Source organism: Longimicrobium sp., from assembly GCA_036387335.1.
GTDB lineage: Bacteria > Gemmatimonadota > Gemmatimonadetes > Longimicrobiales > Longimicrobiaceae > Longimicrobium.
This window is the reverse complement of record DASVTZ010000238.1, coordinates 1-48,214: the sequence shown is the minus strand read 5'-3', so window position 1 is coordinate 48,214 and position 48,214 is coordinate 1. Positions and strand designations below refer to the sequence as shown.

The following is a 48,214-nucleotide window of genomic DNA, read 5'->3' as shown; positions in this document are numbered from 1 at the left end:
CTGGCCGAGAGCGTCGTGCTCTCGCTCGCGGGCGCGGCCGCCGGGGTGATGCTGGCGCGGGCGGGGGTGGCGGGGCTGGTGATGCTCGCCCCGCAGAGCCTTCCGCGCGTGGCGGGGGCTCGGGTGGACGGCGCGGCGCTGGGCTGGGCGCTCGCCCTGTCCGTGGCCACCGCCCTCGCCTTCGGAGCGCTCCCGGCCTTCCACGCCTCGCGCGTGATGCCGTACTCGCTGCTGCGCGGCGGCGGGCGCGGGAGCACGGCGGGGCGCGTCACCCGGCGCTCGCGCAACGTGCTGGTGGTGGCCGAGATCGCGGTGTCGCTGGTGCTGCTGGCATCGGCCGGCCTCCTGGTGCGCAGCTACCGAAGCCTGTCCCGCGTCGACCCCGGCTTCCGCGCCGACCACGTCCTCACCGGCTTCACCCTCCTCCCGGAGACGCGCTTCCCCGACTCACAGGCGCGTGCCGCCTTCTTCACGCGCGCCGTGGAGCGGCTGGAGGCGATCCCCGGCGTGACCTCCGCCGCCGCGATCAGCTCCCTGCCGCTGAGCGGGATGGGCAACAACAACTCCTTCCACGTGCAGGGCACCCCGCCCGTCGCCCCCGCCGACCGCCCGAACGCCAGCACCATCGCCGTGACGCCCGACGCGTTCCGCACGCTGGAGATCCCCCTGCTGTCGGGGCGGCGGTTCGGCGCGGGCGACGACGACGGCTCCAACCCCGTCGCCATCGTCAGCGCCACCCTCGCGCGCCTCATCGCCCCCCGCGGCTCCCCTATCGGCCTCAAGCTGCAGGACGTGGGCGACGGGCCGCTGGAGATCGTGGGCGTGGTGGGCGACGTGCACGTGGAGGGGCTCGCGTCCAAGCCGGGCCTCGCCATCTACATGCCGATGGCCCAGCAGCCGGACATCGCCGGTGCCTTCGCGGTGCGCACTTCCGGCGACCCGATGCGTCTGGAGAAGGCGCTGCGCGGCGCGGTGGCGGCGGTCGATCCCAACCAGCCCGTCATGAACCTGCGCACCCTGCAGAGCTACCTGGACGGGGCGGTGGAGGAGCGCCGCTTCCACATGTACCTGCTGGCCGCCTTCGCCGCGACGGCCGCGCTCCTGGCCGTGGTGGGGCTTTACGCGGTGCTCGGCTACGTGGTGGGGCTGCGCAGCTCCGAGTTCGGGGTGCGCGTGGCGCTCGGCGCGGACCGCGGTGACATCCTGCGGCTGGTGCTGGGCGGCGGCGCACGGCTCACCGCCGCGGGGCTCGCCGCCGGACTGGCGGGCGCCGCCTTCGCCGGAAAGCTGGTGGCGTCGCAGCTCTACGGCGTCAGCGCCACCGATCCCGTCACCCTCGCCGCCACGGCCGCCCTGCTGATGTCCGTCGCCCTTCTCGCATCCTGGCTCCCCGCCCGCCGTGCATCGCGCGTGGACCCCGTCGTCGCCCTCCGCTCGGAGTAGCCCACCCATGGAATCGCTCTACCAGGACCTGCGCTTCGCCGTCCGCACCCTGCTGCGCAGCCGCGGCTTCGCGGTGGTCGCCATCCTCTGCCTGGGGCTGGGGGTGGGGGTGAACACGGCCGTCTTCTCCATGGTCAACGCCCTGCTCCTCCGCCCCTTCCCCTTCCACGATCCGGACCGCGTGGTGTCGCTGTACGCCTCCAACCCGCGGCTGGGCTACGACGAGAGCCACCTGTCGCAGGCGGACCTGGCGGACTGGACGGCGGGGTCGCGGGGCACCATCGAGGAGATCGCCGCCTTCTCCATCCGCAGCGTCGCGGTAGCGGGGACGGGCGAAACGGAGCGGGTGCAGGGCGCCAGCGTGGCGACGAACACCTTCGGGCTGCTGGGGATCAGGCCGGTGCTGGGGCGCTCCTTCCTTCCGCAGGAGGGGGTCCGCGGGGGGCCGCGCGTGGTGCTCCTTTCCGACGCGCTCTGGCGCCGCCGCTTCGCCGCCGATCCCAACGTGGTGGGACGTAAGCTGGTGCTGAACGGCGAGCCCGCGCAGATCGTGGGCGTGATGCCGCCGCGCTTCAAGTTTCCCGAGGTCGCCGAGCTGTGGACGCCGCTCGCCCCGGACCCCGCATCGTCGCGCGGCGAGCGCTACCTTGGGACGATCGCGCGCCTGCGCCCCGGCGCCACCGTACAGCAGGCGGACGCGGAGCTCTCCGCCGTCGCGCGCCGTCTGGCAACCGAGTACCCGGAGACGAACGCGGGATGGGGAGTGCGGGTGCTGTCGTACCGCGACGACATGATCGCCGGCTCGCTGCGGCTGATGATCTCGCTGATGCTGGGCGCGGTGGGGCTCGTGCTCCTGATCGCCTGCGCCAACGTCGCCAACCTGATGCTGGCCCGCTCCGCCGGCCGCCGCCGCGAGATCGCGGTGAGATCGGCGCTGGGGGCCGGGCGGGCGCGCGTCTTCCGCCAGCTCCTTACCGAGAGCGTGGTGCTGGCGCTCGCGGGCGGCGCGCTGGGGACCGCCATCGCCGTGGGGTGGACAGAGTGGACGGTCGCGCGCATCCCCGAGGAGCTTCCGTACTGGATCCGCTTCGAGGTGGATGGACCCGTCCTCCTCTTCACCTTTCTGCTCAGCGCCGTCACGGGCGTGGTGTTCGGCGCCATCCCGGCCCTGCGCGCCACCGCCGGCGACGTGCAGCAGACGCTGCGCGACGGGGGCCGCGGCGCATCCGGCGGACGCAGCCGGCTGCGCAGCGTGCTGGTGGTGGGGCAGCTCTCCCTGGCGATGGTGCTGCTGGTGGGCGCCACGCTCATGATCCGCAGCTTCGTGGCGGCCAGCCGCGCGGACCTGGGCTTCGACACCTCGCGCGTGCTCACGGCGCGCGTCTACCTGGCGGGTGACCGCTACTCGCCGCGCGCCGCCCGCGCCGCCTTCCTCAACGCGGCCGTGGAGCGCATCGACGCCATCCCGGGCGTGCAGGCGTCCGCCGCCACCACCGCCATCCCCGGCGACGACGGGGGCGAGGCGGTGGAGCTGGAGGCCGAGGGAGCCCCGCGCGCCCGCGGCGACGAGCTGATGGGCGAGCTCTTCGGCGGAACGGCCGGCTTCTGGAGCGCGCTGGCCACCCCGCTGGCCGCCGGCCGCCCCTTCACCGCCGCCGAGACGGGCGACACGGCCGCCACCGTCGCCATCGTAAGCCAGGAGCTGGCGAAGCGCCTGTGGCCCAACGGCGACGCGGTCGGCCGCCGCCTGCGACTGTCCGACGAAAAGGGGGATTGGATGACGGTGGTGGGGATCGCGCGCAACCTGCACTACGAGGAGGTCGGCGAGGAGACGCCCCGCTCGCGCCTGCAGCTGTACATGCCGGCGGCGCGCCTCCACAACCGCACCTTCGCGCTGATGGTGCGCACCGAGGGCGACCCCGCCCCGGCCGCCGCCGCCGTGCGCCGCGAGATGCGCGCGCTGGATTCCACGCTCCCCACCTTCGACGTGCGCACCATGGACGAGGTGCGGCGCTACGTCACCTGGCCGCAGCAGCTGTGGGCGTCGCTCTTCGGGTCGTTCGGCACGCTGGCGCTGGTGCTGGCGGCGGTGGGCGTGTACGGCGTGATGGCGTACACCGTGTCGCAGCGTACCCGCGAGATCGGCATCCGCATGGCGCTCGGCGCGCGCGGCGCGGACATCGTGCGGCGCGTGGTGGGGGAGGGCGCGGTGCTGGCGGGGGCTGGCGTGGGGCTGGGTATCCTCGGAGCGCTGGGTGCCGCGCAGCTCATGCGCAGCGCGCTCTACGGCGTGGCCGCCGTGGACCCGTTCGCCTTCCTGATCATCCCCATCCTACTGGCCGCGGTCGCCCTGCTGGCGAGCTGGATCCCCGCCCGCCGCGCCTCCCGCGTCGACCCCATGGAGGCCCTGCGCGCGGAGTGAGGCGCACCGAAGGCTTACAGAAGGGGCTCACGCGGAGACGCGGAGACACGGAGGAGAGACGCTGATCTCTCTCTCTGCGTCTCCGCGCCTCCGCGTGAGCCCCACAGCCAGACAGCAGAGAGGGGTGCTGGAATGATTCCCGGCACCCCTCTCTGCGCGTTCCAACCTGCTCGACCCGTGCTCAGGGTGTCGCCGGAGCGGGTGGAGGTGCGGGGGTGAACGTCGGGGCGGGGGTGAACACCTGCGCCCGGATCTTGAGGCGGCCGCCCTCCTCCGCGAGCACCATCATGTACGTTCCGGTGGAAGGCACGGCATCGGGGGTGCGCTGGTACGCGAACGCACCCGACGCATAGCTGAGCCCCTCGCCGGCGACGAAATCGGTGATGCTGAGGCGCATCTCCGATCCGTCGGGGAGCTCCTTCTCGAGGAACCTGCGCAGCTCGACCTGCCCCCGGATCATCACCGAGTCGCCCAGGAGGACGGTCGGGTTGGCGGAGTACCTCCCCAGCAGGGCGCGCATGTCCTTCTGCCGCCACGCCTCGGCCCACTCGGCGATGAAGCGGTTGTAGTCCCTCAGCGCATCGGCGGTGTACTCGCGGCGGCTGCGGCCCGGGTCCACCCGCGTACCCCCGGGAACGTCCTGCGCGGCCGCCGGGGCTGCCGCGATCCACGTGAGAACCGCCACCACCGCGAAGATGCGCGACAGGGTGGCGGCACCGATGCTTCGAACCGTTGTTGGCATTCTTTGCGGATAGCGGGAATGAGCGAGCCGGCGCCCCAGGCTGGGCGCCGGTGAGTGGAACCGCGCGAAGTACACTGTTGTTCCGCCGATGGTCCCGCGCTCGACGCAATCGAGCACGGGCGAGCGGGAACAACGACTATGGCGGCGCCGGTGTGACGGCCCGCTCGCTACTTCTCAGTGGCGCCGCTCCGGCGGAGGGCCGCGGGGATCTGGAGATAGGGGTACTTCCCCTGGGCGTTGCCCAAAACAGAATGGCCCCCCATCCCCTGCAGCCGATTGCCAGGCCAGGGAAAGGGGGGCCTCACATCGTCCGGGGCTAACGAGTCTGCACCGGGAGGTGAACGGAGATGGTGGGCCGGCCCATCAGCTTGTTGGGGAAGCGAGCCCCTACGAAGCTCGTGTCGACGGGTTCAACCTCCGCGTGCAGCTCGCCGCCGGAGACCCTTTCGAGCGGCAAGTCGAAGTCGAAGTGCGCGATCGCGTTCTGGACGCACGTCTCGCACGTGTCCGGCTCGTTCGGCTGGAACAGGAAACGGCTGGCGAGCCGCTGCCCATCCTTGAAGAGGTGCACCTTGAAGCTCCCCGGGATCTTCAGGCGGTTGACGCCATCGACCGTCACCGTCGCGCGCTGGGGGTCGACCGAGACGCCGCGATCCATGGGCGCGGAGCGGCTGGCCTTGGGCGCGGAGCCCAGCGGGACCGGCTGAATCTCGGGCGACACGTAGTCGACGTCCAGCGAGCCCGCCGAGTCGATAACCTTTACGGAGTCGAGGTTGATGGGGAGCGACGTGAACGGCGCCAGGCTCTGCAGCACGGGTATGGTGAAGATGTTGTAGCTGTTCAGGTCAGTCGTCCTGTTGATGGTCGAGAGGAGGCCATTGAGGTCGGTGGCGCCCATCTTCTTCTGCCATTCCCACCACAAACGGTCCCAGTTCGCGTGGAAGAACCAGAACACCGGGTCGAAGGCGGCGACCGATTGATTCGCCATGGTGGGTCCGATCGAACCGTGCCCGCCGTCGTGGGCCGCGATGATGGTGTTGTAGGGGGCATTGGACCAGAACCCGTGGAAGTCCTCCCAGTCCGTCTTGGTCAGCGCTCGCTCTAGGTCGTCGGTCACGCTGTACATCAGCAGATTCTGCTGGATCTCGGAGTAGGCGTAACGCTGCGTGACGTAGCCCTGGTTGAACCCCTGGCCGATGTCCTGCGGGAGGGTGTACGAGTCGAACGGCGCCGACTTCAGGACTTCCGGAAAGGGCTTGGTGATGTCCCAGTACGGCAGGGTGACATCCTCGCAGCCGGGCACGGAGCGCAGGGCGTTCTCGAAGTTCAGCAGGTACGCCCGGTGCCACGGGTTGTAGCCCGGCACGTGATGCAGGCAGTACAGCGGTGCCGGAAGCCAGTGGTAGCCCGCCTGTACGAAGTAGCTGTTCGGATCGGACGGGTCCTTGGCCATGATCCCCGTGAAGGCCTGCTTCAGCAGGTCGAGCTCCGCGGGGCTCAGGGTGTCGATGTCCTCCCGCACCCGTGTCGCCACGTTCTTGGCCGACACGGCGGTGAGCGACCGGACTACCTGATCTGGGGTCGGGGTGCCTTTCGGGGTGCCGGTGGACATCCAGTTCAGAAACGTCTGGACCATGTCGGGCGACCAGGGCTGGTCGGGAGGCATGTTTCCAGCGGCGACCTGTCCGTAGATGGAGCTCGCACTGGCCACCACCTGGTCGTAACTAGTGAGGTCCAAACCCTGACTGGACATGTGGGCGATGTCCTCGGCGTTGAACATCTGGCGGATGTTGCCGTACCAGGTGGGATTCGTGACCGGGGCTGTTGTGGCGTCGGACATGGAGGGACTCCTTTCGTGGGCTACGGCGTTTCGAGCATCAGGCACACGCTCAGGGTGGGATGGCCGATCGATTCAGGCGAGACGAGATCTCCTGGGGTGCTCGGTTCGAGTGGCTCGACCTCTACGCTCAGTTTGCCGTCCGCCACAGCATCGAGCGGCAGGAGGAAGTCGAAGTGGACTATCCGGTTCCCAGCGATGGCGTCAGCGGGGTCTGATCCCGCGGAGGGCCGGAACATGAAGCGCGACGCGATGCGCTGCCCGTCCTTGAGAAGGTGGACCTTGAAGGAGCCCGCGATTCCAGCGACGTCGAGCCCGTCGACGGCGACGTTCACCTGACGGGTGTCGACCGCGACCGCCTCCGAGATCGGAGCTGATTTGCGGGTCTTAGGAGCGAAGCTCATCGTTGCTTCCTGAAGCTGGCCGTCGGTGTGCAGCCGTCATCGCTCTGCGACGGGGACGGCGGCGGCGTTCGGGATCACGGCCGGCGAAGGAAGCCGCGCACGGGCCGAAGCACTTCGCCCCGCCATGAGCAGCGTCCACAGCCGTGCCAGCATCAGGGGCACCATGTTCTCCGGACCGCTCCAGCGCCACCGCGGCGGCGCGGGAGCCTGGAGCCGCTCTCCCGCGATCCACACCATCACGCCGGCCATGGCGGCTAGGTGGCCCCGGGTGAGCAGCATTGGCAGCAGCATGAGGGCGGCGCACGACCCAATGCACCACCCGGCGTGCCGCAGGCCGAAGCGCAGCACCTCCAGCTTCCCCCTTGCCCCGGAGGCGGCCAGCGGCGAATGCGCGTGGCAGCGATTCAGGCACCACTGCTTCGCGGGCGAGGCCTGGAAGACGGCCACCGCCACCAGCGTGAGCCACGGCAGGGCCGGGGCCTCGGCGGCTGACATCCACTGCGCCGCCGCCAGCAGCACCGCGCCGGCGGCGATCCACGGCAGCGCGTACCCCGCCGCGAACAACGCCACCGCCCACCCGCCCCGGCCGGCCGGGCTGCAGTCGCGCACGTGGCGCACCGGAGCCATGGTCAGCGGCAACATCATAGCCGCGAACATCAGCACCGCTTCCACAACGAGCGACGCGGGTGTCCAACCCATCCCGTGCATCGAGCCGTGGCCATCGTGCGCGGGACGCAGGGCGAGCACCAGCCACGCGGCCGCGACCACGATGATCAACGGCACCGAGTCTCGCAGTCGGGAACGGAAGGCAGCCCGCATCGTCCTCTACTGTCCGTGCCGACAGATGCTCGCGCCGCCCACGATCGCCGGCGCGCCAGTCCGTCCCATGGCGATCGGCCGCGCCAGCACGTCGACACACGTCGCGCCCGTACCGCAGGATCTTCTCATTCGAGGGAGTACCGCCTCTCTGGAAAAGGTTGTCCGGACGTATTTCGTAGTACCCAGTGATAAACGGCTTCGCGCGCAACGTTAACAGCGACGTGAACCGGGTCTTCACCCTTCCCGGCACCCGACTCCAACTCGGCTTGGCGAATGGCACCACCACGCGGTCAGCCCCAGCTCCTGCCGAGCCTGTGGTGCGGCCCTACGACTCTGTATATGGCTCTGAATTGCTGGGGTGAACGGCCCCGATCCGCAGTATGTGTCAGGAATGCTACTGGTGTCAATGGAGACGCAAAAAGATCGATTAAGTAGAGACGATTCCGGAGCACTCCAGGGGCGCTCTTCGCTACCGTTCGGCCCCTGTCGCTACACGGCCGCCAGCGGCTAGTGTAGTGACGCATAAGTCCCGCGCCCGTTAGAAGGAGGAGAGAAAGCCTCACACATAGACACAGAGCACACACGGGGAGAGCACAAACAACGGCCTCCGTTGTTGTTTCAGGTGCCCCTCCGTGGCTCTGGCGCTCGTTGAAGGAGGGGCGGCGATCCACGCCTACGTTGAGGCGCACTCCTGGAGTGGAGACTCGCCCTCCGCCTTGCTGCCGGAGTCACGGCGCCGGCCGCCGGCACAGCGCGGGCGTGGCGATCTGGTAGGTGTGCCACAGGCCGTTGCCGGGCTCGCGCAGGCGGCGGAGGAGGTCGCCGTAGCGCGCGCCGTCGCCGAGGCGGGCGGCGTCCGGGGAGCGGCGGTTGCTGGTGAAGTACAGCGTCTTCCCGTCCGGCGAGAGGGTGGGGGAGTTCTCCTGGTCGGCGGAGTTGATGGGCGCGGGAAGCGGTCGCGCGGCTCCCCAGGCGCCGCCCTCACGGCAGCTCACGAAGAGGTCGAGCCCGCCGAGCGTCCCCTCGCGGTTCGATCCGAAGAGGAGCACGGTGCCCTCCGCATCCACGAACCCGCCGCTCTCGCGCCGGTCGGTGTTCAGCTCGCGGACGGGTTCCGGTGCGGCGTACCCCGCGGCCGCGCGCCACAGGTCCGAGCCGTCGGGGCTGCTGCGGGTGAAGTAGAGCGTGCCGTCGCGCGTGAGCGAAGGATACAGCTCGTGCCCCGGCGTGGCGAGGCCCTCCATCAGGCGCGGCGTCCCCCAGCGGCCGCCGGGGTCGCGCGTCACCTCCCACAGGTCGTAGTCGGTTCGCGGCGCTGTACCCTCTCGCGGGCGCTGTGATGCGAAGACGAAGCGCGTCCCGTCCGGCGACAGCACCCCCTCCGCGTCCGAGTAGCGGCCCGAGAACGGGAGCACCTCGGGTGCGTCCCAGCGCCCGCCGCGCATCCGCGTCTCCACCAGCACGTACCCGCCGCTCACCTCCATCGAATAGATCGCGGTGCGCCCGTCCGGCGAAAAGGTGGGGCGGTACGTGGTCGCCTCCGGTATCGTCACCACGCCCGGAGCGAAGAAGCGCGGCGATTCCTGCACCCTGCGGCGCAGCGTGGGGAAGACGTCTCGCGAGTAGTACGGCTCCTCGGCGAACCAGAAGACGTAGTCGACGCAGAGATAGTCGCGCGCGAACTCGATCAGCTCCACGACGGCGGGCGGCTTTCCGGTACGCGGATTGATCACGCCGTAGTTCCCCTCCTGCACCGCGATCCCGGTGGGGGCGGCGCCGTGATGGGCGCGGATGAGCGGGTAGTTGTGGTTCATGTGCCCGCGCTGGTACGGAAAGAGATCCGGCCCGCCCATCGCCACCCCGCTCACCCGCGCCGCCGCGTACACGCTGCGCAGATAACCCCTGTCGTTCCCCGGCAGCCATTCCGCCGGCATGAAGTTGCCGTACTGCATGGCGACCGATACGGGAAACGCACGCTTCAGCGCGCGCATGTTCTCGATCACGGCGTCGCGGTAGCGCTCCGGCGTGTACCCCCGCGGCCACAGCCGGCCGCTGGTGCCGAACCCCACCGACGTCTCCGGCAGGTTGATCCCGGCGATCCTGCCGTCGAGCTGGGCGCCGAGCGCGGCGAACAGCCTGTGCATCCTCGCCTGCACCGCCGGGTCCCACCGCCGCGCGACCCACCCCGCCGGGACCGCCTGCGCCTCGTCGTCCCGGGGCTGGTGGTAGTCGCGGGTGGCGCCGCCGTTGAACTCCGGCTCCGTCATCAGGTAGCGCGGCACGTTCACGATGGACGAGTCGAACGACACGTCCTGCAACTGCACGAACAGCCGCTTCCCGCGCGCGGCGAGGAACGCCTGGTCTTCGCGGATGGCGCTGAAGTCGTAGCGATCCTTTTCCGGCTCCAGCTCCGCCCACGTGTACTTCACCTGCGCCCCCTCGATTCCCGGGTTCGCCAGGAACGCGGAATCGCGGATGCGGCCTCGGGCGCGGTTGAAGAAGATGTAGTGGCGCGGCTCCCCGGCAGGCTGCGGGCTCACGCAGGATGCGGTGGGCGCGTCGGGTGCCTGACCGTGCACACCAGGAATCGCGAGCGCGCCCAGGCCGACGAAGACGCTCGTAACCTGGATGATGTGGCGGATAGCGGGCATAGGTCCCTTTCGATGACGATGCTGGAGAGGCGGAGGCGCACAACGAGCCCGTGCCCCGTTCGATAATACGAAATGTTTCGTACAGGGCGAAGGTGGAGAGACAAGCCTCACACAGAGACACAGAGAGAAAGGCAAGATCACAGAGAAACTGGTCTTCGTTGTTCTTTCAGTACCCCTCTGTGGCTCTGTGTGAGGCGATTTTTTTCTTCTGCGTCTCTGGCGCGCGTCGATAGGCGGGCGCCCCCGGACGCGCGCCCAGCACCTCGCGGGCGTACGGCGCATCCCAGCGGGTGGGGCCGCGCGGGCCGCGCAGGTAGATCCCGAGCGCGGCCGGCAGGTCGGACGGGTGCTCGCGGATGGCGGCGCGAAGGTAGCGGAAGGCGAGGCGCAGGTTGGTGCCGCGGTCGCGCAGCTCGGCGCGGGTCACACCCGGCTGCAGCGAGCGCGCGGTGGAGGGGAGGATGCGCGCCAGGCCCACCCCCTGCTCGCCCGCGGGCGTCGGTTCGCGGAAGCCGCTCTCCGCGCGCACCACGCGGAAGGCGAGCTCGGGATCGATCCCCTCCGCCAGCGCCGCCTGCCGGATGTCCGTTGCGACCGCCAGCGTCACACCGTAGCGGCGAGCGAAGTCGGCCGGCGCGGCGGTGTCGCCCGCGATCCACGCATCGGCGGGATGCGCGCTCGTGGTGCCCACGGATCCCAGCGCCAGCAGGAGCGCGGCGCCCGTGATGCACCCCGCACCAGACGCCCAGCGCGCGACGCCGCCGCGCGGGCGGCGCGGGTCGAGCACGGCCTCGATGCGGCGGCGGAGCTGCGTCGGGCGCGCCATCGCCGCGGCGGCGCGGGTATCGGCGCGGTGGAGCGATGCGGCCACCTGCAGCAGGTGCCGCGCGTAGTCGGCGGCGGGGGTGCGGGCGAGGGCTGCATCGTCGGCGGCGTGCTCGGCCTCAAGCCGCATGCGCGCGGCGGCGTGCCAGGCGAGCGGGTTGAACCAGTGCAGCGCGCAGACGGCAGCGGCCGCCCACTGCGCCGCGCAGTCGCCCCGGCGCGCGTGCGCCATCTCGTGCAAAAGGACGGCGCGGAGCCGCTCCTCCGGCCACTGTGCCGCATCGCCGGGAAGGAGCACGGTGGGCCTCCATGTTCCCCAGGTGACCGGAACGGAGCCCGCCACGCCCATCTTCACGCGCACCTCCCGCCCGATCCCCACCTCCGCGGCCGAGCGGCGGGCGAGCTCGGCCATGCGCGCGTCCAGCAGCCTCGGCGCACGCGCGCCGATCCACCAGAGCCGGCCCACACCCACCCCCAGCCTCGTGAGCACCGCCAGCGCCCCCGCCGCCCACAGCGCCGCCAGCAGCACCGCCGCGGACGGAAGCGCGTCGTCGTGCGGGACGGACCCAGCGGGTAAGCCGGGCGCGAAACCACCGGAGTCCACCCGCGCCGGAAGCACCGCGCTACTCGCCGCGATGGTGGGGATCGGAATCCGCCAGAGCGGTGGCAGCAGGGAAAGCGGCACGAGTAGGAGCACGCCGCAGACGGCCCCGGTCCACAGCCGGTGGCGCGTGGCCGCGGATTCGCCGCGCAACGCCCGGTCCACGCCCGCCGCGACGGCCAGCAGGAGCGCCGCCCGCCACGCCATCCCCGCCAGCACCGCGACGACCGCATCCGCGCCGGGCATCATCCCTTTCCTCCGCGCGCGTTCCTGAGCAGCTCCTCCAGCTCCGCCAGCTCCTCGGCGGACAACTCCGCGGATTCCAGCAGCGCCGCCGCCGCGCGTACCGGCGACCCGCCAAAGAAGGTGCTCACCAGCCGTCCGAGCGCCCCCTGCTGCGCCTCGTCGCGCGGCACGGTGGGGAGGAACACGTAGCGCGGGCCGTCGTACTCGCTGCGCAGGTGGCCCTTTCGGGTGAGCTTGGCGAGCATGGCGCGCACGGCGGAGTATCCCGGCGGATCGGGAAGCTCCGCCTGGATCTCCGCGGCGGTCGCCCGCTTGCGCCGGTACACCACGTCCATGATCTGACGCTCGCGCGCGGTTAGGAGCAGTTCCGAGGGCAGGGTCATGCGGCGCTCCGGCCAGGGGGTGCTACGATTGCAGCATCATGCTACGATCGTAGCACCAGCATTGCGGCGCGTCAAGGATCTTCTCTCTCCTGCACGATGGAGCTCGCGAGCTCCCGGCGGTGCGTGGCCGTTCCGCCGGGCGGCAGGCGCGTGTAGCCGAGGGCTTCGTAGAACCGCGCCGCCTCCTGGGTGTCCGTCCGCAGCGTCAGGGTGCGGAAGTGCGGGCGCGCGGCATCCTCGAGCGCGCGCACCAGCGACGCGCCCGTGCCCTGCCGCCGCGCCTCGGGCGCAACGTACAGGTGCCGCAGTCGTCCCACCGCGGGATCGTCATCGTATGGATCGACCGTCACCCCGCCAATCGCGACGAGCGCGGGTCCCTGGTATGCGCCCAGGAGCACCTCGCCCGGCCCGTCGAACCGCTTCTTGTCCTCCAGCCACTCGCGTCGCAGCCGCTCCAGGAAGAGGAATCCCTCCCCGGCGCTCGCCGCCACCAGCGGGCCAAGTGCATCAGTGGGCAGCGCGTGGAGCCTGTGGATCTCTCTCATTGTCATCCCTGACAAACGAAAAGCATCACACGGAGGGCACAGAGGGAACTGCAAGCCACAGAGAAACCTTTTGTTGTTCTCTCTGTGCCTCTGTGTCTCTGTGTGAGCCATGCAGTTGCAGTTCTCTCTGCGTCTCCGCGCCTCCGCGTGAGATATCCGTACCGAATCGACGCGGGGCGATTGGGGTGAGCAGGAGTCAAACGACGCGCTGGGCCCGGCGATCCCAGCGCCAGGGGACCTCGTTGCCGTGCAGGTGCACCCCGCCCCACCAGCGGTCGATCCCCGCGAGCCGGATGCGGTCGGCCCTTCCATCGAGCACGTCGCGGCCCGCATCGGTGAGCGAGAGCGCACCAAAGGGGGCGAGGCCGTCACCGGAGCGCGGCGCGAGGGCGAGGAGCGGATGCGGACCGGCAGCCATCGTCCGGATGCTGTGCCACAAAGAGGTGTCGCCGATGAAGAAGACGTCGTCCGCATCGTGGACGGCGTGGAAGAGGCGCACCGGGTCCGTCGTCCCGTCGCGCACCCCCTCCAGCACGGCGCGCTCGATCCGCCCCAGCCCGCTCTCCAGGTCGGGAAGCTCTTCCAGGAAGCGGCGCAGCGAGGGGCGCAGGAAGGGGAGCGATGTGAGATCCTCCTCCGCCACGAGCGCCTCCACGGCGGCGGGGTCCTCGGCCACCAGCGCATCCCAGGTTCGGCGGCCCAGCTCGAGCTGGCGCTGGGTGATGCGCTGGCGCGAGCCCAGCAGCGACGCGAGCTGGTGAGGCGAGAGCTCGCCGAGCCCCTTGAACGCCGGCATCCCGGGGTACTCCCCGATGCAGATGAGGCTGAGCACCGTGCCCGCGGGCGGCTGTTGGGCGAACCAGGCCAGGTGCCGCGCCAGGAGGAGCTGGTCGAAGAGGTCGTGCTCGAACCAGAGCACCACCTCGTCGTACTCCGCCCAGCGCTCCAGCTCCCGGTCCCAGCGCGCGAGGGTTTCCAGGATGTCGCGCTCGCTCGCCCACCCCGCCTCCGCGCCGAACGCCGCGCGCGCTGCCCGACGCTGCTCCGCGGGTGTGTCGATGGGGAAGAGCGGGCCATCGTGGAGCGCGTCCGCATACACGGCGTGGTCGCCCGGCACGCCGGAGCCCGCCAGCTTGTCGCGCACGACGTCGCCGTTGTGCACGTGGAGGATGCGGGGCGCTGGAGTCTGTGCGGACATGGTTTCTCGGATGAAGGCTTCCTGACCCGCGAAGAAGATCGTTGCCCGCGCATCCCCGCCGCGCGCATGTTGCGGCTGGCGATTGATCGGCACACCTACCATCCCCAACATGCCCACGGAAAGCGACGCCGTAAAGCGCGAGATGCTCCGCCACTTCCTCGCCGCCCTCGCGTACCGCACGCAGAAGGCCCTTCGCGGCGCGCCCGAGGGTTTCGGGGACTTCTCCGCCGGCGCCGGCACGCGCACGCCGCGCGATCTCGTGCGCCACATGCGCGGGGTGATCGGCTACTCGCGCACGTACTTCATCGGCGGCCTGTACGGGCCGGATGAGGTGGAGAGCCTCGCCGTCGAGGTGGAGAAGTTCCACGCGATGGTGGCCGACGTGGCCGCGCACCTCGCCGCCGGCACGCCGCTGCGCGACATCTCGATGGAGCAGCTTCTCCAGGGCCCCTTCAGCGACGCGATGACGCACGCCGGCCAGATCGCGATTCTGCGCCGCCTGGCCGGCTCCCCCGTGGAATCCGAGAACTTCATCTTCGCCCAGATCTCGCCCGACCACCTCGGTTCCGACCAGCCTCTCCCCGCCGCCCCGGACCGCCGCTGGCTGGGCGCCGCCCTGCACGCCACCTGGCGATTCTCCGCCTGGCTCACCCGCGTCACCCGCAGGTAAACCGGGTCGCCGATAATACAACCCTTGACTTCGTCGCCTATCTCTACCTATGTAGAGATACGATTTTGTCATCCTGAGGGAGCCGCCCCACCAACAACGGCCGCACTCCACCCTCCTGGCGGCGACCGAAGGATCTAGCCGGCGAAGCACGAGGACGGCAGGTAAACACGAGCCCCCCGTCACGCGCAGTAGATCCTTCGCCCCGCGCCAAAGTATGGCGCACGGGAAAGGGCGGAGCAGCGCGTCGCTCAGGATGACAAAAGGCTCGCTCCCGGATGCGGGCTACGGCGATCCGGCGGGCACGGGCAGCCACATGGGGCGGCCCCTACAGGATCTGTGCGGCGGGGCGTAGGTCGGTGTCGCGGCGAGGGCGGGCAGACACGCAGGTCTGCCCCTACGGATGCGTTGCGGATGGCGGGGTGGCGCGGTCACGCGCGGGCCGTCCGGTGCCAAACATAGGCCGCCGCGAACGGGGCGGATGGCAGTCGGTGGTGCGGCGTCGCGTGCGGCGCATCCGGCGAAACGCAGGTCTGCCCCACGGATCGCAGGCGGTGGAGCAGGGTCGGGCACGGGCGCGATTCATCGTCGATGAATCGCGCCCCTACGGGATCTGCGCGGCGAGCGGGGAGTTCTCCCCCTCACCCGCCCTGCGCCCCCGCAGGCGGGGGAGGGGGCCGGGGGGAGGGGGCCACACGCACTCACACACTCACGCACTTCCATGCCATTACGCCTCACCCGCCCCACCGCCACCGTCCTGCTGGCCCTCTCGCGAGGGTTCCGGCACGGCTTCGACATCCTGGACGCCACGGGGCTGGAGAGCGGGACCGTGTACCCGATCCTGCGCCGGCTGGAGGACGCCGGGTGCGTGAGGTCGGAGTGGGAGGACGTGGAGCGCGCGCGCGAAGAAGGGCGCCCGCCGCGGCGCTACTACGAGCTCACGGGGACGGGCGCGGGCACGCTGCGCGAGGCGCTGGCGAAGTATCCGGAGGCGCGCGGCACCGCGGTGCCCGGCGGTCTGCGGCCGAGGCCGGCCTGATGCCCCGGCCTCCGGGGTTCGCGCTGGTGCGCGCCGTCCGCTCGCTGGTGCCGCGCCACCTGCGCGACGCATGGCTGGCGGAGTGGGAGGGCGAGCTGGCGTATGCGTGGCGGCGCGCCGAACGAAGCAGCCAGAACCTTTCCGCGGCACGCGCGCGGCTTCACTGGCGCGCGCTGGGGGCGTCGTCCGACGCGCTCTGGCTGTGGCGCAGACACGGAGCGACCGGCATGATCGGCTTCGACCTGCGGTACGCCGCGCGCTCGCTGCGCCGCCGCCCCGGCTTCGTTGCGGTGGTGGTGCTGACTCTTGCCCTGGGCGCCGGCGCCGCGGCGGCGGTCTTCTCGCTCGTAAACGGCGTGCTGCTGAGGCCGCTCCCCTTCTCGCAGCCCGAGCGGCTGGTCGCCATCCAGGGCCGCGCCACGGGGGGCGACCCGGAGGCGGTCTCGCAGTCGTCGTCGTACGCGGACTACCGCGACATGCGCGCCCAGCTCCGCGGCTTCGAGCAGCTGGCGGCCGTGCGCGGCGAGGACGTCACCCTCACCGCGCCCGGCGCGCGGCCGGCGCGGATCGGCGCGCAGCTCGTGACGGCGAGCGCCTTCCCCGCGCTGGGGATGCGCCCCGTGCTCGGCCGCCCCTTCCTGGCGGGCGACGAGCGCCCTGGCGCGGAACCCGTGGTGATGATCACGCACGCCCTCTGGCAGCGCCGCTACGGCGGATCGCCGTCCGTGCTCGGCAGCCGCATAACGCTGGACGGCGCGCCCGCCACCGTCGTCGGCGTGCTGCCGGACGAGGCGCGGCTCACGCCGGAGACGGAGATCTGGCTGCCGCTCGTTCCCGGCCCGGCGGAGGAGTCGCGCGCCACGCACCGCTTCACCCTGGTCGGACGGCTGCGGCCGGGCGTCTCCATCGAGCGCGCGGCGCGGGAAGCATCGGCCGTGGCGAAGCGGCTGGAGGAGCAGTACCCATCCGAGAACGCCAAGCGCGGCGCCGCGGTCATCCCCCTGCGCGAGGCGATCGTCGCCGATGCGCGGCCGGCGCTGCTGACGCTGTTCGGCGCGGTGCTGCTGGTGCTGCTGATCGGCTGCGCGAACCTGGCGAGCCTCTTCATGGCCCGCGCCCAGTCGCGCGAGCGGGAGATGGCGGTGCGGGCCGCGCTCGGCGCCGGGCGCGCGCGGCTCACCCGCCAGTGGGTCGCGGAGAGCTTCCTCCTCGCGCTGGGCGGCGGCGCGGCGGCGCTGGCGGTGGCGTGGGCGGGGATGCGCACCCTCGTCGCCTTCGTCCCCACCGCCATCCCGCGCGCCGGCGAGATCGCGCTCGACCAGCCCGTCGCCGCCTTTCTGATCGGCGTGATGGCGGTGGCCGCGATCGGCTTCGGCGCGCTGCCGGCGCTCCAGTACCGCGATGCAAGTGTTTCGCTGGGCGCGCTGCGCGAGGGCGGGCGCGGCGCCACCGCCGGCCGCCGCCGGCGCCGCATGCGGCAGGGGCTGGTGGTGGCGGAGGTGGCGCTCGCGACGGTGCTGGCCATCGGCGCGGCGCTCCTGGTGAAGAACCTGTGGCAGCTCGAGCGCGCCCGCCTCCCGCTACGGCCCGATGGCGTGACATTCGTGCAGCTCCAGCTTCCGCAGGGGCGCTACTCCGATCCGGCCAAGGTGCTCGACTTCTTCGACCGGCTGCGGCGCGAGGTCGCGGCGGCCCCGGGGGTGCGCTCGGTGTCGTTCACCTTCGAGCACCCGGTGAGCGAGGGGTGGACCTCCAGCTTCTCGCTCGTGGGGCGCCCGGAGCCGCCGGTGGGGATGTGGCCGGAGTCGCGCATCCGCCCCGTGTCACCCGGCTACTTCCGCACCGTGGGGCTCCCCCTGGTGCGCGGCACCGACGTCTCCGATGCGGACCGCTTCGGCACGCCCGGCTCCGTGGTGGTGAACGAGGCGTTCGTGCGCGAGCACTTCCCCGATGGCGACGCGGTAGGCCAGACCATCAACCGCGGCCAGATGTGGTGGCCGGGGCAGCCGACGCACTTCCGCATCGTGGGCGTGGTGGCCGACGAGCCGTTCCGCGGCGTGGGCCGGCCCGCCGATCCGGCGACGTACTATCCGCAGGCGCAGTTCCCCATGAACGACATGTGGATGGCCGTGCGCGCGGACGGCGACCCGGCCGCAATCGCCCGCATCCTGCGCGAGCGCGTGTGGCGCGTGGACCGCGACCTCCCCGTGGAGCGCGTGCAGACGCTGGACGAGCTGCTCGGCGACGCCGTGGCCGAGCCGCGCTTCAACGCGGCGCTCCTGGCCCTCTTCGCCTGCGCGGCGCTCTGCCTGGCGGCGGTGGGGATCTACGGCGTGCTGTCGTACGGCGTGGAGCAGCGCACCGGCGAGATCGGCGTGCGGATGGCGCTCGGCGCGAGCCGCGGCCGCGTCGTCCGCCAGATCGCCGCCGAGGGCGCGGCGGTGGCGACGGCGGGCGCGGTGCTGGGGCTGGTGGCGGCGTTCGCGCTGGCGGGGGTGCTGCGGTCGCTGCTGGTGGGCACCGAGGCGCAGGACCCCGTCGTCTTCGCGCTCGTCCCCACCCTTCTCGTGGCCGTCGCCATCACCTCCGCCTGGCTCCCCGCGCGCCGCGCCAGCCGCATCGATCCCGCGGGGGCGCTGCGCTGCGAGCGGTAATCGCCTACGGCCGCAGGCGGGCCATCATGTGGGCATCGACGTACTCGCCGCCGCGGAAGCCGTAGCCGACGGCGGTGCCCTCCACCTCGAAGCCGAACTTTCGGTAGAGGCGGATCGCCGGCTCGTTGTCGACGTAGACGCTGAGCTCGATGCGGCGCACGTTCAGCCAGTTGTCCGCGAGGTCCACGGCGGCGGCCATGAGAGCGGTCCCGACCCCACGCCCCGCCCACGCGTCGTGCACCGTCATCCCGATCGAAGCCGCGTGGCGCCGGCGCGGCTTCGACGGGTTGCCGTGCAGCCCCAGCATCCCGACCACCTTTCCATCCACGACCGCCACGAGGTTGTACGCCCCCTCCGGCGGCCGCTCCAGCCGTCCCTTCCACTCCTCCAGGCTGGGAAACGGGATCTGCATCGTCCCCCACACCGCGCGCGGGTTCGTAAAGATCTCGTGGATCTCCGCCGCGTCCCCCGGCTCAGCCCGCCTGATCCTGATCTCCGTCTCGCTCATCGGTCGCCCGTCGCAAGTGGTACGCTGGTCCTCCCCCAGTTTTGCGGCGGATTCGCGGTACAGCAAGCCTCACGCGTAGACCTTGCCTGAGGCCCGAGCGCCTGGGCACGCGCAGTAGATCCTTCGCTTCGCGCCAGAGTGCGGTGTCGTGGCGAGATCTGGGGGGCGCTTCGCTCAGGATGACAGGAATGTTTGGCCGAGTGTCGATCAGACTTTCTGTCATCCTGAGGGAGCCGCCACCCCGACCTCTACGCGCACTCCGCACTCCTGCGGCGACCGAAGGATCTAGCCGGCGAGGCAGGATGACGGTGGGTGATGGCGAGCCCCCTCGGCACTCCCAGCGCTGGAGAGCCGAGTCGTGGCAGGCGCCAGGTTCCGCCACGCTGGAACTTGGACGATGACGCGCCTACCTTACGCACGCCGGTCCAGATGGGCACCACGGTTTCCCCGCTCCGATTAGCCCACATGAAAACCCTACTACTCGCCTGCCTCCTCAGCCTCACCGTCTCTGTCGCGCAGGCACAGGACTCCGCGAGGCTGGTACAGCGAACCGCGCTCGGGGGCAAAGTCTCGCTCCTCGTGCCTGCCGACTTCGCTCCGCTGAAGCCGGAGATCATGGACATCAAGTACCGCCAGGCCGGGCGGCCGACCGAGGTGCTGAGCAACGAGCCCGCGACGATCAACATCGCGTTCGGACATACGCAGGACGCCATCACCCCGGCGCAGATCCGGCTGGCTTACCCGGCGATGGAGGGGCAGCTCAAGGCCACCTACCCCACCGCTCGCTGGAACCGGAGCGAGCTCTTCGAGCGGGAGGGGCGAAGCTACTTCCTGCTTGACTTCTGGGCCCCGGCGCTGGACACGGAGACACGCAACATCATGGTGGGCACCTCCGTTCAGGGCCGATTCCTTCTGGTGAGCTTCAACGTGACTCGGGAGCTCGAGAAGGAGTGGGGTGCGATCGGCGAGCGGATCATGAATTCGGTCCGGGTGATCGAGTAGCCCCACGGACGCTACTCGCCGGGGATCGCGCGCTTCGCGACCTCGGCGGCGAGGCGCGTGGGGGCTTCACCGCCGGGGCCGCCCTGGCGAAGGTAGGTGAGCACGGTGTAGCGCGCCCGGCCCGCGGGGTCGAAGACGAGCCCCGCGAACCACCCGTCGCCCTGCACGCCGCGAGGGGAGGCGGTCGTGCCGGTCTTGCCGCCGAGGCGCCAGGCACCGGGCTGCGTGCCCGCCGCCGCCCGCGCCGTCCCCGCCTCGACCGTGCGCAGCATGGCGCGCTGCAGCCTGGCGGCGGTCGAGGGCTGCATCACCCGCACCGAAGCGCCGCTCCCGGCGAGCGCGGCCTCGATGGTCGGCGCGCGCATGACGCCGCCGTTGCCCATCGCCTGCAAGAAGCGCGAGAAGTGGAGCGGGGTGACACGCGCGGCTTCCTTGCCCAGCGCCAGATCCGCCATCGTCGCCGCGCCGCCGACGTGGACGGTCGCCGCCAGCGGGGCCATCGCGCGGCGGAAGCTGGGGGACGTGCTCGCCCAGAACGACGGGTCCGCCGCCTCCCGCGCGTCCGGGCCCGCCACGGGGAAGCCCATGCGCCCGAGCTGCGCCGCGAGCCGATCCGTCCCCCCGTCGCGGCTCAGCCGCAGCGCCATCTCCACCGCCGCCGTGTTGCACGAGTAGACGAGCATCTCCTCCGGCACGCGAATGCGCACGCCGGGAGCCCGTCCCGGGTTGGAGATGCGGCGCCCCGCCACTGTCGCCGCAGCCGGACACTCCATATCCTCGCTCGGCCAGCCGCGATCCCACCACGCGGCGGCGATGGCCAGCTTCCACAACGATGCCGGGAGCGCGGCCTGCGTGACGTCCACCGAATCGGACTGCGTCGAAACGAGGACCGCGCCGGTCGCCACGTCCTGCACGATGACGGCGCCCGCGTGCCCGGTGCCGCGCAGCAGCCCCGCCGCCTCGCGGCCCAGCCCCGCGCACAGCGTCAGCCCGGCCGGCGCCGCATCCGCGCCGCATAGACCCGGGAGCGGTGACGGCGCATGGCCAGGGGCGGGCGAAGGGCGCGCCGCCGCCAGCGCGAGCAGAGCCGCCGCCGCCGCGAGCGCGACGGGCGTCCGTCCGGCGGTATCGGTGCGGCGCGCGGGGTTGGTCAGGCGCCTCACGCGCGCCACGAGCGATGCACCTCCGGCGCCCAGCGCCAGCGCGGGCACGGGGCGGCGCGCCTCCTCCATGGCGAGCAGCGCCAGGACGTAGTCGCGCACGCTGGCCCGCGCCACCACCGCGTCGTCGCAGCAGTGCTCGCGCTCCTCGCGGATGCGCGCGGAGATCCACCACACGCCGGGATGGTAGAAGAGGAGCGTCTCCGCGAGCCGCTGCGCGAGGTTCACGGCGTAATCCCAGCGCTGCACGTGCGCCAGCTCGTGCAGCAGGATGAGCTCCACCTGGCGCGGAGTGAGCCCGCTCGATGCGCTGAGCGGAAGCAGGATCACAGGGCGCAGCCAGCCGATCAGCGCCGGCCCGCCCACGTGCGGCGAGATCCAGAGGCCGACGGGACGCCGGATCCTGAGCTGCGCGCGCAGCCGGGCCAGCACCGCGCTCCACTCCGCGGGCACCGGCAGGAGACCGCGCCGCGCCAGCCGCCGCACCCACAGCCATCCGCCCAGCAGGCGCAGCGAGAGGAGGAGCACGCCGACCGCCCATCCCACCGCCAGTCCCGGCACCAGCGGCTCGATGGCGATGGAGGTGCGCCGCGCCAGGCGGGCAGGCGCGAGCGTCGCCGCCTCCTCCGCCGCATCCGCGGGACGCGCTTCCGCCTCCGCGAGCGGCATCGTGCGCCACCCTTCGCCCGACAGCTTCGCCGCCTCCGCAGGTATAGCCCGGGCGGCGCCGGCGATCCAGGCACCGGTCGCGAGCGGCGCGGCCATCATCAGCGCCAGCGCGGCGCATGCGGCCCAGTAGCGAATCGACGGCGCGGAGCGGCGCGCGGCACGGTTCACCCCCGCGAAGGCGAGCGCGATCAGCGCGCCCTGCCAGACGAAGTGGACGAGCGCCCACCCCACGACGTGCGCCGCCGCGCTCACTCGCCCTCCGGGGCCGGGAGCCGCGCCACCATCCGCCGGATTTCCTCCAGCTCCGCGGGCGACGCGACCTCGGGCGAGAGCGCGTGCATCACCAGCCCCAGCGCGGAGCCGCCGAACGCCTTCTCGGTGAAGTCGGCCAGGAGCTGCCGCTGCGTCGTCTCAGGCGGGACGGCGGCGGCGTACACGTGCGTGCGCTCCCGCTCGTCGCGGATCACCAGCCCTTTCGTGTACATGATCTGCAGGAGCTTGAGCACCGTCGTGTAGCCCGTGTCGTCGCCGGGGAGCGCGTCGAGCACCTGGCGCACGGTGCTCGCGCCGCGATCCCACAGCACGCGCAGGATGCGGAGCTCGCCTTCGGTGGGCAGCGGAAGGTCCCGGCGTGGCATGTCGATCGGGGAGCGGGTGCATCGGCCCGTATCGGAGCCGCTGCCGGTACTCTAATACGATGAGGTTCGTGGAGTCAACTGCTTCGGTTTGATCCTGTAGCTGCCATCAACGACAGACCTTCACCCTTGCATCTACGAATCGAATCGTATACTGTCGAAGGGCAGCAACTACGAACGCATTCGTACGCCTTCCCACCCTGGAGCAATTCGTATGAGCTTCCATCGCCCCGCGCTGTTCATCGCCGCTCTGCTCGGCTGCGCGGCACCCGCCCTGGCACAAAACCGCGCCTCACCCGCGATGGCGCAGCTTCGAGCCCAGCTGGAGACGCACGCCCGCGCGACGGGCGGAGTCGTGGGCCTGCGCGCCGTGCACCTGGAGACGGGCGAAACGGTCGCCCTGCGCGCGACGGAGCGCTTCTTCATGTCGAGCGTCACCAAGCTGCCCCTCGCCGTCGCCGTGCTGCGCAGGGTGGACCGCGGCGAGATCCGGCTGGGCGACACCGTGAGCATCCCCGTGTCCGGGATGTCGCGGGGCCCCAGCCCCATCCGCGACCGAAACCCCAACGGCGCCCGCATGACCGTGGAGGCCCTCGTGCGCAGCGCCGTCTCGGTGAGCGACAACACCGCCAACGACGCGCTGCAGCGCCTGATGGGCGGGCCGTCCGCGGTCACGGCGGAGCTGGCGCGCGGCGGCATCCGCGGCGTGCGCGTGGACCGTCCCTACACGCGCCTCACCCGCGAGCTCTCGCCGAACCGCCTGCGCGGGGACGATCCGCGCGACACCATGACGCCCGACGGCGCGGTGGCGCTCCTCCGCGCCATCTGGGCGGGCCCGCTCCTCTCCCCCGCCAGCCGTGAGCGCCTCGTCGGGTACATGACGCGCAGCGAGAACCCGGCGAACCGCATCGTAGCAGGCGTCCCCGCGGGCACGCCCGTCGCGCACAAGACCGGCACCTGGGGCGGCGATGCGGGGATCGGCGCGATCAACGACATCGGGATCATCACCCTGCCCGATGGCAAGGGCCACGTCCTCCTGACGATCTTCGTCCGCAACCCGTCCGGACAGACGGCGCAGGTGGCGCCCCACATGGCGGCGATGGCGCGCACCGTATACGAGCACTGGGCGCGGCGCTGATCCTCATCGATGGCTTCTGGACGGCCCGACCGGACGCGGTTATGCTGTGGACGGGTGCATCGCGCGCCCCCCCGGCATCATCCCGCCCTGCCCCCGCCCTGCCATGACTCGCACACGCACTCCGCTCCTCTTCACCCTCGCCCTGCTGGCGCTTCCCGCGGCGCTGCACGGCCAGGCGCGCCTCGACGTGACGGTGCTGGACTCGGCGGGAGCGCCGGTCGCGAACGCGCGGGTGGAGATCGCCGGCGTCAACTACGCCGCGACCACCAACGACCGGGGGATCGGCCGCATGGACCGGGTGCCGGCCGGAAACCGGATCGTGTCCGCGTCGCGCATCGGGTACACGGCGGGGCGGGTGGCGGTGGAGTTCCGCGCGGGCGAAACGGTGGCGCGCACCATCATCCTCAAGAGCGAGCCGGTGGCGCTCGCCGGCGTCTCGGGGACGGCCGCGCGAAACGACCAGACGCTGGCGCGGCAGGGCTTCTACAGCAGGCAGCGCGCGGGATTCGGCGCCTTCATGACCGGCGATGCCATCGACCGGCTCCACCCGGCGCGGACGGTCGACCTCTTCCGGCGGATGCGCGGGTTCTCCGTGATCATGAGCCGGCGGGGATACTACGAGATCGCGACCAACCGCGGCCCGTCGAACATGAGCGGCTCCTGCAGTGGGCCGCTGATCTTCCTGGACGGCATCCTCGTCCCCTCGCGCACCAGCACGCGCGAGGACATGCTCTCCTTCATCAACCCGGAGAGCCTGGCGGGCATCGAGGCGTACCCCAGCCCCGCCACCGTTCCCGCCCAGTACAACATTACCGGCGCCGCCTGCGGCGTCGTCCTCCTGTGGACGAAGACCGGCCCCTGATGCCATTTAGCCGAATCCGGCGGGCATTCTAACCGCTTGTCTCACGCGGAGGCGCGGAGACGCAGAGAGGACAACAGAGAAAAAGCATCCCACACAGAGGCCACAGAAGGGAACTGAAAGCCACAGAGGAAGCCTCTTTTGGTTCTCTCTGCGTCTCCGCGTCTCCGCGTGAGCCATGCAGTTGCAGTTGTACGCCCCTCCCCAGGCAGTTATTGGGGGAGCGGCCCCAGCGGCAGCGTAAGCGTGAACGTGCTCCCCTCGCCGACGACGCTCTCGGCGACGAGCTCGCCGTCCATGGCGCGGGCCAGGTCGCGGCTGATGGCGAGGCCCAGGCCGGTGCCCTCCGCCGTGCGGGTGAGGTCGGAGCGCACCTGCACGAAGGGCTCGAAGATGGCCGCCAGCTTGTCCGCCGGGACGCCGATGCCGGTGTCGGTGACGCGGAAGACCACGGTGCTCCCCACCTCGCCGCACCAGAGGGTGACGCTGCCGCCGGGCGGCGTGAACTTGACGGCGTTGGAGAGGAGGTTCGCCAGGATCTGGAGGAGCTTCTCGGCGTCCGCGCGCACGGTGAGCGCCTCGCTGCACGGCGACACCTCCAGCCGCAGCCCCTTGGCCCCCGCCTGCGGCGCCACCAGCGCCTCCGCCGACGCGAGCACCCCCCGCACCCCCACGTCGCTCACCTCGTAGTGGACGGCGCCCGTCTCCAGCTTGGCGTAGTTGAGCACTTCGTTGATCAGCCCCAGCAGGTGCCGCTGGCTGGCCTGGATGCGCCGCAGGTCCTCGCGCTGCTGGTCGTTGATGGGGCCGCGCACCCCCATCTCCAGCAGCTCCGCGTAGCCGCCGATGGCGTTGAGCGGCGTGCGCAGCTCGTGGCTCATGGTGGCCAGGAACTCGCTCTTTACGCGGTTCGCCTCCTCGGCGGCGCCCGTGCGCTCCGCGAGCTGCTCGGCGCTCCACCGCAGCTCGCGCGTCTGCGTCTCCAGCTGCGCCGCCTGCCGCTCCATCTCCGTCGCGCGCTCGGCCAGGCGGGCGGCCAGGGCGCGGGCCTCCTCGCCCTGGCGGCGCAGCTCCAGCGACAGCGACCGGGCGCGGAGGAGGATCGCCACGCGGGCGCGCAGCTCCGGCTTCTCGATGGGGGTGATGATCAGCTCGTCCACACCCCGCCACACCTGGCGCGTCACCATCTTCACGCCCGGGCGCGAGGTGATGAGGAGCACGGGGAGGAGGGCGGGCTGCTCGCGTGCCTTCCTCCGCTGCACGCGCTCCCACAGGCGGTCCAGGGCGCGCCCGTCCACGATGCACAGGTCGAAGTCCCGTTCCAGCGCATCGTCATCCTCCGCCAGGACGACGGTGTAGTCGCGGGACAGCTCGTCGCACAGCAGCGAGCCGTTCTCCCGCTGGTCCAGCAGCAGGAGGATGCGGTTGGCGCGCACCTCCGCGGGCGGCTCCATCTCCGCCGTGGCGGCGTGGTCCGGGGCGATGCTCACGGCGAGCCGCCCTCGTCGTCGTCGTCGTGCCACCGGTCCGGGGTGCCCGTCAGCACGCCGCGCAGGTTGGTGAGGGGAGGGCCCACCCGCACCCCGTCGCAGGTGATCTCGTACTCGCGCAGCGTCTTGGTGAAGTCGCCCAGGCGCTTCTTGAGCACGCCGATCGCCTTGCGCAGCTCGCCCTTGACCTCCAGGTAGCGCATGAAGATCAGGTTGTCGCACAGGTAGCTGATCTCCGTCTCGGTCGCGCGGAACTCGCCGGTGATGGACCTCAGCTCGTTGATGAAGATCACCGTCACGCCCATGTTCTTGAGGTAGCGTCCGAGGGCGTGGAGCTGCACCACCAGGTCGTCGCCGGCCAGCGTGAGCTGGTACCCCGCGATGCCGTCGATCATCACGATCCGCGCGCCGTTCTCCTCCACCTCGCGCCGCACCATGAGCGCGAACTCGCCCGGCGAGAAGCGCAGCGGCTCCACCTCGACCACCGCGAGCGACCCCCCTTCCACCATCCCGCGCACCGGCACGCCGATCTCGTCGCAGCGGTGAAGCAGGGTGGTGAGCTGCTCCTCGAAGGCGTACACCACCGAGCGCTCGCCGCGCGCGGCGGCCTCCTTCATGAACTGGATGCCGAGCGTCGTCTTCCCCACCCCGCTGGGCCCGCTCACGATGGTGATGGTGCCGCGCTCGATCCCGCCGCACAGCATCTCGTCGATCTCCGCGATCCCGGACGGAATCAGCTCGTGCACGAACTCGCGCTCGTGTGAGCCCGGCACCAGCCGCGGGTAGATCTCCATGCCGTGCCCAGTGAGGCGCATGGCGTGGGGGCCGCCCTCGAAGTCCGACCCGCGCATCTTGGTGACGCACAGCGTCCGCCGCAGCACGCCGTGCGCGGGCGAGATCACCAGGTCGATGATCCCGTCGCTCATGAAGCGCAGGTCGTCGTCCGGCACGGTGTCGGTGGGCTCGGAGCTCAGCACCACAGTGGCGCCCTGCTCCACCAGGTAGCGCACGAAGGAGAGCGCCTGCTTGCGGAACTGGAAGGCGTCGCTCGCCATGTAGCGCAGCGTGGTGACCGCGTCCACGAAGACGCGCTGCGGCTTCAGCTCCTCCAGCGTCTGGATGATGCGCCGGGTGGTGGGGTCACGCTCCACGTCGGCCAGCGAAAAGATGTCGTAGCTCTGGTTCTGGGCGAAGAACTCGCGCGTGGGGCTCAGGTCCAGGATGGCGACTTCGGACAGGTCCAGCCCCTGCGACGCGGCGTCCTGGCGGAGCTGCGACTCGGCGGACTCCAGGGTGATGAGCAGCGCCTTCTCCCCCTGCGCCACGCCGGCGAGCAGGAAGTGGATGCCCAGCGTCGTCTTGCCGGTGCCGGGCCCGCCCCGTACCAGGTAGGCCCGCTCGGGAATGAGACCGCCGTGCAGTACCTCGTCGAGTCCGGGCAGCCCCGTGGGGCGCCGCGCGGTGCCGGTGTCCAAGACGGCCTCTCCATGCGTGGGGGTTCGCTGCGTTCGCCGGGCCTTCTGCAAGGCACTCGCCAAAAAGAACGGCAGGGCTCACGCGGAGACGCGGAGACGCAGAGAGAACTGCAACTGCTTGGCTCACACAGAGACACAGAGACACAGAGAGAACAACAACAAAGGTTTCTCTGTGGCTTGCGGTTCCCTCTGTGTTCTCTGTGTGAGGCTGTTCGCTGTTTTTCCTCTGCGTCTCCGCGTCTCCGCGTGAGCCCGCTGTTTGGATGCCCGCGAAACCAAACACCTGGTTGCTACGTCCGGTCAGGAGCAACGCCCTACCTGATCCCTCGCTTCACATCTCCATGGAACTCCAGATCCGCGACCTGTCCAAGACGTACGGCAACGGGGTGCATGCCCTGAACGGCGTCTCGCTAACCATTCCGCTGGGGATGTACGGGCTGCTCGGGCCCAACGGCGCCGGCAAGTCCACGCTCATGAGGACGCTCGCGACGCTGCAGGCGCCGGACTCGGGGTCGGTGCGGCTGGGCGAGCTGGACGTGCTGCGCAACAAGGACGAGATGCGCAGGACGCTCGGCTACCTGCCGCAGGAGTTCGGCGTGTACCCCAACGTGCGGGCGGAGCGGCTGCTGGAGCACTTCGCGGTGCTCAAGGGGATCCCGAGGGCCGCGCGGAAAGAGGTGGTGGAGGCGCTCCTCCGGCAGACCAACCTGTGGGACGTGCGGCGCGAGAAGCTCGGCGGGTTCTCCGGCGGCATGCGCCAGCGCTTCGGCGTGGCGGTGGCGCTGATCGGGAATCCGAAGCTGATCATCGTCGACGAGCCCACCGCGGGGCTCGACCCGGCCGAGCGCGTGCGCTTCCTCAACCTGCTCAGCGAGCTGGGCGAGAACAGCATCGTCATCCTCTCCACCCACATCGTGGAGGATGTGGTGGAGCTGTGCAGCCGCATGGCCATCATCGACCGCGGCGAGATCCTGCTGGAGGCCGAGCCGCTGCGCAGCGTGGAGGAGCTGCGCGGCCGCATCTGGCGCCGCATCGTCTCGCGCGACGAGCTGCCGGATGTGGAGCGGCGGCACGCGGTGATCTCCACGCGGCTGCTGGCGGGGCGCACCGTGGTGCACGTGTACGGCGATGCGTCGCCCGGCGCGGGGTTCGAGCCCGTGGAGCCGGGGCTGGAGGACGTCTACTTCAGCGTCATGGGGCGCCACCACGGCCGCCGCGCGGAGGTGGCCCAGTGAGGATGGGCGAGGTCTTCCGCTTCGAGATCGAGTACCGGCTGCGCAGCCTCTCCACGTGGATCTACGCGGCGCTCCTGCTGGTGATCCCATTCCTCCTGCTGCACATCATCAACGGCAGCAGCAGCTGGATGAACTCGCCGGAGAGGGTCGTCATCACCTCCGGCATCGTCGGCATGCTGGGGATGCTGGTGACGGCCGCGCTCTTTGGCGATGCCGCCACGCGCGACTTTGCGTCGGGGATGCACCCGCTCGTCTTCACCACGCCCATGCGCAGGGCGGAGTACCTGGGCGGGCGCTTCCTGGGCGCGCTGGCGGTCAACGCGGTGCTCCTGCTAGGCGTTCCCCTCGGGCAGATCATCGGCTCCCAGATGCCGTACATGGACCCGCAGATGTTCGGGCCTTTTCGGCTGGCCGCGTACGCGCAGGCGTACCTCCTCTTCCTCCTTCCCAACCTGGTCCTCACCGCGGCGGTGCTCTTCGCCATCGCGGCGCTCGGCCGGCAGATCCTTCCCGCCTTCCTCAGCGGCGTCGCGCTCTTCATCGCCTACACCTTCGCGGGGGAGATGGCGGGGGATCTGGGCGCGTGGACGACAGCGGCGCTGGCCGATCCGTTCGGCGTGCGGGTGGTGGAGGGGATCACGCGCTACTGGACGCCGGTGCAGCGCAACTCGCAGGCGATCGGCTTCCCCGCGATCCTGCTCTGGAACCGGCTCCTCTGGCTCGGCGTCGCGATGGCGGTCCTGGCCCTCCTCCACCACCGCTTCCGCTTCGGGCACCCCGGCGGCGCCCCCGGCCGCAAGACGCGGCGCAGGGTGGCGGACGCCGACGTGCTCCGGACCGGACCGATCGTCGTTCCGGCCGTCGCAAGGTCGTTCGGGCCGCGCATGCGCATGGAGCAGACGCTGGAGGTCGCGCGGCGCGCGCTGGGGGAGATCGCGCGGAGCCGCGCCTTCCTCGCCATCGCGGCGGGGGCGGTCGTCTTCGTCTTCGTGGTGGGATGGGACGTGGGCGACCTCGTGTTCGGCACCTCCACCTGGCCCGTGACGCACCTGATCGCGGGTGAGGTGCTGACGGGCGCGGCGGCCACCATCGTCGCGGTGCTGATCGCGCTATTCGCGGGCGAGCTGGTGTGGCGCGAGCGCGACGTGCGCGTGAGCGAGATCGCCGATGCCGCGCCGGTGCCGGGGTGGGTGGCGCTGCTGGGACGCTTCCTGGCGCTCGTGGCGATGATCGTGATCCTGCAGGGGGTGCTGATGGCGGCCGGCGTGGGTCTCCAGGCGCTCCGCGGCTACCGTCGCCACGAGCTCGGGCTGTACCTGCGCATCCTCTTCGGGATGAAGCTGATCGACTACGTCCTCATCGCTGCGCTGGCGATGGCGGTGCATGCGATCGTCAATCAGAAGTACCTCGGGCACCTCGTCGTGGTGCTGTTCTACGTCTTCAGCGTGTTTGCCGGCAGCTTCGGCGTGCGGCACAACCTGCTGGTCTACGGCCGCGATCCCGGGTGGGTGTACTCGGACATGAACGGATTCGGCCCGTTCATCGCGCCGTTCGTCTGGTTCAAGCTGTACTGGGCGGCGTGGGCGCTCCTCTTCGCCCTCGCCGCGAACCTCGCGTGGGTGCGCGGACGCGAGTGGAGCGTACGCACGCGCGTCGCCGACGCACGCTCGCGTCTTACGGGCACCGTGGTGCGCGCGGGCGCCCTGGCGGCTATGCTGGTGCTGGGGCTGGGCGGCTTCATCTTCTACAACACCAACATCCTTAACGACTACCGCACGCCCTTCGAGCAGGACGAGGTGAAGGCGGAGTACGAGCGCCGCTACCGGCGCTTCGATGCCCTTCCGCAGCCCCGCCTCGTCGCGGCCAAGCTTCGCGTCGAAATCTATCCGGACCAGGGCGCCGCCGACCTGCGCGGCACCTATCGCCTCGTCAACCTGACGGCGCGGGCGATCGACTCGGTGCACGTCGCCATCGCGCCGGAGATCCGCGTCCGCTCCATCGGCTTCGACCGTCCCGCCCGGGGCGTGCTGCGCGACGAGCGAACGCAGTACCACATCTACGCCCTCGCCCGCCCGCTGCAGCCCGGCGACACGCTGCACCTGGCGTTCGACGTGGGATTCCGGCCGCGCGGCTTCCCCAACAGCGGCATCCCCACCGCCGTGGCACGGAACGGCGCCTACTTCGACGCCCGCTGGCTGCCCCTGATCGGCTACCAGCCGGCCGACGAGCTGAGCGACGAGACGGCGCGCCGCGAGCACGGCCTCCCCCGCAGCCGTCCCACGCCGGAGGCCGGCGACCCGGGCGCCCTGCAATCCCGCTCCGGAATCCGCAACGTCGACCTGGTGCACGTCGACGCCGTCATCGGCACCGACCGCCGCCAGATCGCCATCACCCCCGGCACCCTGCGGCGCGAGTGGACGGAGAACGGCCGGCGCTACTTCCACTACCGCATGGAGGGGCCGCTCCCCTTCGGCGCACCCGTCCTCTCCGCCGAGTACGCGGTGGCGGAGGACCGCTGGCGGAACGTCCCGCTGCGCGTCTACCATCACCCCACGCACACCTTCAACGTGCCGCAGATGCTCCGCGGCATGAAGGCGTCGCTGGAGTACAACAGCACCCAGTTCGGCCCCTACCAGTTCAGGGAGCTGCGCGTGGTGGAGTTTCCGCGCTACGCCAGCTTCGCCCGCGCGCACCCGCACACCATCGCGTTCTCGGAGGGGAGCGCCTTCCTCACGCGCGTGTACGAGGGCGACGTGGACCGCCCCTTCTTCGTGACCGCGCACGAGACGGCGCACCAGTGGTGGGGCGGGCAGGTGATCGGCGCGCGTGTGCGCGGCGCCTCCTTCCTCAGCGAGACGCTGGCGCAGTACAGCGCCATGATGGTGATGGAGAAGGAGCTCGGCCCGGAGCAGGTGCGCCGCTTCTACACGTACGAGATGGAGCGATACCTCCAGAGCCGGCGCGTGTACACCAACCGCGAGGTCCCCCTGCTGGACGTGGAGGAGCAGAGCTACCTGTACTACCACAAGGGCGCCGTCGCCATGTACACGCTGCGCGAGCACATCGGCGAGGCGCGCGTGAACGCCGCCCTGCGCAGCTTCCTGAACAAGAACCGCGCGGGCGTGCCGCCCTACCCCACCTCGCGCGACCTGCACGCCGAGCTGCGCGCCGTCACCCCGGACTCGCTGCGCCCCCTGCTGCACGACCTCTTCGCGGACGTCGTGCTGACCTCCGTGCGCGCGGGCGATGCGCGCGTGGAGCCCACGGGCACGGGCCAGTACCGCGTCACCCTCCACGTCACCGCCGCCAAGGTCCGCGCCGACAGCATCGGCCGCGAAACGGCGATCCCCATGAACGACCTGGTGGAGATCGGCGTCTTCGCGGGCCCGCAGACCGACGGCTCCCCCGGCGAGCCGCTCTACCTCCGCCGCCACCGCATCCGCACCGGCGCGCAGACGGTCACGGTCACCGTCCCCCGCCCCCCCACCCGCGCCGGCATCGACCCGTACCGCAAGCTCATCGGCCTCGACGCGGGCGCGAACATGGTGGAGGTGAAGTCGGGTGCCGGGGGTGCGGGGCGCACGGGCGGGTGAGTGCGAGAAGCGGCTGCTGGACGACGATGGTTTCCCCCAGAAGCACCCGTCAGCGGTGGGGTTGCGTGTCCGAAACGAACCGAGTAGAGTGCTTCATCACGATTCCTCGGGTAGTCCTATACCGTCGCCGAACGGCGGCACGACCCTGAGGTGACGGAATCCCGGCACCGCTGTTTTGTGGGCCGGGATTCTGCGTTCGTGGACCTGGTTCGACGCCCGTTCGTGACCGGGCAGCACACGCTGGATCACGTACCTGCCGGCGGGCAGTCTCAGGGCGGTGGAGAACACTGCCGACAGGTAGCTACAGTACAGATCGTTCTCGCGGCCCTCGCATTCGAATCGTCGCTGCCGATGCTATCCGCAAGGCGCAAGTGGGCTCTCCTGGTGCTGGCGCTCCTCTGCCCCTGGCCGACGCAAGTCGCGCCGGAGTGGGAGCTGCAGGCGCTCGGCCCCGATGGCGAGCCCATCCCCTTTCTCCTGGCGCGGCAGAGCTGGCGGGATGCCAGCGCGATGGGGGACCTGCTGGAACGAACAAAGATCACCGGCCCCGACGGAAAGGTGCGCTTCAAGAGCCGCTGGGCGTGGGCCAGCACCGCCGAGCGGGCGTGGCGCCTCGCGCGGCTGGGCGAGTACTGCGACCTGACCTTCGCAAAGGTGGCCCTGTGGGACGTGGGATACAGGACCGGTGTCGCCCGTTACTCCATCGGTGAGCCGTTGCCCCGGCGGGTGCGCCTCCGCCTGGACAGCTCAGCGGTGCGGTCGGCCGTAATCGGCAGGCAGGCGCGGCTCGCGCTCAATCCCACGTACGGCGGCGCAGGCCGTCATACCTGCCACTTCGATTACTGATGGACCCACCGAAACGCGAACCGCGTTTCGAATCGACCTCCCGGGCGTTCACGCCGGCCCCATCGCTCCCGCCGGGTCCTGACCGTAGTAGCCTGAAAGCTCCTGGTAGAGCTCGGGGTGTCGCGTGCGAAGCTGCACCGGGCGCTCGAAGAAGCACTCGCTGGCCACGGCAAAGAACTCGGCCTCGTTGGTCGCGCCGTAGCGATCCAGCAGCGTCTTGCGACCGGTGCGCGCCGCCTTGCGCAGCGCCAGGTAATGCTCGCTCAGCACCCTGGCCCACGGTGCGTAGAACGCCAGGCGGTCCAGCTCAGGTGTGCCATCGGCGGCGCCGTCTTCCTGGTCGAGCTGGTGCGCGAATTCGTGAAGGATGACGTTCTTGCCGTCGCGCGGGTCGGCGGCGCCACGGCGGGCGCTGTTCCACGACAGCACCACTGCCCCGTGGCCCCACGACTCCCCAAGGTGCACCGCGTGGTCCTCCCGTACGATCCCGCCGTCCCTTTCCCCCCGCGGCACCGTGAACGCAGAGGGATACACGACGATGGACCTGAGCCGGGGATAGTAATCGTCATCGTCCAGGCCCAGCAGGAGGATGCACGCCTGGGCGGCGATGGTGACGCGAACCACGTCCGTCATCTCGAGCCCGCCCGCGCCCTCGAAGTTCTTTTCGGCGATGAACACCAGCACCCGTCGGTGCAGCTCGTCCCGATCCGCCTCCGGCAGGCGGGTGTACATGGGAACGTTGCGCTGGATGATCGCCAGCCACTCCGACGGAAAGGGCTGGGCGCGGATGCGCTCGCGGCGGCGCCGCTTCAGGATGCCAAACACGATGAACCAGGCTTCGGGTGGAGATGGCGCTCGGGTCGTGCGGTAGTATACTGCCCAGGAATCGGATGTGGGCAATAGAGGACCGCGTACCCCTTTGGCCGCTGCTCGGCAGGTTTCTTCGCGGCCGATCCCTGGATCGTTGGGCCCACAAGGAGAAAACCGCTTGCAGACAGGGAAACGCCCGCTCGTCGTCGGAGGATCGCTCACGGCCCTCGCGGCCCTGCTGCACGTCGCGATCATCGTCGGCGGCCCCGACTGGTACCGCTTCTTTGGAGCGGGCGAGCGGATGGCGCGGCTCGCCGCCCGCGGCTCCATCTACCCCGCCTTCGTCACCGCGTGCATCGCCGCGATCCTTGGCGTGTGGGCTCTCTACGCCTTCTCGGGCGCGGGTTTGATCCGCCGCCTCCCGCTACTGCGCCTCGCCCTCACGCTGTTCGCCGCGGTGTACCTGGCGCGCGGCATCCTCGGCATTCCCGTCGTTCTGTTCGTGGACGACGTGTACCCGAATCAACTGCGGGCGAAGATGACCTTCATGATGGTAAGCTCCGCCATCTGCATCGGGCTGGGCCTCTGCTACGCCATCGGTGCGGCCCGGCTCTGGCGGACGCCTTCCGGGCCCCCGGCCAGAGTCGGCTGAGCGATGGGCAAAGAACAGAGCCGGGCGCTGATCGCCGGGGTCGACTCGGTGCTCCGGGAGGTGTGGGACCCGATCGGCATCAACGGTGCCCCGGAAACCCGCGACGAGTACACGAGCTACGCTCCGCACATCGCACGGCTGCTTCGCTCCGGCGCTTCCGACGCCGAGATCGAGCGCCATCTCGCGACGCTCATCCTCGGCATGGGAATATCGTGGGTGAGCCCGGACCGCGCCCGCAGCACCCTCGCCGCGCTGCGATTCCCATCGCGTCGTAGCGAACAGCAGAGCTCGTGTCGGAGCAGTACGAGGAAGAGTCCTCAGTTTCGTAGAGTGGGTGAGGTAGTCGTCTACTAGGAATATACACCTGCAGTAGGTAGTTTCGACGCATCGCCTCCCCGAATGTCATTTCACGTCCGCACAATCTCGCAGATTCTGCTTCCATGCTCGATTCTCGTCAGCCCGTCATCGGGACCCTTCCACGTGATTCAAACCTCCTTCCCTCAGTTATCACTCTTGGGAAGCGCTATTCGCGATATCTCGGTCAATTCCCAGGAGGAGCATACCGCGATGCACTCGAAAAGGGCAGAATAATCGCGGCCGTGACAGCCGAGGGTGACGTATGCGCCTATCTCCTATATAGAGTTTCACGTGAGCACACGACGATCGTGCATCTCTGCGTTGACGCTACTTACCAGGGGAGAGGACTCGCGCGGACTCTCTTCGACGCGATGCGCGCCCAGACGAACGAGTGTCACGGTGCCCGCCTGAGCTGTCGGCGGGACTTTCCCGCTTCGTCATTATGGCCGCGGCTGGGCTTCATTCATGCCAGGGAAAGGCCGGGGCGAAGCAAAGCTGGCTCTTTGCTCACGGATTGGTATTACTCCTATGGCGCACCGGACCTCTTCACGATCGCCGCGGGCGAAGATCCAAATCTACGTCCTTCCGCAGTGCTTGACGCGAACGTCGTCTTCGATCTTCAAGATCAACCAGACCGTCGTCAGGTAGGATCACTCTCGGCTGATTGGCTCAGCTCGGAGATCGAACTGTGTATTGCCGATGAGATGCTCAATGAAATCGGCCGCGCGTCGGACGCCCACGAGCGGTCGCGTCGTCGAGCCTTCTTGAACACGTTCAAGCAACTCACACCGGGCGCCGAAGAAGCAGAGCGAGTTCTCAGCGAGATCCGACATTTTTTTCCTGCGAAGATGTCTGTGAGCGATGAATCTGATCATCGTCATTTGGCAAAAGCCATCGCTTCTGAAGCCGCATTCTTTGTCACATTTGATGAAAAGCAACTGGGGAGAGCAAAGGATATCGAGGCGCGCTACGGCCTGCTCATACTCAAACCCCTCGATCTGGTCGTTCGATTAGACGCACATCTTAGACAAGCTGAGTACGTGCCCGCGCGGGTCGCGGGATGTTTGTCTTCGGTCGCTCGGATCGGTGGCTCAGAAATCCAGGCGCTGAGTCGCCGGTTCCAGAACTTCTCGCGTCGTGAACCCAAAGGTGCTTTTGAGGCGGCCGTGGCCTCCGCGTTGTCCGATCCCCGTTCAAAACAGACCTGTGTGATCTCACAGCCGGACGGACGTCAGGATGCGCTGTTTGTGTGGGACAGGTCCCAGGAAGATCGCATTTGCGTTCCCCTCTTCAGGATTGCGAATGGAGCCGTCGCCGATGGGCTGGCACATTACGTCCTCTGGCAAACAGTTGCGCAGGCTGCGCGAGAGCGGCGGCGAATTGTGGAGATAACGGAACCGGTTCTGCACTCGTCCGCGGACTCGGCTCTCCGACAAATCGGGTTCGTAGACGTTGATGGGCTCTGGCGAAAGCACGTGTTAACTGTATGCGGAACGCGCGAACAGGTGCTAGAAGCCATCCGTAGCCGGGAGTCAGACCGCGTGCTCGATAGCGCCGCATCGATTCTCGCTCCTGGAAGTGGTCGCATTGATGCCCATACCGTTGCGCGGCTTGAAAAATTGCTGTGGCCTGCACGCGTCGCGGAGTCGTCGTTGGAAACCTGGATAGTTCCGATCAAGCCTCATTGGGCTGCCCATCTGTTTGATGAGCGCCTCGCCGATCAGGATCTCTTCGGGGCAGACCCGCGCCTCGCACTCAGCCTTAGAAACGTCTACTATCGTTCAGCGGGGCCGCCACACATCCAAGCTCCGGCGCGGATACTCTGGTACGTGAGCAGTGGCAAAGGGTTGATGGGTACGGGGGCTCTCCGGGCCGTCTCATTGTTGGATGAGGCGGTTCGCGGACCTGCGAAGGAGCTGTTTTCCCGTTTTCGTCGCCTGGGTGCGTACGAGTGGAAGCACATACTCGCCGCGGCTGGGGGAGATCCGCACGGGCTGATCGCAGGTCTCTCATTCACGCATACGGAACTCTTGTCAACTCCGCTCTCATTCCAAGAAGTGCAGAGTATCCTCTTTGCACATGGTATGAAACGCAATACGTTTCCTGGGCCGGTGCGCGTCGCCGCCGGCTGCTTCGCCGATCTCTACCGCGCTGCCAACGCAACTCACACCTCCGATTGATGCCGGACGACGCACTTTTTCTCTCGATCAAGCCGAGGTTCGCGACGGAGATCCTAGAAGGGCGGAAAACCGTGGAGTTGCGACGGACCCGCCCCCGTGGAGCTCGCGACGGTTCTGTAGTAGTGGTTTACGCCTCGTCACCGTTGCGTGCGGTGATCGGAACGTTCGAGGTGGACAAGGTCGTGAGTGCGTGCCCCGACTCCCTGTGGGACCAAGTGGCCGATCGAGCCGGTCTGTCACGCGAAGAGTACGATGCATATTTCGACGGAGCGCATGAAGCAGTCGCGATCTTTGTCCGCTCAAGTGACAGGGCCTGTACACCGTACTCGCTCGATGCAATCCGGCTGGAGTGTCCAAGTTTTCACCCTCCACAAGCGTTCCGATACATCGGAAACATGGGAGCATGGGCGAGCACAATGTTGGGTTCTCTGCTAGGGCAGCGAGATGCCGCTGAGCCTGAGGCGGTCTAGCTACGGAGTTTCAGCAGAGCGCCAGGAGCCATGCCCCTGTTGATCTATCAACGGGCCAGCTATCCGGATCACTGATGCCGAGGCGACGGGCACACACTGGCCCGCTATCTGAAATGGTGGCGGGCCGTTGATTGCGAACTTCCGGGAACTAGCGGATGCAACAGCGCAGACCGCGTGACCTGCTTACGCCACGTCCGCATGTCCCTCGCGCACCTTACCCACCGCGCTCGATAACGTAAGGGTGAGTGCCAACGCTCCTCATCGTAGAACGCCCAGTCCAATCTCATCCTGACCGCGACTCGTGCCACTTCATGACGGGTGGCGCCGCTCTCCCCTTCAACGCGCGGTACAGGATTACGGGCGCGGCCCGTCCCGAGGTTGTCACGTCGCGACGTTCCGCCAGGCGCGCGCGCACCAGCCACCCCAAGTCTTCCGGGAACCACCATGCGGCCGGCGTGGGCTCGGCGCGTCGGCGTAGCTCGGCCGCGGGAATCCACCCGAGTTCGCCCGGTATCCACCTGCACGGAACGCGCTCTTGCATGATGCGGCGCAAGGCGTCCAAGGCGAGCCGCGGCCCGTCTGGAACGTACACCGAAATGTCCGGAGCGTCTGACGGCGTAGCAACCTGCGCCTGGTGACCGCCTTCCGCTTCGGATACGAGATCGGCCCCGGCCTGGGTGATCCGGTAAACCCAAAGCGGGCGCACATGGCCGGGCGGCCGCACGTCTTCACGCTGCAGCAGCCCGCGGGTGTACGCCGCAAGAACACGCACGGCCAGTGAATGGCCCGTGGCGGTCTGTGCGTCCTCGAGCCGTGCCCACCCCCGCACGCCGCGGCGCTCGTACCCGGCGCCGGCGGCCTCCAGATTCCAGAAGTACTCCAGAACGATTGCGTCGATCGGGTGAAGGTTCCGCGGCGTAGGCATCTTGGCAGAGTACGGCGCGGTAGACCAGGGGTGCTAGACCTACGGTGTGGCGCCTTCCGTATGGTCTGCGATCCTGGCGGCTGGTGTATGGTCGTGTTTATCCTTCGGCGGCGCCCACCTGGCGCACATCTAATCCCTGCCAAGGAAAACGACCATGAAGAACCTTCGCGCCGCCATCGCCGCCTCCCTCTTTGCGGCCTCGCTCGCCGCCTGCACCGAGGGCTCCACCGTGCCCGACCCCCGCGCGCCGGCGTTCCCCTCGCGCGACGGAGGGATGGGCTATGGCTCGGGCAACGTCGTTCCGACCGACACATCCACAAATACGTCGGCCGCCGACCCGGCTGGGACGACGGCCACTGAAGCGGCTGATTCGGCTACGCTGGAGCGCGGCGGGATGGGGTACGGCTCCGGAAACTAGGCCACGGACTCATCCGGAATGGCGCGGCGTCGCGCGGTCCGGGCGTCTGGAGTCCACCGCGCGAGGCGGGCAACCAACTCGCGGATCAGATCCCGGAGCTGCCGGCCGGTTGCTCCCGCGGGCACCGGCGCCTCACCGGGCGCCGGAGTCCTCGATGCAATCGCCTCCAGCAGCTCGCGCGCACGCCGCTCCGGCTCCCCATCCTTGCGCCCCTTGGCCCGCTCGACTGCCAGTCGGGCGCAGCGTTCACCTAAGTCCCAGTCGCTCAGCGCGTACGCGCCGGCAGCCAGGTTCACGAGAGCTGCCGGCGCGTGCTCCTCGTACGCCTCTACCAGATCGAGGACTCGCGGGGCCAACCCCTGAAAGCCCTTCACGTCGCCGACGCCTGCAGCCGCATGCGCCCGGTTGCTCAATGCCAGCACCTGCTCGGCGGGCTCCTCGATCTTGGCTACGAACGCGTCGAGGAGCGGCAGCGCGGAAGAGTAGTACCGCTGGAACACCAGCGTCACCGCCAGATCGGCCGCCAGGTAGGGAAGGCGGCGGGCGTGGAGCGGGTACGCGGTGGCCGCCCTTCGTGCATAGTCCTGGGCTTCCGCGTACGCCCCGAGCTCCGCCGAGACCAGGAGAAGGTCGTGCCATGCGTGCGCTGCCTGTTCGTGAAGCCCGGCCAGGCGCGACCGCCATGCCGCGGCGGAAAGGTGGGGACGGGCCTGGTTCAGCAGGCCCTGGTTGTACAACGAGGCCCCGTAGCCCACTTGCCCTCGAATGAACTCACGCGCATCGCGCTGGCGACGCGCGAGCCCAATTGCACGCTGGTACCACGCCGCCGACCGATCCCACTCGGCAGCGCGACGGCAGATCCGCGCGGCCACATTGGCCCTGGCAGGCGCCTCGGGCTCGGCGTTCGCCGCCGCCTCCGCGAGCGCGACCGCCAGTGGAAGCACCCCGCGCGACTCCGCCCACTCCGCCGCCTCTGCGCACGCCACGGCAAGCTGCGCGGCGCCCAGCCCCAGCGGATCCGCCGCGGCACAACGCAGCACGTGCAGTGCGGTGGCGAGCTCGGGTGCCATCTCCAGCGCCTCCGCTCGCCTGATGCGCCCGGCCGGCTTCGTTGCATCAGGAACCAACCCTGCGCGACTCGACGCCGGCGTGTCCAGCCAATCGTGAACGTGACGCGCGCTCAACCACAGCTCCAGGCCGGGCGCGTCTTCAACCCCACGCAACGCCTCCAGCCCTGCCAGGCGCGGGAGCGGCGGCGGGGGAATCACCTTGCGCCGATCTCCGCGCGCGCGGTCACCCATAATCGATCCACAAGGTTGAAGAAGTGCGCCCTGCCAGAATACACTAGCGGACAATCGTGATGCTCGCCACGTTTCGCAAGTCCCGACACGATCGGCCCGCTGGAACACAATGGCATACGATCCGCTGATGTGATCACAGGTACGCGGAGTGGTCACCTGCCGCGCCAGCGTCCACGACATACCGGAGCCGTGAACGTGCCGAAATGGATACGGGACCGAAGCCTCAGCCTCGCGGCGATCACGCTGTTCGCGTTTGCGTTCGTGGGGCAGGTGCTGACGGGGCGGGCGGAGTACAACAGCGCCCAGGAAGCGCACGGCGAGCAGCCCGTGACGCTGGTGGAGTACTTTGGCACCGGCCACTTCGGCGAGGCGACGCTGGAGAACTGGGAATCGGAGTTCCTGCAGATGGCGGTGTTCGTCTTCCTCACCGCCTTCCTGGTGCAGCGCGGCTCGGCCGAGAGCAAGAAGCCGAGCGACGAGGAGGGCGCCGGCGAGGAGCCCAGCGACGAGGACCCGCGGCTGCACCGGAACGATCCAACCGCGCCGTGGCCCGTGCGCCGCGGCGGAATCGCGCTGGCGCTGTACAGGAACTCGCTCTCGATCGTGCTGTTCCTCCTCTTCGTGGCGTCGTTCTGGGGCCACGCAGCCACGGGCGCGGCGGAGTACAGCTCGGAGCAGGCCGCTCACGGCGAGCCGGGAGCCAGCACGCTCGGCTATCTCGCCACCTCGCGCTTCTGGTTCGAGAGCTTCCAGAACTGGCAGAGCGAGTTCCTCTCCGTCTTCGCCATCGCGGTCCTCTCCATCTGGCTCCGGCAGCAGCACTCGCCCGAGAGCAAGCCCGTCCACGCGCGGCACGAGCAGACCGGCGAGGAATAACAGCGAGCCGGCACGCACACGCCCGCGCTAGAATCCCTTCCGTGATTCTGTAGAGCCCTTGACGACAATCGGTGAGCAAATACATCTTATTGCCGCCGCGAAACCTGATCCTGTGCACCCAGGACGCGCGCATGCGTCCGTGGCACCTGGGAATTCAACAGGCCCTGTCCGACCGTTGAATGGACAACCGCTGCTCCGGCCGATGATTGAACTTGCCGGCACCTTCCCGCCCGCTCCCCATCCATTCTGACACACGCATCGGCTGACGCTAGCCGACCACTGCGTAGATGGACACCACTGCGCAACCTTGATCGACATTCGCATTCAGGCGCACCGCCGCGCCTGCCCCGGGGCACCCTGCCCCAACATCTTTCGGAGGACATCATGAAGCGTCTCACCTTGCTGCTCCCCACCTTTGCGCTCACTGCCTGCGGCGCACTCTTCAACGGCGGCCCCGCGAACGTCGCGATGAACAGCAACCCGGCCGGTGCAGAGATCTGGATCGACGGCACCAACCGGGGGATCACGCCCGCCACGCTCCAGCTCGCCAAGGGGAAGAACTACACCATCACGTTCCGGAAGGCCGGGTTCGCGGACACGAACTACGAGATCACGCGACAGGTGTCACCTACCTACGTGATCCTCGACGTGCTCGGCGGCCTCCTGCCGATCGTGGTGGACGCCGCGACGGGCAGCTGGTACGTCCTCTCCACCAAGGAAGTGAACGTGCAGCTCGCGCAGCAGCCGGTGGCGCAGGGGCAGCTCACCCCGCAACAGCTCGCCGCGCTCCGGCTCGGCACACCGGTCTCGGAGCTGATCGATACCCAGCGCATCCTCCGCGACGCCGTCCTGCGGTAGGCTCCGCGGTGGGGAAGAACGAAAGGGCGGGCGCCGACACCGGCGCCCGCCCCTCATTCTTGCGGCCCTGAGGACGCGCGTCTGGCCTGTTCGGGGCGCCGTAAGCCCGCACCGCGCCACGTGATGAACCGGTTTTCCACCACCGCTTGACCCCCGCTCCAACCCGCGCGTACTTCCATCCCCCACGGGCGAGGCCCGGCTCCGCGATCCGATTCCACGAGAACGCACCCGTTCTCTCGAGGACGGGCGCACCTCTAGGAATTCCGCTGAAATATGGGTATACTAACCAAGCGGGTAGTAGCACGCTGCTACCACAGGTCAAGCGATGGGTTCTAGTCGTGCGAGATCCACTCACGACCTCGCGACGATTCAGTATCTGGTGGCGCGGATGCGTTACCGGGTTTATGAGGACCCATCCGAGTATACCGTACTCGGCCTGGATCAGCACGATATCCGCGAGGTGGTTGCGCTCCTGACCCCCGCGCACGCCCAGAAGACGATGCCAAGCAGCAAGTCGCCTGGCGCGATGCAGGACGTGTACAGGGTTCGGTACGAGGGCATTCCGTTGTACATCAAGTTCGACCTGAGCCGCGACCCTCGCACAGGCGAGCCTCGGCTCGCGATCATCCTCTCCTTCAAGCGAGATACGTCGCCATGACCGAACGATGCCACGTTTGCGACAGTGAGGCGCAGATGGTCCGCGAGCCGCGCGAAGTCCTGCTCGGCCAGCGCGCGGTCACGGTGGAAGGCGAGTTCATGAGGTGCTCGGGGTGCGGGGAGACGTTCTTTCTCCCTGAGCAGGCGGACGCGCTGCAGCGGCTCGCGGCGGACCAGGTCAGGCGCGAAGACGGCCTCCTCGCTACCGGCGAGGTGAAAGCCTTTCGTGAACGCCTCCGGATCTCGCAGGCCGAATTCGAGCAGTTGCTCGGCACCGGGCCTAAGACGGTAGTACGGTGGGAGCGCGGCACCGTGACGCAGAGCTCGACTGCGGACACCCTGATGCGCGTCCTCATGAAGCATCCCGACGCTCTCCACGACCTCGCACTGGAGCGGGGGGTGAGGATCGGAACCGGGTACTTCGGGGAGAGCGTCGTGGGATCTGGGCCGGTCACGCCTTGAAGCTCCGAAGGAAGAAGGAGCGAGGGGCGAGCGCCAGCATCGACGCCCGCCCTGGTCCGCAGTTCCTCCCCTCGCGGCGGCGGCCAACTTAGGCGCTATAAGCCCGAACGGTACAAAGGGATTAAGCTTACCCCTCCGCGTGATCTGCTCCAGACTTGCACCGTCTTCAATCAGCCGATCTGCTCATTGCGATATTGCCAAGGGCGGGCCCCAGTTTGCGAGCATCTAACGGATGAATAGCACCAAGACTTACGTGCGCTCGGCGCCTCACCTATCGCTATCGTCTATAGCGGATCATTCGCGGCGTGAGGAGCCGCTCGTTTTCATGATTGCTGATGGTGAGCACTGTGCTGGGTTCCAGAGCCGGTGTCATCCGCCGCGTCGTCAAGATTATCTGCCAGGGAAGATCAGCCGGGTCAGCGCCCCGGCGAACGACGTCGTCAACCGCTTCTTTTTGGAACGATGCCAAGTAATTGAGCAAGTCGTCGTGATTGCGATCGTTGAGGTCGCCCACCGCTGGCGAGTCGATAACCAGCAGCCGGGGGAAAAATGTCTCCTCCTCTAAGGACAGGCGGAGCATTGCGAGGTGGTAACAGGTCACAGCCAATCCCGTGAATGCCACGCCGGAATGCCGATACAAGTTCCCATTGATCTTAGGCATTAACGTCACAGGATCGATGGTAACCGACTTCAGATCCGGAAACCGCACTGCGTAGAGGATTTCTCGGTAGAGTTCGCGTAAGCGTGATCTACGTGCGCGCGCACGGCCCCGGGCACTTTCAACTTTGTCTTCCAGTTCCTGCACTTCGTTCAGAGCCGCCTCCCATTGTTCGCGAATGCGCTCTGCCGAGATTCGGCTTTCCAACGCACGACGTGCAGTGACCCAGTTCGCCTCTGCCGTCGCAACTTCGGCTGACACTTGCACGAACTGGTCAAGCAGCGGGCTGACGAAGCTGCGAGACTGAGTTTCGAGCTCAGCCCCGAGCACTCCCTCCTTCTCACGCAGCTCCACCAACGATTCATCCGTGCGGCCGATCTCCGCCCGGACATCTCGTAAAACGCGCTCAGCCTCGTCCGCTTGGAGTGCGATATCAGCTGTGCGCGCCAAAAAGCGAGGCGAAGCATCGGAATGGTTCCGGAGCGGCCTATTGCAGAGTGCACATCGCGAATGGTCTTCACGCTGCCGCATCTCAGGTGTTACCGTAAGCAGGCACCGGGGACAATCTTGAAAGTCAACAGTGCTCAGTATCATCTCTGACGTCTGGAGCCGCCGCGCTTTGGTCAAGTCAGCCCTGAGGGACGCTGATAATGCGGTTAACCGCTCGACCTCCCGGATAAGCGCAACTCGCCTCCTTTCAAGTTCGTTCCTTCTGCTACCGATTCGAAGCAGTTCGGCTCTTAGTTCTTCGAGGCGCCCCCGCACTTCTTCGGAGGCGTTTTCTCCCGCGCGCATGCGGTCTTGCAAAGCAGCTCGGCGCTCGCGTGTCGCTTCGAAGGTTCGTTGCGTTTCCTTCACCTGCTCGGTCGCGAGCGTCACGTCTGGGATACCGCTTGATTCAAGAAAGCGTATCACAGCATCATACCGCGAACGGAGCGTGTCTGCGCGCGTCTTGATATCACCTAACACCGCGGCGCGGCGGAAGAACGCTTCTGGAATGATGCCGGTGAGGAACCCGATTATATGCGTTCGGCGAATTGGAGGCATCTTGTCGATGAGCGCGCCAAAACTATCCCGCTGATGAAGGATGAAGGCGCGCATCAAATTGGGAAACGATAGAGGCTCAACGTCCTTATCTCCCTTGGGTGCCATGACCTCCGGAATACGCAAGCGCTGGAGCATTACGCCGGAAACCTCCTCGACCGCGACGGTTTCTCCAGGTGTGGAAGATATCCCTTTGGCGTACGGGCGATCTCGAAGCGTTAGCCGTGCCCCCATCTCCTGCAGCGAACGCTCAAGGGTCATTACTTCACCGTTGGTTTCGACCTCTATCCACAGCGTGCGGAGCTTCGTGGCGATCGGAGCAAAATGGAAGTTTTCACGGCTCTCTTGTCGTACGCCGAGCCCGTGCTGAATCAGTTCAACAAACCCCGTTTTTCCAGCTTTGTTCGTATAGCGGGCTTCATCTGAGTTCTCCGCTAACGATGGCACTGGATCTTCGGTGACAGAAGCCGCGTAAACAACATTGAGGCCAGAGTTTAGTCGGAGGTCCAAGCCTAGTGAACCCTCAACTACGATTCGGTTGATTCGGAGTTCAGGTGAGAGCATGAGTTCAGATTGTTGCGCCGAGGTCTCGATGAACCACATCCGGGAGGTGGTTATATATAAAATCTTTAAGTTGGGTTCCCGTCACCCTCGGAAACACCCGTTGTATCAAACGAGCCCTCAAAATAAGATCCCCGTTGGAAGGGACTTTCCCAAGCATCTCGGCGGCAGCAAAACCGTCCGGGGTCAATCGGAAGGTTTCTGTGCCCCGGGCATCTAGTTCAACTGAGATCAAGCGCTTCCCTATCAGGTAGGCGAGCGTTACGTAGTAGGCGTGATCCCACGGCCCGTAGCGATACCGGACCATCCTGGACTCGACTGTATTCGCATCTTCGATTCGATCCAACCCGAGTTCTGCCGCACCAACGTTGATGCGGAGGCGAATCTGCGCAGCGCGCGCGAGGTACGCTGGATAACGCAAGAAGAAGTCGATCTTTGCAAGTAAGGTCCGACCTTTGACGCCGGGCCGCCGGGCGGGCCCCGCCGCACGAGGGGTCCCGCAAAACCGGATTAGGATTAGCAACCGCGCGGCGTGCAGGAAAACCGGGTCCGCAGGCGCAACGATGCTCACTCGCTGACGGTGGTTCGAGCGCGGTGCCACCAAGACGCGCAGTCATTGGTCGTATCCCAGAGAATTCCGATACGAAAAGATTCATCGTGCTGGAGTGCTTCTGGGAGCTCACGTTGAGCAAGGTCGGCAAGGGGTTGATCGAGAGATTCCCACAGCGCAGGGCCGAACGCATTGGTTTCAGGCAGTTCCCGGCTGAGCCGCATCCGGAGGCGCCCGTGACGGTTGAGTGCTGCGGTTGTGTATCGAGTGATTTCGCGTGTAGCTCCCTGGACCTCCATCTCGCGAACTACCCCTTTCGCGTGCATCCACTCTCGATTGAACGTGGGCTTCATGGTCGGATCAAAGCCACCGAGGTGCAGCTTTTTCTCGAGGACCGTTGTACCTGGGACTGCATCGAGGCTCGGAAGCGACTCAGGTACCGGTAGGGGGCTAAGAAGCGCTCCTATATCCGCCGCCACGATCTTCCGTGTTGCGCGGTCAGTACCCTGTCTCACCCGATCGGAGATCAGCTTGACGAGCCGATCAAACAAATTCCTAAGTTGAGCAATCCCTCGGGCTGGGAGTCCTGGACGGTAGAGATCTAACGCGCGATCAAGAGCCGCATAATCTGGATCCCCCCGCAGTACAGGCGAGTTCGTGTCCACGTAGGTGCTTAACAACAATTCCCACGCTTCGTGTTCGCCCAGCGACTCATGATACTCAGCTAGCATGATCGCCATCACCCGCGGGCAAACACGTGCGCGCAACTCGGCAAGCAACGCCGTCTCGTCTGGGGTCAGAGGATTACCCTGCCCAAGGGTGAGTAGTAGTTCCTTGAGTCGGTATAGTGAACCATATGAGCGTCCGGATGCTGGCCGTGGGTCGGCGCTACCATCAGAAACGAAACGAAAACGACAAGGCCGCCCGACCGCATGTCTCCGGTGGTAAAGCGCGCAAAGGATTGGGAGTACATCAGCTATGGTCCAGAAGCCCACTGACTCGTCACGAGTCTTAACTTGAATTAACTCGTCGTAGTCACGATGCTCTAGCGAGATGTCTTCGACCCATTCCGGAATTACCGCTTGGATGCCTGACGTGGGGTCCAGCATCTGGATGCAAAGATCAGCTGTATACTCGACCTGTGAGGCTAGGCGGTCAATAGTATCTGAGCCCTGATCGCCGTAGAGGCGGAGAACCAGTTCTTTGACGTGACGCATACAGAATCAATCCAGGGGGGGAAGGGTCCGCACACTCATATAGCCTGTCCTGATGCGGCGAATACAAGTGCGATGGTGCACCGGGCGTTTAGCTAACCCATGGACCGCATCTATTCTAAGGTGCGAACATGTGCGACGTGCAGCAAGGGTAACACTGAGTTCTCGGTCCAGGGGAACCCACTCGGATCAGAGAAAACGATGTGGTCACAGAGCGGTTCCATGCTGTGTCGTTCCATTACGCTGCAGCGATTTGACAGTCCGGAGTTAAGCTGACAACCGCCGCTACTCCGTATTGCTTTCAGTAGACGCCGATGCGGGATGGATTCTGCTCCAACAAACAGGACGGCAATCAACAGGGCGGGCGCCGACATCGGCGCCCGCCCCTCGCTTCCCGCCCAACCGATGCGCTCAGTGGCCGCCGGTCGCGGCGGAGGCTGCGGCGGCGCCTTCGGGGACGGGGAGGAAGAAGAAGGCGATGCCCAGGATGATGTACACGGCCAGGAGCTGCACGCCCTCCATCCAGTGGCTCTCGCCGTCGTTGGAGCAGAAGGCCATGATCCCGGCCGACGCCACCACCGCCAGCACCTCCAGCGGGGTGAAGATCAGGTCCATGAGACCCTTGCCGCCGATGAAGTAGCTGAGGAAGACCAGCACCGGGGCCACGAAGAGCGCCACCTGGATCGACGAGCCGACGGCGATGTTGATCGCGGCGTCCATCCGGTTCTTGGCGGCCATGAGGATGGCGGTGGAGTGCTCGGCCGCGTTGCCGATGATGGCGACCACGATCACGCCCACGAACACCTCGCTCCACCCCAGCGACTCGGCGGTGTGCGTCGCCGCGCCCACCAGGAACTCGGCCATGACGGCCACGCCCACGGTGGCGATCAGGAGCTTGCCGATGGAGCGCCCAAGCGGCGGGTGCTGGTGCCCGGGCTCCAGCTCCGCCGCGCCGCCCGCGTCACCCATGTACAGGTGGCGGTGCGTGCGCAGGGTGAAGAAGAGCGACGCCACGTAGGTGAGCATCAGCACCACCGAGATCTCGAACGACAGGTTGCGCTCGGCGGCGCGCGCCGTGTTCCCCACCAGCATGTGGAAGACGGCCGGCACCACCAGCCCCACCGCGCTCAGCACC

39 protein-coding genes are annotated in these 48,214 nt (G+C 68.4%); 19 read left to right on the top strand and 20 right to left on the bottom strand.

Translation table 11 applies throughout. The features are described from left to right. Positions 1-1,443 (top strand): FtsX-like permease family protein (locus VF647_24420; protein ID HEX8455248.1); only part of this gene is annotated, 1,443 nt, incomplete at its 5' end. Between the two features lie 7 nt (positions 1,444-1,450). After that, on the top strand, positions 1,451-3,865 hold the full coding sequence (locus tag VF647_24415; protein ID HEX8455247.1) for an ABC transporter permease: 2,415 nt from the start codon (positions 1,451-1,453) through the stop codon (positions 3,863-3,865). A gap of 181 nt (positions 3,866-4,046) precedes the next feature. Here VF647_24415 and VF647_24410 read toward each other — a convergent pair whose 3' ends face one another. From VF647_24410 to VF647_24370, 9 genes are all read right to left on the bottom strand, one after another. Then, entirely contained in the window at positions 4,047-4,607 is a 561-nt protein-coding gene (locus tag VF647_24410) for a hypothetical protein (GenBank protein HEX8455246.1), read from the bottom strand. 316 nt (positions 4,608-4,923) lie between these two features. Further along, complete coding sequence (locus VF647_24405) at positions 4,924-6,447, bottom strand: tyrosinase family protein (protein HEX8455245.1); 1,524 nt, start codon at positions 6,445-6,447, stop codon at positions 4,924-4,926. Between the two features lie 20 nt (positions 6,448-6,467). Beyond that, positions 6,468-6,848: a hypothetical protein gene (locus VF647_24400; GenBank protein HEX8455244.1), complete on the bottom strand. Its 381-nt coding sequence runs from the start codon at positions 6,846-6,848 to the stop codon at positions 6,468-6,470. Between the two features lie 36 nt (positions 6,849-6,884). Continuing rightward, positions 6,885-7,631, bottom strand: coding sequence for a DUF2182 domain-containing protein (locus VF647_24395; GenBank protein ID HEX8455243.1), 747 nt, complete (start codon positions 7,629-7,631; stop codon positions 6,885-6,887). A 764-nt stretch (positions 7,632-8,395) separates the two neighbouring features. Next, positions 8,396-10,318, bottom strand: a complete 1,923-nt coding sequence (locus VF647_24390) for a hypothetical protein (GenBank protein HEX8455242.1) — start codon at positions 10,316-10,318, stop codon at positions 8,396-8,398. 166 nt (positions 10,319-10,484) lie between these two features. Further along, positions 10,485-11,993, bottom strand: a complete 1,509-nt coding sequence (locus VF647_24385) for a M56 family metallopeptidase (GenBank protein HEX8455241.1) — start codon at positions 11,991-11,993, stop codon at positions 10,485-10,487. Continuing rightward, positions 11,990-12,373, bottom strand: a complete 384-nt coding sequence (locus VF647_24380; GenBank protein HEX8455240.1) for a BlaI/MecI/CopY family transcriptional regulator — start codon at positions 12,371-12,373, stop codon at positions 11,990-11,992. Before VF647_24380 ends, VF647_24385 begins: the two co-directional genes overlap by 4 nt. Before the next feature lie 71 nt (positions 12,374-12,444). After that, the gene (locus tag VF647_24375; protein HEX8455239.1) at positions 12,445-12,918 is read right to left on the bottom strand and encodes a GNAT family N-acetyltransferase; all 474 of its coding nucleotides are present in this window, start codon (positions 12,916-12,918) and stop codon (positions 12,445-12,447) included. 196 nt (positions 12,919-13,114) lie between these two features. Next, positions 13,115-14,116 carry a hypothetical protein gene (locus tag VF647_24370; GenBank protein HEX8455238.1) on the bottom strand — a complete coding sequence of 334 codons (1,002 nt, stop codon included), beginning with the start codon at positions 14,114-14,116 and terminating at the stop codon, positions 13,115-13,117. Positions 14,117-14,225: 109 nt separating this feature from the next. On the opposite strand from VF647_24370, the gene VF647_24365 reads away from it, so the two are divergent. From VF647_24365 to VF647_24355, 3 genes are all read left to right on the top strand, one after another. Next, positions 14,226-14,786, top strand: coding sequence for a hypothetical protein (locus VF647_24365; GenBank protein ID HEX8455237.1), 561 nt, complete (start codon positions 14,226-14,228; stop codon positions 14,784-14,786). A 718-nt stretch (positions 14,787-15,504) separates the two neighbouring features. Then, the gene (locus VF647_24360; GenBank protein ID HEX8455236.1) at positions 15,505-15,822 is read left to right on the top strand and encodes a PadR family transcriptional regulator; all 318 of its coding nucleotides are present in this window, start codon (positions 15,505-15,507) and stop codon (positions 15,820-15,822) included. Further along, entirely contained in the window at positions 15,822-18,476 is a 2,655-nt protein-coding gene (locus VF647_24355) for an ABC transporter permease (protein ID HEX8455235.1), read from the top strand. Before VF647_24360 ends, VF647_24355 begins: the two co-directional genes overlap by 1 nt. A gap of 4 nt (positions 18,477-18,480) precedes the next feature. Here the strand turns inward: VF647_24355 and VF647_24350 are convergent, their stop codons facing one another. After that, a complete protein-coding gene (locus VF647_24350) occupies positions 18,481-18,984 on the bottom strand; it encodes a GNAT family N-acetyltransferase (protein HEX8455234.1) in 504 nt (167 codons plus the stop codon). A 465-nt stretch (positions 18,985-19,449) separates the two neighbouring features. Here VF647_24350 and VF647_24345 point away from each other — a divergent pair, with 465 nt between their 5' ends. Further along, positions 19,450-19,986 carry a hypothetical protein gene (locus VF647_24345; GenBank protein ID HEX8455233.1) on the top strand — a complete coding sequence of 179 codons (537 nt, stop codon included), beginning with the start codon at positions 19,450-19,452 and terminating at the stop codon, positions 19,984-19,986. Between the two features lie 11 nt (positions 19,987-19,997). Here VF647_24345 and VF647_24340 read toward each other — a convergent pair whose 3' ends face one another. Together VF647_24340 and VF647_24335 are read right to left on the bottom strand one after the other, a co-directional pair. Further along, a complete protein-coding gene (locus VF647_24340; protein ID HEX8455232.1) occupies positions 19,998-22,067 on the bottom strand; it encodes a M56 family metallopeptidase in 2,070 nt (689 codons plus the stop codon). Then, positions 22,064-22,453, bottom strand: coding sequence for a BlaI/MecI/CopY family transcriptional regulator (locus VF647_24335; GenBank protein ID HEX8455231.1), 390 nt, complete (start codon positions 22,451-22,453; stop codon positions 22,064-22,066). Before VF647_24335 ends, VF647_24340 begins: the two co-directional genes overlap by 4 nt. A gap of 211 nt (positions 22,454-22,664) precedes the next feature. On the opposite strand from VF647_24335, the gene bla reads away from it, so the two are divergent. Beyond that, on the top strand, positions 22,665-23,588 hold the full coding sequence (gene bla, locus VF647_24330) for a class A beta-lactamase (GenBank protein HEX8455230.1): 924 nt from the start codon (positions 22,665-22,667) through the stop codon (positions 23,586-23,588). A gap of 103 nt (positions 23,589-23,691) precedes the next feature. Beyond that, on the top strand, positions 23,692-24,450 hold the full coding sequence (locus VF647_24325) for a carboxypeptidase regulatory-like domain-containing protein (GenBank protein HEX8455229.1): 759 nt from the start codon (positions 23,692-23,694) through the stop codon (positions 24,448-24,450). Positions 24,451-24,659: 209 nt separating this feature from the next. On the opposite strand, the gene VF647_24320 is transcribed toward VF647_24325, so the two are convergent. Further along, positions 24,660-25,937, bottom strand: coding sequence for an ATP-binding protein (locus VF647_24320; protein HEX8455228.1), 1,278 nt, complete (start codon positions 25,935-25,937; stop codon positions 24,660-24,662). Continuing rightward, entirely contained in the window at positions 25,934-27,412 is a 1,479-nt protein-coding gene (locus tag VF647_24315; protein ID HEX8455227.1) for an ATPase domain-containing protein, read from the bottom strand. The genes VF647_24320 and VF647_24315 overlap by 4 nt, the downstream gene beginning before the upstream one ends. Before the next feature lie 341 nt (positions 27,413-27,753). On the opposite strand from VF647_24315, the gene VF647_24310 reads away from it, so the two are divergent. The 3 genes from VF647_24310 (at position 27,754) to VF647_24300 (ending at position 33,086) form a co-directional block, all read left to right on the top strand. Then, the gene (locus VF647_24310; protein ID HEX8455226.1) at positions 27,754-28,647 is read left to right on the top strand and encodes an ABC transporter ATP-binding protein; all 894 of its coding nucleotides are present in this window, start codon (positions 27,754-27,756) and stop codon (positions 28,645-28,647) included. 2 nt (positions 28,648-28,649) lie between these two features. Then, positions 28,650-32,240, top strand: a complete 3,591-nt coding sequence (locus tag VF647_24305) for a M1 family aminopeptidase (protein ID HEX8455225.1) — start codon at positions 28,650-28,652, stop codon at positions 32,238-32,240. A gap of 351 nt (positions 32,241-32,591) precedes the next feature. Beyond that, positions 32,592-33,086 (top strand): hypothetical protein, encoded by a 495-nt coding sequence (locus VF647_24300; protein ID HEX8455224.1) that lies wholly within the window; start codon positions 32,592-32,594, stop codon positions 33,084-33,086. Positions 33,087-33,134: 48 nt separating this feature from the next. On the opposite strand, the gene VF647_24295 is transcribed toward VF647_24300, so the two are convergent. Next, entirely contained in the window at positions 33,135-33,911 is a 777-nt protein-coding gene (locus VF647_24295) for a M90 family metallopeptidase (GenBank protein HEX8455223.1), read from the bottom strand. Between the two features lie 163 nt (positions 33,912-34,074). On the opposite strand from VF647_24295, the gene VF647_24290 reads away from it, so the two are divergent. The 3 genes from VF647_24290 (at position 34,075) to VF647_24280 (ending at position 37,085) form a co-directional block, all read left to right on the top strand. Then, positions 34,075-34,548: a hypothetical protein gene (locus VF647_24290; protein ID HEX8455222.1), complete on the top strand. Its 474-nt coding sequence runs from the start codon at positions 34,075-34,077 to the stop codon at positions 34,546-34,548. Between the two features lie 3 nt (positions 34,549-34,551). Further along, complete coding sequence (locus VF647_24285) at positions 34,552-34,902, top strand: hypothetical protein (GenBank protein HEX8455221.1); 351 nt, start codon at positions 34,552-34,554, stop codon at positions 34,900-34,902. 86 nt (positions 34,903-34,988) lie between these two features. After that, entirely contained in the window at positions 34,989-37,085 is a 2,097-nt protein-coding gene (locus tag VF647_24280; protein HEX8455220.1) for a GNAT family N-acetyltransferase, read from the top strand. Positions 37,086-37,838: 753 nt separating this feature from the next. Here the strand turns inward: VF647_24280 and VF647_24275 are convergent. Further along, a complete protein-coding gene (locus VF647_24275; GenBank protein ID HEX8455219.1) occupies positions 37,839-38,480 on the bottom strand; it encodes a hypothetical protein in 642 nt (213 codons plus the stop codon). A 154-nt stretch (positions 38,481-38,634) separates the two neighbouring features. On the opposite strand from VF647_24275, the gene VF647_24270 reads away from it, so the two are divergent. Next, positions 38,635-38,898, top strand: a complete 264-nt coding sequence (locus tag VF647_24270) for a hypothetical protein (protein ID HEX8455218.1) — start codon at positions 38,635-38,637, stop codon at positions 38,896-38,898. Here VF647_24270 and VF647_24265 read toward each other — a convergent pair. After that, positions 38,895-40,199, bottom strand: coding sequence for a hypothetical protein (locus VF647_24265; GenBank protein HEX8455217.1), 1,305 nt, complete (start codon positions 40,197-40,199; stop codon positions 38,895-38,897). The two genes, VF647_24270 and VF647_24265, sit on opposite strands and share 4 nt — an antisense overlap. Positions 40,200-40,388: 189 nt before the next feature. Here VF647_24265 and VF647_24260 point away from each other — a divergent pair, with 189 nt between their 5' ends. The 4 genes from VF647_24260 (at position 40,389) to VF647_24245 (ending at position 43,052) form a co-directional block, all read left to right on the top strand. After that, positions 40,389-41,075: a DUF6766 family protein gene (locus tag VF647_24260; GenBank protein ID HEX8455216.1), complete on the top strand. Its 687-nt coding sequence runs from the start codon at positions 40,389-40,391 to the stop codon at positions 41,073-41,075. 384 nt (positions 41,076-41,459) lie between these two features. Continuing rightward, positions 41,460-41,933, top strand: a complete 474-nt coding sequence (locus tag VF647_24255; protein ID HEX8455215.1) for a PEGA domain-containing protein — start codon at positions 41,460-41,462, stop codon at positions 41,931-41,933. Positions 41,934-42,258: 325 nt separating this feature from the next. Beyond that, positions 42,259-42,591: a type II toxin-antitoxin system MqsR family toxin gene (locus tag VF647_24250; GenBank protein HEX8455214.1), complete on the top strand. Its 333-nt coding sequence runs from the start codon at positions 42,259-42,261 to the stop codon at positions 42,589-42,591. Next, positions 42,588-43,052 carry a type II TA system antitoxin MqsA family protein gene (locus VF647_24245; GenBank protein ID HEX8455213.1) on the top strand — a complete coding sequence of 155 codons (465 nt, stop codon included), beginning with the start codon at positions 42,588-42,590 and terminating at the stop codon, positions 43,050-43,052. The genes VF647_24250 and VF647_24245 overlap by 4 nt, the downstream gene beginning before the upstream one ends. 277 nt (positions 43,053-43,329) lie before the next feature. On the opposite strand, the gene VF647_24240 is transcribed toward VF647_24245, so the two are convergent. The 3 genes from VF647_24240 to cax form a co-directional block, all read right to left on the bottom strand. Next, on the bottom strand, positions 43,330-45,357 hold the full coding sequence (locus tag VF647_24240; protein HEX8455212.1) for a hypothetical protein: 2,028 nt from the start codon (positions 45,355-45,357) through the stop codon (positions 43,330-43,332). Positions 45,358-45,882: 525 nt separating this feature from the next. After that, complete coding sequence (locus tag VF647_24235) at positions 45,883-46,974, bottom strand: hypothetical protein (protein HEX8455211.1); 1,092 nt, start codon at positions 46,972-46,974, stop codon at positions 45,883-45,885. Between the two features lie 516 nt (positions 46,975-47,490). After that, positions 47,491-48,214 (bottom strand): calcium/proton exchanger (cax, locus tag VF647_24230; GenBank protein HEX8455210.1); only part of this gene is annotated, 724 nt, incomplete at its 5' end.

Bases quoted from the DNA above. Each gene is read 5' to 3' on its own strand.
- VF647_24390 (HEX8455242.1), bottom strand. From the start codon at position 10,318: ATGCCCGCTATCCGCCACATCATCCAGGTTACGAGCGTCTTCGTCGGC.
- VF647_24400 (HEX8455244.1), bottom strand. From the start codon at position 6,848: ATGAGCTTCGCTCCTAAGACCCGCAAATCAGCTCCGATCTCGGAGGCG.
- VF647_24240 (HEX8455212.1), bottom strand. From the start codon at position 45,357: ATGTGGTTCATCGAGACCTCGGCGCAACAATCTGAACTCATGCTCTCA.
- VF647_24275 (HEX8455219.1), bottom strand. From the start codon at position 38,480: ATGCCTACGCCGCGGAACCTTCACCCGATCGACGCAATCGTTCTGGAG.
- VF647_24385 (HEX8455241.1), bottom strand. From the start codon at position 11,993: ATGATGCCCGGCGCGGATGCGGTCGTCGCGGTGCTGGCGGGGATGGCG.
- VF647_24285 (HEX8455221.1), top strand. From the start codon at position 34,552: ATGGGCAAAGAACAGAGCCGGGCGCTGATCGCCGGGGTCGACTCGGTG.
- VF647_24310 (HEX8455226.1), top strand. From the start codon at position 27,754: ATGGAACTCCAGATCCGCGACCTGTCCAAGACGTACGGCAACGGGGTG.
- VF647_24405 (HEX8455245.1), bottom strand. From the start codon at position 6,447: ATGTCCGACGCCACAACAGCCCCGGTCACGAATCCCACCTGGTACGGC.
- bla (HEX8455230.1), top strand. From the start codon at position 22,665: ATGAGCTTCCATCGCCCCGCGCTGTTCATCGCCGCTCTGCTCGGCTGC.
- VF647_24380 (HEX8455240.1), bottom strand. From the start codon at position 12,373: ATGACCCTGCCCTCGGAACTGCTCCTAACCGCGCGCGAGCGTCAGATC.
- VF647_24355 (HEX8455235.1), top strand. From the start codon at position 15,822: ATGCCCCGGCCTCCGGGGTTCGCGCTGGTGCGCGCCGTCCGCTCGCTG.
- VF647_24250 (HEX8455214.1), top strand. From the start codon at position 42,259: ATGGGTTCTAGTCGTGCGAGATCCACTCACGACCTCGCGACGATTCAG.
- VF647_24245 (HEX8455213.1), top strand. From the start codon at position 42,588: ATGACCGAACGATGCCACGTTTGCGACAGTGAGGCGCAGATGGTCCGC.
- VF647_24270 (HEX8455218.1), top strand. From the start codon at position 38,635: ATGAAGAACCTTCGCGCCGCCATCGCCGCCTCCCTCTTTGCGGCCTCG.
- VF647_24265 (HEX8455217.1), bottom strand. From the start codon at position 40,199: ATGGGTGACCGCGCGCGCGGAGATCGGCGCAAGGTGATTCCCCCGCCG.
- VF647_24335 (HEX8455231.1), bottom strand. From the start codon at position 22,453: ATGCCACGCCGGGACCTTCCGCTGCCCACCGAAGGCGAGCTCCGCATC.
- VF647_24350 (HEX8455234.1), bottom strand. From the start codon at position 18,984: ATGAGCGAGACGGAGATCAGGATCAGGCGGGCTGAGCCGGGGGACGCG.
- VF647_24300 (HEX8455224.1), top strand. From the start codon at position 32,592: ATGCTATCCGCAAGGCGCAAGTGGGCTCTCCTGGTGCTGGCGCTCCTC.
- VF647_24365 (HEX8455237.1), top strand. From the start codon at position 14,226: ATGCCCACGGAAAGCGACGCCGTAAAGCGCGAGATGCTCCGCCACTTC.
- VF647_24280 (HEX8455220.1), top strand. From the start codon at position 34,989: ATGCTCGATTCTCGTCAGCCCGTCATCGGGACCCTTCCACGTGATTCA.
- VF647_24345 (HEX8455233.1), top strand. From the start codon at position 19,450: ATGAAAACCCTACTACTCGCCTGCCTCCTCAGCCTCACCGTCTCTGTC.
- VF647_24235 (HEX8455211.1), bottom strand. From the start codon at position 46,974: ATGCTGGACCCCACGTCAGGCATCCAAGCGGTAATTCCGGAATGGGTC.
- VF647_24325 (HEX8455229.1), top strand. From the start codon at position 23,692: ATGACTCGCACACGCACTCCGCTCCTCTTCACCCTCGCCCTGCTGGCG.
- VF647_24370 (HEX8455238.1), bottom strand. From the start codon at position 14,116: ATGTCCGCACAGACTCCAGCGCCCCGCATCCTCCACGTGCACAACGGC.
- VF647_24360 (HEX8455236.1), top strand. From the start codon at position 15,505: ATGCCATTACGCCTCACCCGCCCCACCGCCACCGTCCTGCTGGCCCTC.
- VF647_24255 (HEX8455215.1), top strand. From the start codon at position 41,460: ATGAAGCGTCTCACCTTGCTGCTCCCCACCTTTGCGCTCACTGCCTGC.
- VF647_24305 (HEX8455225.1), top strand. From the start codon at position 28,650: ATGGGCGAGGTCTTCCGCTTCGAGATCGAGTACCGGCTGCGCAGCCTC.
- VF647_24415 (HEX8455247.1), top strand. From the start codon at position 1,451: ATGGAATCGCTCTACCAGGACCTGCGCTTCGCCGTCCGCACCCTGCTG.
- VF647_24375 (HEX8455239.1), bottom strand. From the start codon at position 12,918: ATGAGAGAGATCCACAGGCTCCACGCGCTGCCCACTGATGCACTTGGC.
- VF647_24410 (HEX8455246.1), bottom strand. From the start codon at position 4,607: ATGCCAACAACGGTTCGAAGCATCGGTGCCGCCACCCTGTCGCGCATC.